The sequence below is a fragment of the Streptococcus sp. IMAU 99161 genome, assembly GCF_014435245.1.
GTDB lineage: Bacteria > Bacillota > Bacilli > Lactobacillales > Streptococcaceae > Streptococcus > Streptococcus lactarius.
The window spans coordinates 52,845-110,235 of record NZ_JAAPAW010000009.1; the positions used below are offsets into that span (position 1 = coordinate 52,845).

Annotated in this window: 59 protein-coding genes and 1 tRNA gene (1 of these 60 running past the window's edge); 44 read left to right on the forward strand and 16 right to left on the reverse strand. The window is 42.3% G+C overall.

The window, feature by feature from the left end; all coding sequences use genetic code 11:
* Positions 1-631: 631 nt before the first annotated feature.
* The 3 genes from HA044_RS04755 to HA044_RS04765 form a co-directional block, all read right to left on the reverse strand.
* Positions 632-1,165, reverse strand: coding sequence for a hypothetical protein (locus HA044_RS04755; protein ID WP_187539738.1), 534 nt, complete (start codon positions 1,163-1,165; stop codon positions 632-634).
* Positions 1,166-1,545: 380 nt separating this feature from the next.
* Positions 1,546-1,618 (reverse strand) — tRNA-Lys (locus HA044_RS04760).
* Positions 1,619-1,882: 264 nt separating this feature from the next.
* Positions 1,883-3,154 (reverse strand): replication-associated recombination protein A, encoded by a 1,272-nt coding sequence (locus HA044_RS04765; protein ID WP_187539740.1) that lies wholly within the window; start codon positions 3,152-3,154, stop codon positions 1,883-1,885.
* A gap of 114 nt (positions 3,155-3,268) precedes the next feature.
* Here HA044_RS04765 and HA044_RS04770 point away from each other — a divergent pair, with 114 nt between their 5' ends.
* From HA044_RS04770 to dtd, 7 genes are all read left to right on the forward strand, one after another.
* A complete protein-coding gene (locus tag HA044_RS04770) occupies positions 3,269-3,739 on the forward strand; it encodes a DUF3013 family protein (protein ID WP_187539742.1) in 471 nt (156 codons plus the stop codon).
* A gap of 11 nt (positions 3,740-3,750) precedes the next feature.
* Positions 3,751-4,191, forward strand: a complete 441-nt coding sequence (locus HA044_RS04775) for an NUDIX hydrolase (protein WP_187539744.1) — start codon at positions 3,751-3,753, stop codon at positions 4,189-4,191.
* Positions 4,188-4,661, forward strand: coding sequence for a GNAT family N-acetyltransferase (locus HA044_RS04780; RefSeq protein WP_187539747.1), 474 nt, complete (start codon positions 4,188-4,190; stop codon positions 4,659-4,661). The genes HA044_RS04775 and HA044_RS04780 overlap by 4 nt, the downstream gene beginning before the upstream one ends.
* A 137-nt stretch (positions 4,662-4,798) precedes the next feature.
* Positions 4,799-5,749 carry a 50S ribosomal protein L11 methyltransferase gene (gene prmA / locus HA044_RS04785; RefSeq protein WP_187539880.1) on the forward strand — a complete coding sequence of 317 codons (951 nt, stop codon included), beginning with the start codon at positions 4,799-4,801 and terminating at the stop codon, positions 5,747-5,749.
* Between the two features lies 1 nt (position 5,750).
* Positions 5,751-6,494, forward strand: coding sequence for a 16S rRNA (uracil(1498)-N(3))-methyltransferase (locus tag HA044_RS04790; RefSeq protein WP_187539749.1), 744 nt, complete (start codon positions 5,751-5,753; stop codon positions 6,492-6,494).
* A 188-nt stretch (positions 6,495-6,682) separates the two neighbouring features.
* Positions 6,683-8,902 (forward strand): bifunctional (p)ppGpp synthetase/guanosine-3',5'-bis(diphosphate) 3'-pyrophosphohydrolase, encoded by a 2,220-nt coding sequence (locus tag HA044_RS04795; RefSeq protein ID WP_187539751.1) that lies wholly within the window; start codon positions 6,683-6,685, stop codon positions 8,900-8,902.
* A gap of 278 nt (positions 8,903-9,180) precedes the next feature.
* Positions 9,181-9,624 (forward strand): D-aminoacyl-tRNA deacylase, encoded by a 444-nt coding sequence (gene dtd, locus HA044_RS04800; RefSeq protein ID WP_187539753.1) that lies wholly within the window; start codon positions 9,181-9,183, stop codon positions 9,622-9,624.
* Between the two features lie 116 nt (positions 9,625-9,740).
* On the opposite strand, the gene HA044_RS04805 is transcribed toward dtd, so the two are convergent.
* Both HA044_RS04805 and HA044_RS04810 read right to left on the reverse strand, forming a co-directional pair.
* Positions 9,741-10,442 carry a nicotinamide mononucleotide transporter gene (locus HA044_RS04805; RefSeq protein WP_187539755.1) on the reverse strand — a complete coding sequence of 234 codons (702 nt, stop codon included), beginning with the start codon at positions 10,440-10,442 and terminating at the stop codon, positions 9,741-9,743.
* Between the two features lie 124 nt (positions 10,443-10,566).
* The gene (locus HA044_RS04810) at positions 10,567-11,217 is read right to left on the reverse strand and encodes a metal-dependent transcriptional regulator (protein ID WP_187539757.1); all 651 of its coding nucleotides are present in this window, start codon (positions 11,215-11,217) and stop codon (positions 10,567-10,569) included.
* Positions 11,218-11,341: 124 nt separating this feature from the next.
* Between HA044_RS04810 and HA044_RS04815 the strand changes: the two genes are divergently transcribed.
* Positions 11,342-12,367, forward strand: a complete 1,026-nt coding sequence (locus HA044_RS04815; protein ID WP_187539759.1) for a DUF3114 domain-containing protein — start codon at positions 11,342-11,344, stop codon at positions 12,365-12,367.
* Between the two features lie 33 nt (positions 12,368-12,400).
* Here the strand turns inward: HA044_RS04815 and tpx are convergent, their stop codons facing one another.
* The 4 genes from tpx to HA044_RS04835 form a co-directional block, all read right to left on the reverse strand.
* Complete coding sequence (gene tpx / locus HA044_RS04820; RefSeq protein WP_187539761.1) at positions 12,401-12,895, reverse strand: thiol peroxidase; 495 nt, start codon at positions 12,893-12,895, stop codon at positions 12,401-12,403.
* Between the two features lie 80 nt (positions 12,896-12,975).
* The gene (gene fimA / locus HA044_RS04825) at positions 12,976-13,905 is read right to left on the reverse strand and encodes a metal ABC transporter substrate-binding lipoprotein/fibrin-binding adhesin FimA (RefSeq protein ID WP_187539763.1); all 930 of its coding nucleotides are present in this window, start codon (positions 13,903-13,905) and stop codon (positions 12,976-12,978) included.
* Positions 13,902-14,759, reverse strand: a complete 858-nt coding sequence (locus HA044_RS04830; protein WP_187539765.1) for a metal ABC transporter permease — start codon at positions 14,757-14,759, stop codon at positions 13,902-13,904. Before HA044_RS04830 ends, fimA begins: the two co-directional genes overlap by 4 nt.
* On the reverse strand, positions 14,756-15,478 hold the full coding sequence (locus HA044_RS04835) for a metal ABC transporter ATP-binding protein (RefSeq protein ID WP_187539767.1): 723 nt from the start codon (positions 15,476-15,478) through the stop codon (positions 14,756-14,758). Before HA044_RS04835 ends, HA044_RS04830 begins: the two co-directional genes overlap by 4 nt.
* Before the next feature lie 148 nt (positions 15,479-15,626).
* Here HA044_RS04835 and HA044_RS04840 point away from each other — a divergent pair, with 148 nt between their 5' ends.
* Positions 15,627-17,522 (forward strand): M13 family metallopeptidase, encoded by a 1,896-nt coding sequence (locus HA044_RS04840; RefSeq protein WP_187539769.1) that lies wholly within the window; start codon positions 15,627-15,629, stop codon positions 17,520-17,522.
* Between the two features lie 267 nt (positions 17,523-17,789).
* Here HA044_RS04840 and HA044_RS04845 read toward each other — a convergent pair whose 3' ends face one another.
* A complete protein-coding gene (locus HA044_RS04845) occupies positions 17,790-18,566 on the reverse strand; it encodes a glycyl-radical enzyme activating protein (RefSeq protein ID WP_187539772.1) in 777 nt (258 codons plus the stop codon).
* A gap of 128 nt (positions 18,567-18,694) precedes the next feature.
* Between HA044_RS04845 and HA044_RS04850 the strand changes: the two genes are divergently transcribed.
* The 8 genes from HA044_RS04850 (at position 18,695) to HA044_RS04885 (ending at position 26,923) form a co-directional block, all read left to right on the forward strand.
* Positions 18,695-19,438, forward strand: coding sequence for a DeoR/GlpR family DNA-binding transcription regulator (locus tag HA044_RS04850; protein WP_187539774.1), 744 nt, complete (start codon positions 18,695-18,697; stop codon positions 19,436-19,438).
* Positions 19,439-19,452: 14 nt separating this feature from the next.
* Positions 19,453-20,421, forward strand: coding sequence for a sugar-binding transcriptional regulator (locus tag HA044_RS04855; protein ID WP_187539776.1), 969 nt, complete (start codon positions 19,453-19,455; stop codon positions 20,419-20,421).
* Positions 20,422-20,592: 171 nt separating this feature from the next.
* On the forward strand, positions 20,593-20,913 hold the full coding sequence (locus HA044_RS04860) for a PTS lactose/cellobiose transporter subunit IIA (protein ID WP_187539778.1): 321 nt from the start codon (positions 20,593-20,595) through the stop codon (positions 20,911-20,913).
* 16 nt (positions 20,914-20,929) lie between these two features.
* The gene (locus tag HA044_RS04865) at positions 20,930-21,238 is read left to right on the forward strand and encodes a PTS sugar transporter subunit IIB (RefSeq protein WP_187539781.1); all 309 of its coding nucleotides are present in this window, start codon (positions 20,930-20,932) and stop codon (positions 21,236-21,238) included.
* 9 nt (positions 21,239-21,247) lie between these two features.
* Positions 21,248-22,549 carry a PTS sugar transporter subunit IIC gene (locus HA044_RS04870; protein ID WP_187539783.1) on the forward strand — a complete coding sequence of 434 codons (1,302 nt, stop codon included), beginning with the start codon at positions 21,248-21,250 and terminating at the stop codon, positions 22,547-22,549.
* Positions 22,550-22,691: 142 nt separating this feature from the next.
* Positions 22,692-25,133, forward strand: coding sequence for a glycyl radical protein (locus HA044_RS04875; protein ID WP_187539785.1), 2,442 nt, complete (start codon positions 22,692-22,694; stop codon positions 25,131-25,133).
* Between the two features lie 15 nt (positions 25,134-25,148).
* Positions 25,149-25,817 carry a fructose-6-phosphate aldolase gene (locus HA044_RS04880; RefSeq protein ID WP_187539787.1) on the forward strand — a complete coding sequence of 223 codons (669 nt, stop codon included), beginning with the start codon at positions 25,149-25,151 and terminating at the stop codon, positions 25,815-25,817.
* Between the two features lie 14 nt (positions 25,818-25,831).
* On the forward strand, positions 25,832-26,923 hold the full coding sequence (locus HA044_RS04885; RefSeq protein ID WP_187539789.1) for a glycerol dehydrogenase: 1,092 nt from the start codon (positions 25,832-25,834) through the stop codon (positions 26,921-26,923).
* An 81-nt stretch (positions 26,924-27,004) separates the two neighbouring features.
* Here HA044_RS04885 and HA044_RS04890 read toward each other — a convergent pair whose 3' ends face one another.
* Positions 27,005-28,318, reverse strand: a complete 1,314-nt coding sequence (locus tag HA044_RS04890) for a DUF1958 domain-containing protein (protein WP_187539791.1) — start codon at positions 28,316-28,318, stop codon at positions 27,005-27,007.
* 202 nt (positions 28,319-28,520) lie between these two features.
* Here HA044_RS04890 and leuS point away from each other — a divergent pair, with 202 nt between their 5' ends.
* Positions 28,521-31,022, forward strand: coding sequence for a leucine--tRNA ligase (leuS, locus tag HA044_RS04895; protein WP_187539793.1), 2,502 nt, complete (start codon positions 28,521-28,523; stop codon positions 31,020-31,022).
* Between the two features lie 175 nt (positions 31,023-31,197).
* Positions 31,198-31,611, forward strand: coding sequence for a YjdF family protein (locus tag HA044_RS04900; RefSeq protein WP_187539795.1), 414 nt, complete (start codon positions 31,198-31,200; stop codon positions 31,609-31,611).
* A gap of 53 nt (positions 31,612-31,664) precedes the next feature.
* On the opposite strand, the gene HA044_RS04905 is transcribed toward HA044_RS04900, so the two are convergent.
* From HA044_RS04905 to cbiM, 3 genes are read right to left on the reverse strand one after another with little or no spacing between them, the layout of a single operon-like run.
* On the reverse strand, positions 31,665-32,390 hold the full coding sequence (locus tag HA044_RS04905; RefSeq protein WP_187539797.1) for an energy-coupling factor ABC transporter ATP-binding protein: 726 nt from the start codon (positions 32,388-32,390) through the stop codon (positions 31,665-31,667).
* 12 nt (positions 32,391-32,402) lie between these two features.
* The gene (locus HA044_RS04910) at positions 32,403-33,191 is read right to left on the reverse strand and encodes an energy-coupling factor transporter transmembrane component T (RefSeq protein ID WP_187539799.1); all 789 of its coding nucleotides are present in this window, start codon (positions 33,189-33,191) and stop codon (positions 32,403-32,405) included.
* Entirely contained in the window at positions 33,184-34,167 is a 984-nt protein-coding gene (cbiM, locus tag HA044_RS04915) for a cobalt transporter CbiM (protein WP_187539801.1), read from the reverse strand. Before cbiM ends, HA044_RS04910 begins: the two co-directional genes overlap by 8 nt.
* Positions 34,168-34,457: 290 nt before the next feature.
* Between cbiM and HA044_RS04920 the strand changes: the two genes are divergently transcribed.
* The 6 genes from HA044_RS04920 to glmS all read left to right on the forward strand — a co-directional run bounded on the left by HA044_RS04920 (position 34,458) and on the right by glmS (position 40,694).
* Positions 34,458-34,907 carry a MarR family winged helix-turn-helix transcriptional regulator gene (locus tag HA044_RS04920; protein WP_187539803.1) on the forward strand — a complete coding sequence of 150 codons (450 nt, stop codon included), beginning with the start codon at positions 34,458-34,460 and terminating at the stop codon, positions 34,905-34,907.
* A gap of 17 nt (positions 34,908-34,924) precedes the next feature.
* Complete coding sequence (locus HA044_RS04925) at positions 34,925-35,251, forward strand: hypothetical protein (protein WP_187539805.1); 327 nt, start codon at positions 34,925-34,927, stop codon at positions 35,249-35,251.
* Positions 35,252-35,980 (forward strand): ABC transporter ATP-binding protein, encoded by a 729-nt coding sequence (locus HA044_RS04930; RefSeq protein WP_187539807.1) that lies wholly within the window; start codon positions 35,252-35,254, stop codon positions 35,978-35,980.
* Positions 35,973-37,493, forward strand: a complete 1,521-nt coding sequence (locus tag HA044_RS04935; protein ID WP_187539809.1) for an ABC transporter permease/substrate-binding protein — start codon at positions 35,973-35,975, stop codon at positions 37,491-37,493. The genes HA044_RS04930 and HA044_RS04935 overlap by 8 nt, the downstream gene beginning before the upstream one ends.
* A gap of 415 nt (positions 37,494-37,908) precedes the next feature.
* The gene (locus HA044_RS04940; RefSeq protein WP_187539811.1) at positions 37,909-38,604 is read left to right on the forward strand and encodes a gamma-glutamyl-gamma-aminobutyrate hydrolase family protein; all 696 of its coding nucleotides are present in this window, start codon (positions 37,909-37,911) and stop codon (positions 38,602-38,604) included.
* A gap of 281 nt (positions 38,605-38,885) precedes the next feature.
* On the forward strand, positions 38,886-40,694 hold the full coding sequence (gene glmS / locus HA044_RS04945) for a glutamine--fructose-6-phosphate transaminase (isomerizing) (RefSeq protein ID WP_187539813.1): 1,809 nt from the start codon (positions 38,886-38,888) through the stop codon (positions 40,692-40,694).
* 200 nt (positions 40,695-40,894) lie between these two features.
* On the opposite strand, the gene HA044_RS04950 is transcribed toward glmS, so the two are convergent.
* Positions 40,895-41,752, reverse strand: a complete 858-nt coding sequence (locus tag HA044_RS04950) for a 5'-nucleotidase, lipoprotein e(P4) family (protein WP_187539815.1) — start codon at positions 41,750-41,752, stop codon at positions 40,895-40,897.
* A gap of 443 nt (positions 41,753-42,195) precedes the next feature.
* Here HA044_RS04950 and HA044_RS04955 point away from each other — a divergent pair, with 443 nt between their 5' ends.
* From HA044_RS04955 to HA044_RS05020, 14 genes are all read left to right on the forward strand, one after another.
* Positions 42,196-43,197 carry a uroporphyrinogen decarboxylase family protein gene (locus HA044_RS04955; RefSeq protein ID WP_187539817.1) on the forward strand — a complete coding sequence of 334 codons (1,002 nt, stop codon included), beginning with the start codon at positions 42,196-42,198 and terminating at the stop codon, positions 43,195-43,197.
* Between the two features lie 17 nt (positions 43,198-43,214).
* Positions 43,215-43,415, forward strand: a complete 201-nt coding sequence (locus tag HA044_RS04960; RefSeq protein ID WP_187539819.1) for a hypothetical protein — start codon at positions 43,215-43,217, stop codon at positions 43,413-43,415.
* 98 nt (positions 43,416-43,513) lie between these two features.
* Entirely contained in the window at positions 43,514-44,512 is a 999-nt protein-coding gene (locus HA044_RS04965) for a uroporphyrinogen decarboxylase family protein (protein WP_187539821.1), read from the forward strand.
* Positions 44,513-44,539: 27 nt separating this feature from the next.
* Positions 44,540-45,418: a transporter substrate-binding domain-containing protein gene (locus tag HA044_RS04970; protein WP_187539823.1), complete on the forward strand. Its 879-nt coding sequence runs from the start codon at positions 44,540-44,542 to the stop codon at positions 45,416-45,418.
* 66 nt (positions 45,419-45,484) lie between these two features.
* The gene (locus tag HA044_RS04975; RefSeq protein WP_187539825.1) at positions 45,485-46,177 is read left to right on the forward strand and encodes an amino acid ABC transporter permease; all 693 of its coding nucleotides are present in this window, start codon (positions 45,485-45,487) and stop codon (positions 46,175-46,177) included.
* Positions 46,178-46,180: 3 nt separating this feature from the next.
* Complete coding sequence (locus HA044_RS04980; RefSeq protein ID WP_187539827.1) at positions 46,181-46,867, forward strand: amino acid ABC transporter permease; 687 nt, start codon at positions 46,181-46,183, stop codon at positions 46,865-46,867.
* A 19-nt stretch (positions 46,868-46,886) separates the two neighbouring features.
* Positions 46,887-47,651, forward strand: coding sequence for an amino acid ABC transporter ATP-binding protein (locus tag HA044_RS04985; protein ID WP_187539829.1), 765 nt, complete (start codon positions 46,887-46,889; stop codon positions 47,649-47,651).
* A gap of 111 nt (positions 47,652-47,762) precedes the next feature.
* A complete protein-coding gene (locus HA044_RS04990) occupies positions 47,763-48,155 on the forward strand; it encodes a DUF1310 family protein (protein WP_187539831.1) in 393 nt (130 codons plus the stop codon).
* 66 nt (positions 48,156-48,221) lie between these two features.
* Positions 48,222-48,605 carry a DUF1310 domain-containing protein gene (locus tag HA044_RS04995; RefSeq protein WP_262407541.1) on the forward strand — a complete coding sequence of 128 codons (384 nt, stop codon included), beginning with the start codon at positions 48,222-48,224 and terminating at the stop codon, positions 48,603-48,605.
* On the forward strand, positions 48,598-48,984 hold the full coding sequence (locus HA044_RS05000; protein ID WP_187539835.1) for a DUF1310 family protein: 387 nt from the start codon (positions 48,598-48,600) through the stop codon (positions 48,982-48,984). The genes HA044_RS04995 and HA044_RS05000 overlap by 8 nt, the downstream gene beginning before the upstream one ends.
* 181 nt (positions 48,985-49,165) lie before the next feature.
* On the forward strand, positions 49,166-49,552 hold the full coding sequence (locus HA044_RS05005; protein WP_187539837.1) for a DUF1310 family protein: 387 nt from the start codon (positions 49,166-49,168) through the stop codon (positions 49,550-49,552).
* 2 nt (positions 49,553-49,554) lie between these two features.
* Positions 49,555-51,156 carry a hypothetical protein gene (locus HA044_RS05010; RefSeq protein ID WP_187539839.1) on the forward strand — a complete coding sequence of 534 codons (1,602 nt, stop codon included), beginning with the start codon at positions 49,555-49,557 and terminating at the stop codon, positions 51,154-51,156.
* On the forward strand, positions 51,135-51,512 hold the full coding sequence (locus tag HA044_RS05015) for a type III secretion protein (RefSeq protein ID WP_187539841.1): 378 nt from the start codon (positions 51,135-51,137) through the stop codon (positions 51,510-51,512). The genes HA044_RS05010 and HA044_RS05015 overlap by 22 nt, the downstream gene beginning before the upstream one ends.
* A gap of 21 nt (positions 51,513-51,533) precedes the next feature.
* Entirely contained in the window at positions 51,534-51,833 is a 300-nt protein-coding gene (locus HA044_RS05020; RefSeq protein WP_187539844.1) for a hypothetical protein, read from the forward strand.
* Positions 51,834-51,891: 58 nt separating this feature from the next.
* On the opposite strand, the gene HA044_RS05025 is transcribed toward HA044_RS05020, so the two are convergent.
* Complete coding sequence (locus HA044_RS05025) at positions 51,892-52,734, reverse strand: DUF4839 domain-containing protein (protein ID WP_187539846.1); 843 nt, start codon at positions 52,732-52,734, stop codon at positions 51,892-51,894.
* A gap of 369 nt (positions 52,735-53,103) precedes the next feature.
* Here HA044_RS05025 and HA044_RS05030 point away from each other — a divergent pair, with 369 nt between their 5' ends.
* From HA044_RS05030 to HA044_RS05050, 5 genes are all read left to right on the forward strand, one after another.
* Positions 53,104-55,224 carry an AAA family ATPase gene (locus HA044_RS05030; RefSeq protein ID WP_187539848.1) on the forward strand — a complete coding sequence of 707 codons (2,121 nt, stop codon included), beginning with the start codon at positions 53,104-53,106 and terminating at the stop codon, positions 55,222-55,224.
* 233 nt (positions 55,225-55,457) lie between these two features.
* Positions 55,458-55,703 (forward strand): hypothetical protein, encoded by a 246-nt coding sequence (locus HA044_RS05035; protein ID WP_187539850.1) that lies wholly within the window; start codon positions 55,458-55,460, stop codon positions 55,701-55,703.
* 156 nt (positions 55,704-55,859) lie between these two features.
* The gene (gene yajC / locus HA044_RS05040; RefSeq protein ID WP_187539852.1) at positions 55,860-56,174 is read left to right on the forward strand and encodes a preprotein translocase subunit YajC; all 315 of its coding nucleotides are present in this window, start codon (positions 55,860-55,862) and stop codon (positions 56,172-56,174) included.
* A gap of 309 nt (positions 56,175-56,483) precedes the next feature.
* On the forward strand, positions 56,484-57,233 hold the full coding sequence (locus HA044_RS05045; RefSeq protein ID WP_187539854.1) for an isoprenyl transferase: 750 nt from the start codon (positions 56,484-56,486) through the stop codon (positions 57,231-57,233).
* A gap of 9 nt (positions 57,234-57,242) precedes the next feature.
* Positions 57,243-57,391 carry the 5' portion of a phosphatidate cytidylyltransferase gene (locus tag HA044_RS05050; protein WP_187539856.1) on the forward strand. It continues 655 nt past the right edge of the window, so 149 of the gene's 804 nt are visible here — the first part of the coding sequence; it begins with the start codon at positions 57,243-57,245; the stop codon falls past the right edge of the window.

The window sequence follows — 57,391 nt, forward strand, 5'->3', positions numbered from 1 at the left end:
GACCACTGCGCCTTGCTCGACAATCCAAAGACAATTGAGAGGCTAGGACTTTTGTCCCAGCCTCTATTTTCTGTCGTAACCGCTACAAATGATTGAGACTTTGCCTTTATTCACTTGATGCCAAGCCCTATTAGGTGGCTAGCTGTATCTTCTGGTATTATAGGATAATATTTTTATTTTAAATTTGTAACAAAAATGATAAATACTAGTTAAAGAGGAGTTGGTGAAACCCTTTATTTTCTAGTGTTTTCGGCGTTTTTGAATCAGGATAAAAATGCTAACAAATTGCAATATAAATTAACTGAATTTGTAACATTGTTAGTGTAAACTAATAAGGGTAGATCTTAGATCTGCATTGTTGCAAGGGGAGAACTTCCCACATACATGTCTATTGACAATAAAACTTGATCGTACTATTGCTGTCAGTAAAATGAGAGTTTGAACATGGCGTAGATTATATCGACCTTTTTCATATTAAAAATATTTTTCAAATTCCCCTTGCGCAAGCTCTCCCGGATTCCTCCGGGAGAGTTTTTTCTTTTCAATAAAATGATTATTCAGTACTCCTCCTTCAAGTACTTGGAAAGATCTTGCTATTCTAAAGCTCTAATTGAGGGCTTTTTATTACATGCTAATAAGAAAAATCAATGCCGTAGTTTTCCTTTAGATAGGTCGCTAACTCGGCTTTTTCTTCCTCTCTAAATCGACAGAGGCTAAGGGCGAGACGCAATTTCAAAGTGTTTGTATTGATGATGATGTTTGACTTAGAAATATCTTCTAACTGGGTGACTTCTCTGAGGTTAAAATCTAAATAGCAAGCCTTGCTGTTGACATGATCAGGGTCGCTGACGTCCACTTCAACATACGATGCTCGCAACAATTCTTCTTTGGGGATGAAGATTTCTTTTGAGAAGAAGAGTCCGGGGTAGACATAAATACCTTCAAAGGTGAATTCAAAGGAGACTCTGTGGCTAGTCAGTCTTTTGATGCCTGCGATCGTTGCGTAGATAGCAGCGAAAAAGAGGACGGTTGGAATCACAGTGAGAAGATTTAGTTGAGAAAAGTCGATTAATCCATGTAAGAGAAGAAAGAAAATTTGAATGAATATAGCCGATGCAAAGAGTAGATAGCCACCACCGACAAATTTTGAATAATAGATTTTCATAGGAACCTCCTTGTATATAATAGAACTCGCCACCTCTTTTTCAAGTAGAAGACGTTTAGGTCGTGCAGAGTTAAAATTCTAGCTATATTCATCATATCCTATGGAACGAAATTCTGTCAACCTTTTAGCAAGCTGCGAGGCAGTAGCTTTCGTATGATTTAGTAGTTGGTTTGTGGTATACTGGGATTTAGGCATTACAAACTTTGCGAACTAATTTTCATGATTGGAAAGAGATCAATATGTTTTTTCTTAGACGGCCCCGTGTTTTTATCGGAAATTAAGATTGCTCATAAAAAAATGTGGGGCAAATGATGGGACAAATCAGTTATAGACAAGCAAAAAAGCCTTGTAAATCAAGGCTTTTTCCTGTTGTATTTAGATGCCCCCTACAGGGCTCGAACCTGTGACCCATAGATTAAGAGTCTACTGCTCTACCAACTGAGCTAAGGAGGCAAATATAAAAAGCTGTATTGGTGCCGAAACTTCACGATTTGTATTGAACCCGCGCAATTAAGCAGGTGGGCAACTCGCTCTAACTGAAGCTGCTTCCGCGTGAGACGGCCTGCATGCTGTTAGAAGTCTTTTGTTTCCCTAATAATACAAAAATAGTCGGTCAACACTTAAGTGTGAGTTCGTACACCACAGCGTTTCTATATGTATATGATACCACATTTTGAAAATATTTCAAGAAAAAATCTCATTTTTTTGAAACCGATGTCACTTTCTCTTGAGCTGATCGATCTTCTCCTTGGTGGCTCCGAGGGCACGCTCGTACTTGCCATTTTCATTGGGAGTGAAGTAAGAAGCGTGTTTAATCTTGTCTGGCAGGTAGTCTTGCTTGACCCAGTTGCCAGGATAGTTGTGGGGATATTTATAGTTTTGTGCATTTCCCAGTTCCTTGCTTCCAGCATAATGGCCATCACGGAGGTGGCGGGGAATAGGGAGGTTGCCAGAACTTCTAAGATCAGACAGGGCCTTATCCATGGCAAGGTAGGCTGAGTTGGACTTAGGTGAAAGGGCTAGATCGATGACGATGTTGGCGATGAGAATGCGGGCTTCAGGAAAGCCGATGCGCTCAGCTGCTTGAAGCGCCGTTACGGTATGAATTTGGGCATCTGGATTGGCCAGACCGATATCCTCATAGGCAATGACCGTCAAGCGACGAGCTAGGCTAGGTAGGTCTCCCGCTTCGATCAAGCGAGCTGCATAGTGGAGACTAGCATCGACATCCGAACCGCGGATAGACTTTTGCAGAGCAGAGAGAACATCGTAGTGGCCGTCTCCGTCCTTGTCCATGGTGATATAGCTACGTTGGAGGCTATTTTCCATGATGTCTAGCGTAATATGGCGGACGCCTTCTGCATTTTCAGAGGTCGATAGCACCGCCAGATCGAGAGAATTAAAGGCGGAACGAAGATCTCCATTGGTCGAAGTAGCGATGAAGTCCAAAGCGTCCTCGTCGAGTACGACAGGAAAGTCAAAGCCACGCTCGGGGTCCTCTAGTGCTGTCTTCAGAGCCTGCTTGACTTCCTCCGTCGTCAGAGGCTCCAGCTCAAAGATTTGTACGCGGCTACGAATAGCGGGTGTGACAGAGAAAAAGGGATTTTCAGTCGTTGCACCGATCATGATGACCAGACCGCTTTCGAGCAAAGGCAAGAGAAAATCTTGCTTGGTTTTATCGAGGCGATGGATCTCATCCAAAAGTAGGACCAAACCACCAGAAAATTTGGCTTCCTCTGCAATCTCTTGCAGGCGTTTTTTACTATCAACTGTTGCATTAAAGGTACGAAAAGCATACTTGGTCGTTCCTGCGATGGCAGAAGCAATACTGGTCTTTCCGATCCCAGGAGGTCCATAGAGAATCATGGAGGACAGACGATTGGCTTCGACCATGCGACGAATGATTTTGCCTTCTCCGACCAGATGCTGTTGGCCGATGACCTGATCAATCGTCCGTGGGCGCATACGGAGTGCGAGATTGTCGGGCATTTCCTTCTCCTTTCTAGCTTTGTCTCCTTTCAAAGAGGCGGTTTTTATGGTAAGATTGTAGTAACTATTGTATCATATTCCGCTCTAAGAGTGGGAAATTAGAAAGAGGACGCTATGTCTAAGTACGGATTTTTGGATGTTTTAGAAGAGGAGATGGACAAGGTCTTTCCCTTTGATTATGAGATCAATTGGGATAAGAAAAATCATGCGGTAGAAGTGGCTTTTCTCTTGGAAGCACAGAATACGGGAGGGGTTGCACTGGTTGATGAAGCGGGTGAAGAGTCTGACGAAGATATTTTCTTTGAAGAAGCCGTGCTCTTCTACAATCCAGCCAAGTCTCATGTGGACGATGATGCCTATTTGACGGCGATTCCTTATGATCCGAAAAAAGGCTTGTCTCGTGAATTTCTAGCCTATTTTGCGACCTTTCTCAAAGACACAGCCGAGCTGGCCTTAGATGAGCTTATGGATTTCTTAGCAGACGAAGAAGCAGAGAGCTTTGAGATCGTCTGGAACCAAGAAGTCTTCGAAGAAGGCAAGGTTGGCCTAGAAGAAGGCACTTTTTATCCCTATCCGAGATATTAGGAGGGAAGCTCATGCTTGAGGATTGCTTAGAAGAACGGTTTGACTTTACGGGTTGTAAAATCGCCTTGCTTTGTGATGGGCAAATTTTGACCATTTTGCGCGATGACAAACCAACCATTCCCTGGCCTAATCTGTGGGAACTACCAGGAGGTGGACGGGAAGGAAATGAGACCCCTTTTGAGTGTGTGGCGCGTGAGGTTTATGAGGAATTGAACATCCAACTGTCGAAAGATGACATAGTCTGGTCTTGGATCTACCCTAGTATGCTAGATGAGAACAAAAACTCCGTTTTTTTAGTTGGGCAGTTGACACAGGAACAGTTTGACAGTATCGTCTTTGGAGACGAGGGCCAGGGCTATAAATTAGTGAGACTTGAAGAGTTTTTGGCGTCAGATCGGGTCGTTCCCCAATTACAAGAACGAGTGAGAGATTATGTGGAGGAAAGTTTATGATAAGACTTGAGAAAGCAGGAGCAGAGGATTTAGAAACCATTATTGCCATTCAAAGAGCCAGTTTTAAAGCAGTCTATGACAAATACAAAGATGAATATGATCCCTATCTAGAAGATCGCGAGCGAATCAAATGGAAATTAGTCGAGCGTCCCAATAGCTATTACTACTTTATAAAAGAAAATGAAGAAAACATCGGATTTCTACGAGTTCAGACGAATGAAGAGTTGACGAAAGCTTGGTTGGGAACGGCAGCGATTTTGCCTCCGTATCAAGGAAAAGGGTATGGATCTGAAGGATTGCGCATGCTAGAAGAGGAATTTTCAACCGTTAGACAATGGGATTTGTGTACGGTGTTACAGGATGAAGGCATGGTCGCCTTCTACGAGAAGAATGGCTACCATCAAACCCATATCGAGCCTGAAAAAGAAGGCATGGATATGGTCTACATGAAAAAGTTGATAGAGAAATAGAAAGGATGGTTCAGTTTAATTTCTAAATTGAACCCGCCCTAAACACGGTGCCAAAAAGATAAACTTCTCTTAGACACAAGCGTCTTCAGAGAGTTTCCTATTTTGGCTTTGTGTTTGACGGGCTTGGTATCTTAATGATGGAAACATGGCAAGAGTTAAAAGTTACAGTGAAGCGTGAGGGAGAGGAGCTGGTCTCTAACCTCTTGATTGAACTAGGTGCCCAGGGTGTTGCGATTGAAGACAGCATGGACTATGTAGGAAATGTCGACCGCTTTGGTGAGATTTTCCCTGAGGTCGAGCAGCAGGAAGAAATCGTGGTGACCGCCTACTACCCAGAAACGGTTGATGTAGCAGCGGTTGAAGCGGATTTGCAGGCTCGTCTCGCAGAATTGACCGACTTTATGGATCTGGGTGAGGTCAAGATGGGAACGACTGCCTTGGCTGAGGAAGACTGGGCCGACAACTGGAAGAAATACTATGAACCAGCTCGTATCACCCATGACTTGACCATCGTGCCGTCATGGACGGACTATGAGGCGACTGCTGGAGAAAAGATGATCAAGCTGGACCCTGGTATGGCCTTTGGAACAGGAACTCACCCGACCACTAAGATGAGCCTCTTTGCCTTGGAGCAGGTTCTTCGTGGTGGCGAAACAGTGCTGGATGTGGGGACAGGATCAGGCGTCCTTTCCATTGCTAGCTCACTTCTCGGTGCCAAGGAAATCTTCGCCTATGACTTGGATGATGTAGCAGTTCGTGTCGCTCAGGAAAATATCGAGCTCAATCCGGGCATGGAAAACATCCATGTGGCACCAGGTGATTTGCTCAAGGGCGTGGAGATTGAGCCAGATGTCATCGTGGCCAACATCTTGGCGGATATCCTCATTCATCTGACAGAGGATGCTTACCGCTTGGTCAAGGATGAAGGCTACCTGATCATGAGTGGGGTTATCAAGGACAAGTGGGAGATGGTGCGTGAGTCAGCAGAAGCAGCTGGATTTTTCCTTGAAACTCATATGATTCAAGGGGAGTGGAACGCCTGTGTCTTCAAAAAAACTAAGGATATATCTGGTGTGATTGGAGGCTAGCATGCAGCAGTATTTTGTAAAAGGCTTGGCTAGCTCACCAGTCACCATCGAGGACAAGGAGACCAGCAAGCACATGTTTCAGGTCATGCGCTTGAAAGAGGATGATGAGGTGATTTTAGTCTTTGATGATGGGATCAAGCGCTTGGCGCGCGTGCTAGATGTGGAGGCTCGTCAGTTGGAGCTAGTCGAGGAATTAGCTGATAATGTGGAACTGCCTATTCAAGTGACCATCGCATCCGGCTTTCCCAAGGGGGATAAACTCGAGTTTATCACTCAAAAAGTGACAGAGCTAGGTGCTAGCCAGATATGGGCCTTCCCTGCAGACTGGTCCGTCGCCAAGTGGGACGGCAAGAAATTGGGTAAAAAGGTCGAGAAACTAGAAAAAATCGCCCTTGGTGCAGCCGAGCAAAGCAAGCGGAATCTTGTCCCAAGTGTTCAGCTTTTCGAGAAAAAAGCAGACTTTCTAGCCCAACTGGACCAGTTTGACTGCATCGTGGTGGCCTATGAAGAGTCGGCAAAAGAGGGAGAAATCGCAGCTCTGATTCAGTCGCTGACAGGATTGGAAGCTGGAGGTCAACTGCTCTTGATCTTTGGACCGGAAGGTGGTCTCTCACCTGCGGAAATTGAAAGTTTTGAAGTCAAAGGAGCAGTCCTAGCAGGACTTGGGCCTCGCATCCTAAGAGCAGAAACAGCGCCACTCTACGCCCTCAGCGCCGTGAGTGTTGTTACAGAATTAATGAACTAACGAAGTGAAGAAATCACTTCGTTATTTTTTTACAAAAATCTTCTATTTTCAAAAATTTTTACGAATGATTAAAGTGAAGGGAGATTCAGAATGATCTCTTGATAAGATTCATATATGAAAGTAGCTTCATTGGTTTTCATCTGCTTCTAAAAGTGTTAAAATAGTATCCAAGAAACTGGAGAAAATACATGCCAAAAGAAGAGAATTTAACTGGGGACCAAGTCGTTGCCCTTACAAAAAAATATTTATCACCTGAGGATGTTGCCTTTGTGCAAAAGGCCATGTTTTATGCAGTTGATTGTCACAATGGGCAATTTCGCCAGTCTGGTGAGCCCTATATCATTCACCCGATTCAAGTGGCCGGAATCCTTGCTAAGCTAAAACTGGATGCTGTGACGGTTGCCTGTGGTTTTTTGCATGATGTTGTGGAAGATACGGACGCAACCTTGGATGATCTTGAGCGTGAATTTGGCCATGATGTGCGCGTGATCGTTGATGGGGTGACCAAGCTCGGGAAGGTCAAGTACAAGTCCCACGAAGAGCAGTTGGCAGAAAACCATCGCAAGATGCTTATGGCCATGTCTCAAGATATCCGTGTCATTTTGGTCAAACTAGCCGACCGCTTGCATAATATGCGCACCCTCAAGCATTTGCGCAAGGACAAGCAAGAACGCATTTCGCGTGAGACCATGGAGATCTATGCGCCACTGGCCCACCGTCTCGGGATTTCGAGCGTCAAGTGGGAGCTTGAAGATTTGTCTTTCCGTTATTTGAATGAGACAGAATTTTACAAGATTTCTCATATGATGAAGGAAAAACGTCGCGAGCGAGAAGAGTTGGTCGAAGAGGTTGTCCACAAGATTGAGACCTATGCGGCAGAACGCCACTTACATGGGAAAATCTACGGTCGACCAAAGCATATCTATTCGATCTATCGCAAGATGCAGGATAAAAAGAAACGCTTTGATGAAATCTATGATTTGATTGCCATCCGCTGTATCCTGGATACTCCAAGCGATGTCTATGCTATGCTGGGCTACATTCATGAGCTCTGGAAGCCAATGCCGGGGCGTTTTAAGGACTATATTGCCAACCGGAAGGCCAATGGCTATCAGTCGATCCATACGACTGTATATGGCCCTAAAGGACCGATTGAATTCCAGATCCGAACCAAGGAAATGCATGAAGTCGCTGAGTACGGGGTTGCGGCTCACTGGGCCTATAAAAAAGGCATCAAAGGTCAAGTCAACAGTAAGGAATCTGCTATTGGGATGAACTGGATCAAGGAGATGATGGAACTCCAAGACCAGTCAGGCGATGCCAAGGAATTCGTAGAAAATGTAAAAGAAGACATCCTGGCAGAAGAGATTTACGTCTTTACTCCAGATGGAACTGTGCGCTCTCTTCCGAAAGATTCCGGACCGATCGATTTTGCCTATGAAATCCACACCAAGGTTGGGGAAAAAGCGATTGGGGCTAAGGTCAACGGCCGGATGGTGCCCCTCAATACCAAACTTCGGACGGGAGATCAGGTGGAAATTATCACCAATGCTAACTCCTTTGGTCCGAGTCGTGACTGGTTGACCCTTGTTAAAACTAGCAAGGCGCGCAATAAGATCCGTCAATTCTTTAAAAATCAAGACAAGGAATTGTCGATTAACCGGGGCCGTGACCTCTTGATGGCCCAATTCCACGAGCATGACTTGGTAGCTAATAAGTTCATGGACAAAAAGCACATGGACAAAGTGCTACAAAAATCCAGTTACAAGACAGAAGAAGCCTTATTCGCGGCGATTGGGTTTGGAGAGATCGGGGCGATTACCATCTTTAACCGCTTGACGGAGGATGAACGCCGTGAAGAAGAGCGGGCCAAGGCACGTGCAGAGGCAGAAGAGCTGGTCAAAGGTGGTGAAGTCAAGGTTGAAAATAAAAAGGACACCTTGAAGGTCCGCCACGAAGGCGGTGTAGTCATCCAAGGTGCATCGGGGCTCTTGATTCGGATCGCCAAATGCTGTAACCCAGTTCCAGGTGATGAGATTGTCGGCTACATTACCAAAGGTCGTGGTGTTGCCATTCATCGCCAAGACTGTATGAACCTCCGGGCTCAAGACAACTACGAGCAACGGTTGATTGACGTCGAATGGGAAGAAAATAATACAACCAAAGACTACATTGCCCACATTGATATCTACGGTCTCAACCGTACAGGCCTTCTCAATGATGTGCTGCAAGTCTTGTCCAATACGGCAAAAATGGTCTCAACTGTCAATGCCCAACCAACTAAAGATATGAAATTTGCCAATATCCACATTTCCTTTGGGATTCCAAATCTGTCCATGTTGACAACGGTTGTGGATAAGATTAAGAGTGTGCCGGAGGTGTACTCTGTTAAGCGGACCAACGGCTAATCTTCTGCGAAAATCGACTTCATACTGCGTTAGTTTCAACTGGCCTAACTATAGTTATGCCTGCGTCTCACTGCCTTGTCTGAAGTCGATTTTCATTGAAGCACGTAGGACGTGGTCAGAACATTTTTATAGCTTCGTCTCGCTGCCTTGCTCTAAAAGCAACTGAACAGCCGTTGCTTTTCAGCTAGTGTGACTGCGTCTCACTGCCTTGTCTGATGTCAATTTTCTTTGAAGGTTAGCAGTGAATGCTCGATAGATTTATAAAATAGGATAATAAAATGAAATTAGTGATTCAACGGGTCAAGAGTGCCTCGGTTTCCATTGATGGTCGGGTCTACAATGCAATCCAGCAAGGTTTATTGCTCTTAGTGGGAGTTGGGCCTGAAGATCAGCAGGAAGATTTGGATTATGCTGTGAGAAAGATTGTCAATATGCGTATCTTTTCAGATGACGAGGGCAAGATGAATCTCTCTGTAAAGGATATCCAAGGAGAGATTCTGTCAGTATCTCAGTTTACACTTTTTGCCGATACTAAAAAAGGCAATCGTCCAGCCTTTACAGGTGCAGCCAAACCAGATATGGCGGAAGCTTTCTATCAAGAATTTAACCAAGAACTAGCCAAGGAAGTTTCTGTTGAGGCAGGAGTCTTTGGAGCAGATATGCAGGTGGAACTGGTCAATGATGGGCCAGTAACCATCATCCTTGATACAAAAAATAAATAAAAAGAGGCTCTATCTTATCTGCATATAGCGGATAAGATAGAGCCTTTGTTTGTCAAATCTAGTTCTAACCGTTAAATATGATAGTTGAGTAAGATACAGGTTAACGATTCATTATTTTATTCTTTATCATTCCATACGAATAGAGCACCTACAGCATTGATGATGTAAAAGATGTATTTTCCAACATTGGCAAAATTTCCTTGGATACTAGCTTTTGTTAATTGAACGAAATTGTAAACCAACCAAAATTCCCATTGAGTTGTTAATTTAAGAGCATTCAAAGCATTTGCAATCAATGAAAGGCCAAATGCAATCGTTGTAACGTAAGCAAGGAGGTTCATCTTGCCCCCGTAGCCAATATAGTTTGTTGCAAAGGCAAATAGGAAGGCTAGAACTGAAATGATGATGGCTGCCCATTTCAATTGTTTTTGGCTCATCTTGTTTGGTCTACCTTCTTGTGAAGCTTCCCATTTCTTAATGGCAAAGGTATAAATGAGAAAGGTGACGGGATAGGTGATAATCGCAGCCTTATTTCCGAGGATATAATCAATGGTACCAGATAGGATTGTATTGACAATTCCGTAATAATTCCCCCATTTACTCAATTTACCAGTAAAACGAGTGGACAACATTGAAATTCCAACGTTAGTAACTGAAATGAGTCCAAATGGAACCAATGCGGTCCATGCTCCCCAATCAACAAACTTGTCTAATCGTGAATTAAGGTAGCCTGATGCAATCGCTATACCGACAACTAAAGCCACACCAAACAGGTCAAACCATTTTGATGTAGCGAAAACTTTGAGTGATTTTTTCATAAGATGGTCTCCCCCCTCTTTGTCGCGTCCATTCTACACCTAAAAAAAAGCAAAGTCAAGTCATATAGCAATATAAAACCCTGAAAATAGAGATTTCAGGGTTTGGTTTTTAATTGTTAATGACTCAGTTGATTTTTTCTACATAGAGTTGTTGGGCGATCACTTGGTTGATCGAAATTTCTTGACCATGGATAACTAAGTGATAGAGGCCTGTGTAGTCATCATACCGTTGAAATTCGAGGGTATCGCCAATCTGGAGATGGATTTGCTCTAAGAATTTTAACAATTCATAGGTGTCATACACCCTTTGCAGAATATAGAGACCAGGTTGGGTCGTTTCACTGAGACGATCTTGGTAGGCTTCGACCAGCCGTTCACCTTTTCTTGGAATTGTCCCACCGTGAGGGCAGGTCTTAGGAGTTCCAAGCATGTGATCCAGCCGGTCGATGAAATGTTCAGAAACGGTATGCTCGAGAACTTCTGCCTCTTCATGGACTTCTTCAGTTGTGTAGCCAAGATTTTCCAGCAGAAATACTTCAATCAAGCGGTGCTTGCGGTAGAGATCAGAGACCAATTGCGAGCCTAGATCTGTTAGCAAATACCCACTAGCCTTGTCCTTCACCAAGAGGCCCTCAGAAACCATGCGCTTGATCATCTCGGTCACAGCGGGTGGAGAGACCTGCATGCGACTGGCGATTTCCTTATTACTGATTTTTTCAACTTCTGTACCAATTTCATAAATGCACTTGAGGTAATCTTCTTTATTTGGTGTCATGCTTTCCTCTTTTCTTCGCTTACTTCTAGTATATCAAAAAAATCCTCAAAAACGCTAATGGAGTTCTGAGAATTGTCTCAAGCTTCAAAAGATGGTAGTATAGAAGTATAGAAAGGACGGCGCCATGAATAGACGGGAATTAGCGAGACTAGGTTGGAGAGAGCATAGTTTAGCCTATCTAGAGAAGTACTTGCAGGGATACAAAGATTCACAAGCCTACCAAGAACAATACCAGTCTGTCTTTTTCTTTGCCAGTCCTCTATTTCAAAAAATGTGGGAGAAAGAACTTCAAAATTTGGATGAAGTGGCTGCCCAAGACTTGCTGAGGGGAGTCATGAAACTGCTTCTCATGCCAAGTGACCTGTCCGGAACTTGTGAAGAAACAGCCTTTCTTCTGAGTAGGATAGCTCCAGATTGTCCGCCAGGCTCTGACTTTTGGAAGGCTTTCTCACGCGTCGTGCAAATCGCCTTTGAAAAGGATCCCTTAGCAGATCAGTCGGGAGATCAGCTCTTGAAACGCCAGGTTCACCAGTTGCGCTACCTACTTTCCAGTTACCAAGCCCAATGGATTCGGACGCATGAGGCCAGAGCTGGACAGACTGACGAGGAGGCCTTACAAGCTTACCTACAGGAGGCTAGAGCGATCACGGTGGATGCTTATGCAGCAGCTCGTCTCCACAATAAGGTCTCCGTGACATCAGATGGTCAACTCCATTATCCTTCAGGGGCCTCCCAACAAGTCAATTTCAAGATTCTACTGAATTTCCACACGGAGTATATCCTGGACCAGGATGGCCAATTTCTCAACGAAGTAGACCCATATCAGATTTATGAAAATGGCATTGTCAATGGGGCTAGTTTTAACTACGGGTTGGCTAGGGGCCGGACCCATAAGGACTTGGATATTGATCCCGTTAAAGCTTGGGATCCACCTTTTCGAAATCAGGTCCTCTATCAGCAGGGTGTTCGCTATCTAGCTCCTAAAAATGATCGCAGTGTCGAAGGCTACTGGAGTCGAAAAGGAGTCTTTGCACAAGGAGGCAAGAGCTACAAGCAACAAGTGGCACAGCGCGTGCGGCGTTTCCTCAGAGGCATCCCTCGCTTACGCTGGCGGGTTCTCCTCCAGAATGGACTCCATAGGATTTTATAGCAATGAAAAAGAGGTCACAGACCTCTTTTTACTTTATCCCAGTGCTTTGACAGCTTCGATTGCAGCGTCGTAATTCGGCTCACTATTGATATTGTCTAGGTATTCAACGTAGGTAATCTTATTATTTTCGTCTAAGACCAAGACAGCGCGTGCGAGCAAGTGCCATTCATTGATCAAGAGGCCATAGGCTTTTCCGAAGGAATGGTCGAAGTAGTCTGAGAGCATGATGGCATTGTCGAGCCCTTCAGCAGCGCACCATTTTTTTTGAGCAAAAGGAAGGTCAACAGAGACCGTCAAGACGACAGTATCTTCCAAGTTTGATAAGGTTTGATTGAAATGACGCGTTTGAGTGGAACAGATCCCTGTGTCAATAGAAGGGATCACACTGAGGACTTTTTTCTTGCCAGCAAAATCAGCTAACGATTTCTTCTCCAGAGCTGGAGTGATCAATGAAAAATCATGGGCAATTTCCCCTACTTGAAGTTGAGACCCAGTAAAGGTAACAGGATTTCCTAAAAATGTTGTCATAGAAAAGACTCCTTTTTTATTTTTATTGTACCCTAATGGAGATGAAGGAGCCACTGATTTGTTTAGAAAATCTGAAGGTCCTACTGACTCAATCCTTCTGCGATCTTGTCTAAGTTCCACTTCATCATGCTGTAGTAGCTATCGCCCTTTTCTCCTTTTTTGGCAATGGAATCCGTGAAGATCTTTGCATGGATTGGGATATGGGTATCCTTAGCCACAGTTTTCATAGGACGTTCATCGACACTGGATTCGACAAAGAGGGCTGGGACCTTGGTTTGCCGGAGCTTTTCTACCAGCGATTTAATTTGGTCAGGTGTGCCTTCTTCTTCCGTATTGATTTCCCAGATATAGGCAGATGGGACGCCGTAGGCTTTGGAGAAGTACTTGAAGCAGCCTTCGCTGGTTACAATCATCTTCTTCTCTTCTGGGATATTGTTGAATTTTTGTTTGGCTTCTTGGTCGAGCTTGCTGAGTTTTTCAGTATAGGCTGCTAGATTTTTTTCGTAGAAGTCCTTATTTTTCGGATCTTTGGCGATCAATTGCTTGGCAATGTTTTTAGCGTAGAGGATACCGTTTTCGAGATTGAGCCAAGCGTGAGGGTCTTCTTTTCCAGCTTGGTTTTGGCCTTCCAAGTAGATGACGTCGACTCCCTCGCTAGTAGCGAAATAGTCCTTGTTTTCTACTTTATTGGCATTTTTGACTAGTTTAGTAAACCAAGCATTGCCACCGGTTTCGAGGTTGATCCCATTGTAGAAGATCAGATCTGCTTGCGAGGTTTTTTTGACATCTTCTGGTAGCGGTTCGTATTCGTGCGGGTCTTTGCCGACGGGAACGATACTGTGCAGCTCGATCTTATCCCCAGCTATATTTTTGGTGATATCTGCAAGGATGGAGTTGGTGGTGACCACTTTCAATTTACCAGAAGCTCCAGAAGAAGAGCCTTTGCTACAGGCCAACAGACCAAATAAGAGCGCCACAAAGAGGGCAAGGATAGAAGTGAATTTTTTCATGTGTTTCTCCTTTTATGAGATGAAAGAGCGTGCCGGTTCTTTCTTTGCTTAGGAGCGATAAAGAAGCTGATGAGAAAGAAGGCGGCAGAAGTGAGGACAATACAAGACCCAACGGCGATGTTCAGGCTATAGCCAATAAAGAGTCCTAAGATAGATGCAAGAGCACCTAGGCTAGAGGACAAGAGCATCATGGACCAGAGGTTATTGGTGTAGAGATAGGCCGTCGCAGCGGGTGTGATGAGCATGGCGACGATGAGAATGGTCCCGACACTTTGCATAGCAGTGACAGAAACCAAGGTCAAGAGTACCATGAGGAGGTAGTGATAGGCCTTGACCCGAACACCCATGGATTGGGCCAGAACGGGATCAAAAGATGTGAGCAGCAAGGGACGAAAGAGCAGGACAATCACCAGTAAGACCGCCACACCAATACCAATGGTCATCCACATATCCTGGTCTTGCACGGCCAAGATATTTCCAAAGAGGATGTGGAAAAGGTCGGTGGAACTTTTAGCGACTCCAATCAGGATGACTCCTAAGGCGAGGAAAGAAGAAAAGGTAATCCCAATCGCAGTGTCGCTCTTGATGATGGAGTTGCTCTTGATATAGGTGATGAGGACAGAAGCTAAAAGACCAAAGACAATGGCGCCAATAAAGAAATTGATGCCCAGGATAAAGGACAGAGCGACCCCCGGAAGGACCGCGTGTGAGATGGCATCTCCCATGAGAGACATGCCTCGTAAAATAATGAAACATCCGACCGCACCAGCGACAATTCCGATGGCGATAGCAGTAATAAGGGCGTTTTGTAGGAAATGAAATTGTTGTAATCCATCGATAAATTCTGTAATCATCCGACTCCACCTCCTATAAAGAGTTCATGGCCGTAGGTGGCATGCAGATTTTCCTTAGTAAAGGTCTCCTCTGTTTTCCCAAAAGCAATTAGCTTGCGATGAAGGAGGAGGACCTGGTCAAAGTAAGCAGGAACCTTGCTGAGGTCGTGATGGACAATCAGGATGGTCTTGCCTTCTTTTTTCAAGGTTTTTAGTGTCTGCATAATGATGTCTTCGCTAACGGAGTCAATCCCAGCAAAGGGCTCATCCAAAAAGATGACATCTGCTTCTTGGACCAAGCAGCGGGCGATCAGGACCCGTTGGAATTGCCCTCCTGAAAGTTGGCCAATCTGGCGATCCGCTAGATCAAGAAGATTGACAAGCTTCATCGCATCTTCCACTTTTTGGAGATTTTCTTTGCTTTTTCTCTTGAAGATAGAAAGGTGGGGATAGAGACCCAGTGAGACACACTCTCTCACCGTGATGGGAAAGTGGAAATCAATAGCTGTTTTTTGCTCGACGTAGGCTACTCGTTGAAGAGCTTGGCTGAGATCTTTTTGATCAAGCTGGACCCTTCCCGAATGAGGAAGAAGTCCCAGCATGGCCTTGATTAGGGTTGATTTTCCAGCCCCATTGGGGCCAAGAATGCCTAGGATAGTCGGGCCCTGGATGGTGAGGGAAAGGTCCTCTAGAGCCAGCGTTTGCTGATAAGTAACACGAAGGTTTTCAATTTGAATCATGAGTTTCCTCCTTTGATATTAATATACATGAATAAAAAAATTAAGTCAAGTTAATTTATAAAATAATTTAACTTAAATCACTTGAAATCATTGAAAAAAGTTCCTATTTTTGATAAGGTTAATAGAAAAGAATGAAAGTGAGAAAATCATGGTACGTTTACAAGATGATTTTTATGATTATGTCAATGGAAAATGGGCTGAAACAGCAGTGATTCCTGATGACAAACCGTCAACTGGTGGGTTTATGGACTTGATCCAAGATATCGAAAACTTGATGTTGGATATTACTGGAAAATGGCAAAGAGGAGAAGAGTTGCCTGAAGATAGCATTCTGCAAAACTTTGTCAAATACCACAAAATGGTGGCAGATTTTGATGCACGGGAAGCAGCTGGTGTGGCTCCAGCTATGCCCTTGATCAACGAAATCAAGGCTTTGTCTTCTTTTGAAGACTATACCAGCAAGTTGGGTACCTATGAGCTAGCTGGGAAACCAAATCTCCTGCCATTTAGCGTGTCACCAGACTTTATGAATGCCCAAATGAATGTCTTGTGGGGAGAATCTCTTGCTCTTATCTTGCCGGATACGACCTACTATGAAGAAGGCAACGAAAAAGGTCCGGAATTGCTGGCTATCTGGCGTCAGATGATGGAAAAACTCTTGCCAAAATTTGAATTCTCAGAAGTAGAAATCAAGGATATCCTAGATAAGGTTATTGCGGCAGATGCAGAATTGGCTAAGTATGTCTTGTCAAATGAAGAAAAATCTGAATACAACAAACTCTACCATCCCTATGAGTGGGAAGAATTCAAGTCCTTAGTTCCAGAATTGCCACTCGACACCTTCTTTGCAGAAGTAATCGGACAAACTCCAGATAAAATCATCGTGCCAGAAGAGCGTTTCTGGAAGGAATTTGCGCCAACATACTATTCAGCAGCCAACTGGGAGACCCTTCATGCCAAATTGAAACTCGGAGCAGCCTTAGATTGGACGTCTTTCTTAACCGAAGAAATTCGTGTCTTGTCTGGTGAGTATGGACGGACCATTACAGGGATTCCAGAACCTCGTCCAAAAGAAAAAGCAGCTTTGGCTTTGGCAGAAGGCCCTTATAGCCAAGCGCTTGGACTCTGGTATGCAGGTGAAAAATTCTCACCAGAAGCAAAAGCAGACGTAGAACATAAAGTAGCGACTATGATTGAGGTCTACAAGGCTCGTCTTGAAAAAGCAGACTGGCTCGCTCCTGAAACCCGCGAAAAAGCCATTGTTAAACTCAATGTCATCACACCGCATATCGGCTACCCTGAAAAATTACCAGAAACATACGCCAAGAAGATCATCGACGAGAGCAAAAACTTGGTGGAAAATGCTCAAAAATTGGCTCAAATTTCCATTGCCCATAGCTGGAGCAAGTGGAACCAACCAGTTGATCGGAGTGAGTGGCATATGCCAGCTAATATGGTCAATGCCTACTATGATCCGCAACAAAACCAAATCGTTTTCCCAGCAGCAATTCTGCAAGCTCCTTTCTATGACCTTCACCAATCATCATCAGCCAACTACGGTGGAATCGGTGCGGTCATTGCCCATGAAATCTCCCACGCCTTTGACACCAATGGTGCTTCCTTCGATGAAAATGGTAGCTTGAAAGACTGGTGGAAGCCAGAAGATTACGAAGCCTTTACCGCTCGGACCCAAAAGGTTGTTGATCAATTTGAAGGCCAAGACTCATACGGTGCTAAGATTAACGGGAAATTGACCGTTTCGGAAAACGTGGCAGACCTAGGAGGGATCGCTGCAGCCCTTGAAGCCGCTAAGAAAGAAGCAGACTTCTCCGCAGAAGAATTCTTCACCAACTTTGCTCGCATCTGGCGGATGAAAGCTCGGACAGAGTACATGCAACTCCTCGCAAGTGTCGATGTCCACGCACCAGGAAAACTCCGTACCAATGTTCAATTACCAAACTTTGACGAATTCTTTGAAGCCTTTGATGTCAAAGAAGGAGATGGCATGTGGAGAAAACCAGAAGACCGAGTGATCATTTGGTAAATTAAGATAGGAGAGACGATTCGGTTTACCGAAACTTCCTGCAGAAAAATAGGAAATCAATGATGCATTCCATGAATGCCAATTGATTTATCTTTTTTCCAAAGGAAGTAGTCTCGACTTCAGTTAAGCAATTGATTGATTTTATTGACCATGTGGGCCGTGCCCACCAGTCAATCTCTCTTTTTCTCGACGCTCGTGAAAAAACTAAAAAATTCCCAAAGCCAAGTTTTAACCTGCTGAAACTAGCTTTGGGGATTTTTGAATGGATTAGAAATAACAATGGATATTATGATCTAGAAAAACTTGCTGGTAGTCATATAAATCTTCGGGATGCAAAGCTTTGACATTTTCCATTTGATAACGTCTTCCAAGTAGTTTGTATTTATTCTCGCCAAATTGGTGAAATGGTAGTAATTGTACTTGATCAATATCTAAGGAGTTGAAAAGAGTGGAAAATTCTTCCGCATCGGCAAGAGAGTCGTTGAATTGAGGTATCACAGGTATACGTAAAACAATTGTTTTTTTCTCTTTAAAGGCGTAATGGATATTTTTAATAATTAAACTATTTTGAACTCCAACTTTCTTTTTATGTTTGAGGCTATCGTAGTGTTTCAAATCGGTATAAATGAAATCAACATATTGGATCAGGTCAATAAATTTTTCGTGTTCAACAAAAGCAGTTGTCTCAATGGCAGTGTGAAGACCTTTTTCTTTAGCAGCTTTCAGTAGTGCTTTTGCAAATTCAAATTGGGCAAATATTTCACCACCAGACAAGGTCATACCGCCTCCAGATTCCTCATAGAAATCAATATCTTTCATAACTTCATTAATAATTTCATCTACTGTTTTTTCTTGTCCAGTTGTCCCGGGGGCTTTAGTAACCGCATCCAGCATCGGTTCTGGGTTCATTCTCTGTGACTCAGGATTAGAACACCACGGGCAACGTAGTGGGCATCCTTTTAGAAAAACAGTTGTTCTAATTCCTGGACCATCATGAATACTGAAATGTTGAATGTTGAAGATAATACCACGTGTCGTTTCCATATCTACTTCTCCTTCTAACTTATAATTGTATTATATATTTTTTTAGAAACAAAATCAATTACGAATGAAAGTTTTTATTCTTGTGTTTTTTTGAAAATTTTTGATAAAATAGAGGGGAGGTAAGAAATATGAAGCGTTTAGAAGAAATTTTAAAATTAGTTTCTCAGTATGAAAAAATTGATGTCAATACGTTATCCGAAGCCTTAGAAGTTTCAAAAGTAACGATTCGAAAGGATTTGGATAAATTAGAATCTAAGGGACTACTTCATAGAGAACATGGTTATGCTGTATTGAATAGTGGAGATGATATAAATGTCCGTTTATCTTTTCATCATGATACAAAAAGAAAAATTGCCCAATCAGCAGCAAAATTGGTGCAAGATAACGAAACTATTCTTATCGAATCAGGCTCCACATGTGCTCTACTAGCAGAAGAAATTTGTCAAACAAAGAAGAATGTGAAGATCGTGACAAATTCTTATTTTATTGCAGACTTCATTCGAAATTATGATTCTTGCAAAATCATACTATTAGGAGGAGAATTTCAAAAAGACTCCCAAGTGACAGTAGGTCCGTTGTTGAAGGAGTTAATCCAATCTTTTCGTGTAAAAAATGCTTTTATCGGTGCAGATGGGTATGATGATGAATTGGGCTTTACTGGTAAAGATATGATGCGAAGCGAAGTTGTTCAATATATGTCTCAGGTTTCTGAAAATATAGTGATCCTAACAGACTCAAGTAAATTTCAAAAGAAAGGTAATGTTAGAAATTTTGCTTTATCTCAAGTTCAACGAGTGATCACGGATAAGGGAATAGCACCGGAGGCGATGAAAAAACTAGAACAAGCAAGTATATCCCTTACCATGGTATAGTTAGGAGAATAATTGTGAAATATGAACGTAAAAAATTATTGGCTAAGCTTGCTTACCTATATTATATTGAAGAAAAGAGTCAGTCAGAGATTGCTGCTGAAACTGGCATTTATAGGACAACAGTCAGTAGAATGTTAACTGAAGCTAAAAGGGAAAGAATTGTCAAAATTGAAATTGAGAGTTTCGATAGCAAACTATTTCGTTTGGAGAATTATGTCAAAGAGAAATATCATATTAGCGAATTAGAAATTGTACCAAATATTGAGGATGAACCTTTGTGGGATTTGGAACAACGTCTAGCTCGATCGGTTGCTGGTATGGTTCGTTCTCTTTTACAGGATGGAATGAATATTGGTTTTTCCTGGGGGAAAAGTCTCAGCCTTCTTGTTGATCAAATTGGTAGTAAGCGCTTAGAAAATGTACATTTTTATCCACTAGCAGGAGGACCCAGTCATATCCATGCCCGTTACCATGTAAACACCTTGATTTATAATATGACTAGTAAATTTCATGGGGAGTGTCGTTTTATCAATGCGACAATTATTCAGGAAAATAAGGAATTGGCAGAAGGAATCCTAACATCGAAATATTTTGATGATTTAAGAGAGAGCTGGGAAAATTTAGATATTGCAGTGGTAGGTATTGGTGGTCCTGCAGATACACATAGTCCACAATGGTTTGATATGCTTACGGACCAAGATTTTTCAAAATTACAGTCTGAAGAAGCAATTGGAGAGGTTTGCTGTCGTTTTTTCGATAGGAAAGGAAAACCGGTGTATCAAGATTTACAAGAAAGAACCGTTGCTATAACACTGGAAAAACTGAAGCAAATTCCTAAAACAGTTTCTTTGGCATATGGAGAAAGAAAAGCAGGGGCGATACTCTCGGTTATAAAAGCAGGCTATATTAATCATCTCGTAACCGATGAAGCGACGATTTTAAAAATGTTAGAGTTAGATGACGATTTTACTTTCATAAAATAATTATAAAGCTACTCAAAAATTGAGTGGCTTTTTCAATAGCCTCTAAAGCACAAATGTGCGTTATATAAAAACAAACAAACATATGTCTAAAAAATATTGACAGTCGATATCAAGGATGATATATTACTGTTAAGAAATAAAAGCGCTTTCAAAATAAAAGGAGGTTTTACTATGGAAGTCATTGTAGCAGATCAAATTATTATGGGATTAATTTTAAATGCTGGTGATGCCAAACAGCACATTTATCAAGCTTTATCATTCGCTAAAGAGGGGAACTTTGATTCCGCAGATAACGAAATCGAAAAGGCAAATGCAGCTCTTTTGGAAGCACATAACTTGCAGACACAATTTTTAGCCCAAGAAGCAGGTGGAACAAAGACAGAGATCACTGCTTTGTTTGTACACTCACAAGATCACTTAATGACATCAATTACAGAAATAAATTTGATTAAAGAAATGATTGACTTACGTAAAGAACTTTTAGTGAAATAACGAGGAGGAAAGTACTATGAAAATTGGTTTGTTTTGTGCAGCAGGTTTCTCAACAGGAATGTTAGTAAATAATATGAAAGTTGCAGCTCAAGAGTTAGGTATAGATGCAGAAATTGAAGCATATTCTCAGGCTAAATTAGCTGATTTTGCACCAGATCTTGATGTTGCATTATTAGGTCCACAAGTTGCCTATACTTTAGATAAATCGAAGTCTATTTGTGACAAAAATCATGTTCCAATTGCAGTTATTCCTATGGCAGATTATGGAATGCTTGATGGAAAGAAAGTTTTAAATTTGGCTTTAGAGCTCATTGATGCAGTTTAGGAGGTTATCATGGCTAAAATAGATTCTCAAAAAATCATTGGCCTAATCATGCGTTTTGTGAACATGCGTGGGATTATCGCACTTAAAGATGGGATGTTAGCAATTTTACCGCTGACAGTAGTTGGTAGCTTATTTTTGATTATAGGTCAACTACCATTTGAAGGATTAAATCAAGCTATTGCAAGTGTTTTTGGTGAAACTTGGACAGAGCCCTTCATGCAGGTCTATTCTGGGACATTTGCCATCATGGGGTTAATTTCTTGTTTCTCAATTGGCTATTCATATGCAAAAAATAGTGGGGTTGAACCTCTCCCAGCAGGTGTTCTTTCCTTGTCTTCTTTCTTTATCTTGCTAAAATCTTCTTATGTGCCAGCTAAAGGAGAACCTATAGGGGATGCTATAGCAAAAGTTTGGTTTGGTGGTCAAGGTATTATCGGAGCAATTATTATTGGTCTGGTGATAGGGGCCATTTATACACTTTTCATTCAAAAACATATTGTAATTAAAATGCCTGAGCAAGTCCCTCAAGCTATTGCAAAACAATTTGAAGCAATGATTCCAGCTTTTGTGGTGTTCCTACTTTCCATGATTGTTTACATTATTTCAAAAGTTGTCACAGGTGGTGGTACTTTTATCGAAATGATCTATGATGTAATTCAAGTTCCATTGCAAGGTTTAACAGGTTCATTATATGGTGCAATCGGTATTGCCTTCTTTATCTCCTTCTTATGGTGGTTCGGGGTACATGGTCAATCAGTTGTTAATGGTGTTGTGACAGCTTTACTACTTTCAAACCTAGATGCTAATAAATCTATGTTAGCGACTGGGAAGCTATCTGTTGAAAATGGTGCCCACATTGTAACACAACAATTTTTAGATAGCTTCTTAATTCTATCTGGATCGGGTATTACCTTTGGGTTGGTTATTGCAATGCTATTTGCAGCAAAGTCAAAACAATATAAAGCTTTAGGTAAAGTAGCTGCTTTTCCAGCAATATTTAATGTCAATGAACCAGTTGTATTTGGATTTCCAATTGTTATGAATCCAGTTATGTTTCTACCATTTATTTTGGTGCCTATATTAGCAGCTATTGTTGTGTATGGTTCGATTGCTATCGGATTTATGCAACCATTTTCAGGAGTTACTCTACCTTGGAGTACGCCGGCTATTATTTCAGGATTTATGGTTGGTGGATGGCAAGGTGCCATTGTACAGATAATTGTTTTAGGAATCTCTACACTTGTATACTTCCCGTTCTTTAAATTTCAAGATAAATTAGCTTGTGCGAATGAACTAGAAGCTGAAAAATAGTGTTCGAAATGGCAACGACACATTTGTGCTATTTTAGTTAAAACTAGCTATTCTACAGAGTATTTATTGAAATTTAAACGATTAAATGCTACTATAGTTACGAAAGAAAACAAAATAATTTCAAAAGAAAGGTTTATCAGATATGACAAACACAGTAGAAGTAGCAAGAACCTCCATCAAAACAGACTATTTTGGTAGTCTGACTGATCGGATGAATAAATATCGTGAAGATGTCTTAAACAAGAAGCCTTATATCGACGCTGAACGTGCCGTTCTTGCAACTAAGGCATATGATCGTTATAAGGAACAACCAAATGTTCTTAAACGTGCCTATATGTTGAAAGAGATTCTTGAAAATATGACAATCTATATTGAGGATGAATCCATGATTGCTGGAAACCAAGCATCCTCTAATAAAGATGCTCCGATCTTCCCAGAATATACTTTAGAGTTCGTTCTGAAGGAATTGGATCTTTTTGAAAAGCGGGATGGTGATGTCTTCTATATTACGGAAGAAACAAAAGAGCAACTCCGTAGTATCGCACCATTTTGGGAAAATAATAACTTGCGTGCAAGAGCTGGAGCTCTTCTACCGGAAGAAGTATCTGTCTATATGGAAACAGGATTCTTTGGTATGGAAGGGAAGATGAATTCAGGAGATGCCCACTTAGCAGTCAATTATCAAAAATTATTGCAATATGGCTTGAAAGGTTTTGAAGAAAGAGCTCGCCAAGCTAAAGCAGCCCTAGATCTAACGGATCCAGCTAGCATTGATAAGTACCATTTTTACGATTCTATCTTTATCGTAGTTGATGCTGTTAAGACCTATGCTCAACGATTTGTGGAACTTGCTAAACAACTTGCTGAGACAGCAACTCCTGAACGTAAGAAGGAATTGCTTGAAATTGCAGAGATTTGCTCAAAAGTTCCATACGAGCCTGCAAGTACATTTGCAGAGGCTGTTCAGTCTGTTTGGTTTATTCAATGTATTCTTCAGATTGAATCAAATGGACACTCACTTTCATATGGACGTTTTGATCAATATATGTATCCATACGTTAAAGCTGATTTGGAAAGTGGACGGGAAACTGAAGAGAGTATTGTTGAACGCTTGACCAACCTTTGGATCAAGACTATTACAATTAACAAAGTACGTAGTCAAGCACATACCTTCTCATCTGCAGGTAGTCCGCTTTATCAAAACGTTACGATTGGTGGTCAAACACGTGATAAGAAAGATGCCGTCAACCCATTGTCTTATTTGGTGTTGAAGTCAGTTGCTCAAACTCACCTTCCTCAACCAAACTTAACTGTTCGTTATCATGCTGGTCTGGATGCCCGCTTTATGAACGAATGTATTGAAGTTATGAAGCTCGGATTTGGTATGCCTGCTTTCAATAATGATGAGATTATTATTCCATCCTTTATTTCAAAAGGTGTTCTTGAAGAAGATGCTTATGATTACAGTGCGATTGGTTGTGTAGAAACAGCTGTTCCAGGTAAATGGGGATATCGCTGTACAGGTATGAGTTATATGAACTTCCCTAAAGTTTTGCTCATTACGATGAATGACGGAATCGATCCTGCTTCTGGCAAGCGCTTTGCACCAAGCTTTGGTCATTTTAAAGACATGAAGAGCTTCGATGAATTGCAAACTGCTTGGGACAAGACTTTGCGCCACTTAACCCGCATGAGTGTGATCGTAGAAAACTCTATCGACCTATCTCTTGAAAGAGAAGTGCCAGATATCCTCTGTTCAGCTTTGACAGATGACTGTATTGGACGTGGAAAACACCTAAAAGAAGGTGGAGCTGTCTACGATTATATTTCTGGTTTACAAGTGGGTATTGCAAACTTATCCGATTCACTTGCAGCAATCAAGAAACTGGTATTCGAAGAAGGACGCTTAACGCCACAAGAGCTATGGCATGCTCTGGAAACCGATTACGAGGGCGAACGTGGAAAAGAAATCCAAGAGATGCTTATCCATGATGCACCGAAGTATGGAAATGATGATGACTATGCGGACAGCTTAGTTCGAGAAGCATACGATATTTATGTGGATGAAATTGCTAAATATCCAAATACTCGCTATGGACGTGGGCCAATCGGAGGAATTCGTTACTCAGGTACATCTTCTATTTCAGCCAATGTAGGACAAGGTCGTGGAACATTAGCCACTCCGGACGGTCGTAATGCCGGGACTCCACTTGCAGAAGGATGTTCTCCATCCCACAATATGGACCAACATGGTCCAACATCTGTTCTAAAATCTGTCTCTAAATTGCCAACAGATGAAATTGTTGGTGGTGTTTTACTGAACCAAAAAGTAAACCCACAAACTTTATCCAAAGAAGAAGATAAATTAAAACTTATTGCTTTACTCCGTACGTTCTTTAATCGTCTACATGGATACCATATTCAATACAATGTGGTTTCTAGAGAGACATTATTAGATGCTCAAAAACATCCGGAAAAACACCGTGACTTAATTGTACGTGTCGCAGGCTACTCGGCTTTCTTCAATGTACTATCAAGAGCTACACAAGATGATATTATTGGACGGACAGAGCATACTCTATAGTAAAGAGGTATGTATATGGAATTTATGCTTGATACTTTAAATTTAGATGAGATAAAAAAATGGGCACGAGTGTTACCCCTTGCTGGGGTAACTTCGAACCCAACAATTGCCAAAAAAGAAGGGGATATTGATTTTTTTGATCGTATTCATAAGGTGCGGGAAATCATCGGAGGTTCTCCTTCCATCCATGTTCAAGTTGTCGCAAAAGATTATGAAGGAATTTTAAAAGATGCGGCTAAAATTCGCGAACAATGCGATGAAAATACCTATATTAAAGTCCCAGTTACACCTGAAGGACTTGCTGCAATTAAAGTGTTAAAAGCAGAGGGTTACAAAATTACTGCAACAGCAATCTATACTGTTTTTCAAGGACTGTTAGCGATTGAAGCAGGAGCCGACTATTTAGCACCTTATTACAATCGTATGGAAAACTTAAACATTGATTCAGCTCAGGTCATTTCTCAGTTAGCGAGTGCCATAGAGCGTAATCATTCATCAAGCAAAATTCTAGCAGCTTCCTTTAAAAATGTGGCTCAAATTAACAGAGCATTTAAAGAAGGAACACAAGCAATTACGGCAGGAGCAGATGTCTTTGAGGCAGCTTTTGGAATGCCTTCTATTGCAAAAGCAGTAGATGACTTCGAGGCGGATTGGTCAGCTGTTCATCAAAAGAATACAATCTGATAAAGGAGGAATGTATGAGAAATTTTGCAAGTCCATCCCGTTACATACAAGGTGAGAATGCTTTATTTGAAAATGCAAAACCTATTTTGGAACTAGGAAGTCATCCTGTCTTACTATGTGATTCAGTAGTCTATGATATCGTAGGAGAACGTTTTGAAAAGTATCTCCTCCGGTATGGCTTTACAGTCTTACCAGTGTTCTTCAATGGTGAAGCTTCTGATAATGAAATCAATCGTGTGGTCAGTCTGGCAGAAGAAAATGGCTGTGATTTGGTTATTGGACTTGGTGGAGGAAAGACCATCGACAGTGCAAAAGCGATTGCCGATCTTTTACAATCACCAGTTGTCATTGCTCCGACCATTGCCTCGACAGATGCTCCTGTTTCGGCCTTGTCAGTTATCTACACGGATGAGGGAGCCTTTGCTCGCTATATCTTCTATTCTAAAAACCCAGAATTGGTCTTGGTAGATAGTAAAGTGATCTCTCAAGCACCAAAACGTTTGCTCGCTTCTGGTATCGCAGATGGATTAGCGACTTGGGTCGAAGCGCGTGCGGTAATGCAAGCCAACGGAAAAAACATGTTAGGCAAACACCAAACTCTAGCGGGTGTCGCCATTGCGCAACGTTGTGAAGAAATCTTATTTGCTGATGGCCTCCAAGCTATGGCTGCTTGTGAAGCTAAGGTCGTAACTCCTGCTTTAGAAAACATCATTGAAGCCAATACCCTTCTCAGTGGGATCGGGTTTGAAAGTGGTGGCTTGGCAGCGGCTCACGCCATCCATAATGGCTTTACGGCCCTTGCTGGGGATATCCACCATTTGACACACGGTGAAAAAGTAGCTTATGGAACCTTGGTTCAATTGTTCTTGGAAAACCGTCCAAAAGAAGTTTTGGATAAATACATTCGCTTCTATCAACAAATTGGCATGCCAACGACTCTGAAAGAAATGCATCTTGAAAATGCAAGCTACGAAGATCTTCTCAAGGTTGGTCAACAAGCAACGATTGAAGGAGAAACTATCCATCAAATGCCATTTGAAGTGAAAGCATCTGATATTGCCCAAGCAATCGTAGCAGTAGATGCCTACGTTCTAAGTTTAGACTAAATTAAAATCTGTCATTCATTAAGAACGTGATTTCTTTCAAATACAAGAACTCCCATACCTTACGGTAATGGGAGCTTTTTTCTATTTCCTTCTATTTGGATCAGTTTGTTTAAAGATTAGGTATAAAATTCCAGCGGGTAGGAAGCAGAAGATCCACATAACATCGAATCCTTTTTTCTTGTTGCTGGAGTTTGTTGGTTGGGAATCGCTGATCGCAATTCCAGGCTTGATACTTGGGGAGACCTGCTTCAAGCCGTTTTGAACCACCAGTCGCTTGTTTTCTAGTTTGATAGCTGGTTTGGTCCCTTTTTTGACGGTTGCATAAAAGTCTTTTTCCAAGTGAACAGTATGGCCATCAATTTCGTGGTCACCTGCAGAGAGGACCTTTTTATATTGATAATCCGCAAACATTTTCTCAGCTAAGGCATTTCCGATTTGATTGCGGTAGCTTTCTGCGATTTCAACATCATAGTTCCCAACCCCTAGGATCACTTCGATGATCCGTTGCTTGCCTCGTTTGGTGGTTGCTGTGTAGTTGTAGTCGGCAGTCGGGCTCGATCCAGTCTTGAGACCATCCGTTCCCTTGAGTTCAAACTTCCCGCCTTCTAGCGAGGTATTGTAGTTGTCATAGCTTTGCTCATATGGCGTGCCTGGCATGATGGTCGTGTGGGCCTGTTTGGTGTATTCCAGCATTTCCGGCAAGTCATTGACAATGTGATAGGCAAGGATCGACATGTCTCGCGCTGTAATCTCATTATTGGCGTTCAAGTCGTGGTGTTGTGGATTGTAGTAGCCCTGTAAGACGGAAATCATCGCCCCGTTTGGGTTATTCCATTTGGTATGGACCATGCCCATTTCTTGCGAGTACTGATTCATCAACTCTAAGAATTTGTCTGGATCATTGTCTGTGACAAGATTAGCCAGCATAATCACAGCAGCACTTGAAGATGGGACAAAGAGCATCTTGAGTAATTCGGATACCTTATACTGTACACCGGCAACAATCGGAGAATTGCTCAGAAGGTTATTTTCTGAGATGGCTTGGTCCGCTTCGGTCGCAGTGACAACGGTATCGTAAGTGATTTTTCCTTCTTTGATTGCCCGAAAAACCACGTAAGCACTCATGAGCTTGGCCATGCTTCCGGAATCGCGAACAGTATCAATATTGTCCCCGTAGAGGATGGCTCCAGTATTAGCATCAATGACAATGTCTGCTTTGGGCTTGTAAAAGTTATCAAAGTTTAATCCAGCATCGGATGCAATTTTCATCACATCCTCTTGCTGGTAGATATCGTCCGCAAAGGCAGTGGAAATGGATCCAACTGTCATCGTTCCCACAAGTAAGCCTAAGAGGGTATGGTTTCGTAATTTTTTAAAGAATCTCCAATCAATCATAGCCTCTATTATACCATACAGTGAGGGGATGTGAAAGAGTTTCAAGTCTAAAAAAAGGATTGGTGGAAAGGCAATTCTGTTTCAAAATAGAGACGAGGGGGTCATCACTTCCCTATCTGTTTCCGCCTTTTTCTTTGGTGGATCCTTTAAAAATCCCCTAAAAATGGTATAATAAGAGCATCACGAAAATTGGAGAGACGCTATGAGTTTTTACAATCATAAAGAAATCGAGCCTAAGTGGCAAAAATACTGGGCTGACCATCACACTTTTAAGACAGGAACAGACGCCTCAAAACCTAAGTTTTATGCATTGGATATGTTCCCTTACCCATCTGGAGCGGGTCTGCACGTAGGACACCCAGAAGGGTATACAGCGACTGATATCCTCAGCCGTTTCAAACGTGCACAAGGCTACAACGTCCTTCACCCAATGGGTTGGGATGCCTTTGGTTTGCCTGCAGAGCAATATGCTATGGATACAGGGAATGACCCAGCGGAATTCACAGCGGAAAACATTGCCAACTTCAAACGTCAAATCAATGCGCTTGGATTCTCTTACGATTGGGATCGTGAAGTCAATACTACAGATCCGAACTACTACAAGTGGACGCAATGGATTTTCACCAAGCTTTACGAAAAAGGTTTGGCTTATGAAGCTAAAGTTCCAGTAAACTGGGTTGAAGAATTGGGTACAGCCATCGCCAACGAAGAAGTCCTCCCAGATGGGACATCTGAGCGTGGAGGCTATCCGGTTGTCCGCAAACCAATGCGCCAATGGATGCTTAAAATTACTGCCTACGCAGAACGTTTGCTTAATGACTTGGATGACCTTGACTGGCCAGAGTCTATCAAGGACATGCAACGCAACTGGATTGGTAAATCAACTGGTGCCAATGTCACTTTCAAAGTGAAAGGAACAGACAAGGAATTCACCGTCTTTACCACTCGTCCTGATACTCTTTTTGGTGCAACTTTCACTGTCTTGGCTCCTGAGCATGACTTGGTAGATGCTATCACAACACCTGAACAAGCTGAGGCTGTAGCGGACTACAAACACCAAGCTAGCCTGAAATCAGACTTGGCTCGTACAGACCTTGCCAAGGAAAAAACAGGGGTTTGGACGGGTGCTTATGCCGTAAACCCTGTCAATGGGAAAGAAATCCCAATCTGGATTGCCGACTACGTTCTTGCTAGCTACGGAACTGGTGCTGTTATGGCCGTACCTGCCCACGATGAGCGTGACTGGGAATTTGCCAAACAATTTGGCCTTCCAATCGTAGAAGTGTTGGAAGGTGGAAACGTAGCAGAAGCTGCCTACACAGAAGATGGCCTTCACGTCAACTCTGACTTTCTGAACGGTCTTAATAAAGAAGACGCCATTGCCAAGATTGTAGCTTGGTTGGAAGAAAAAGGCTGTGGTCAAGAGAAAGTGACCTACCGTCTCCGCGACTGGCTCTTTAGCCGTCAACGTTACTGGGGTGAACCAATCCCAATCATTCATTGGGAAGATGGGACTTCAACAGCCGTTCCAGAAAGTGAATTGCCACTTGTCTTGCCAGTCACCAAGGACATCCGCCCTTCAGGTACTGGTGAAAGTCCACTAGCTAACTTGACAGACTGGCTGGAAGTAACTCGTGAAGATGGGGTCAAAGGTCGTCGTGAAACCAACACCATGCCACAATGGGCAGGTTCAAGCTGGTACTACCTCCGCTATATCGATCCACATAACACTGAGAAATTGGCCGATGAGGATCTCCTCAAACAATGGTTGCCAGTCGATATCTACGTGGGTGGTGCAGAACACGCCGTACTTCACTTGCTTTACGCTCGTTTCTGGCATAAATTCCTCTATGATCTCGGTGTTGTTCCAACTAAAGAGCCATTCCAAAAACTCTTTAACCAAGGCATGATTTTGGGAACCAGCTACCGCGACCACCGTGGGGCTCTTGTGGCGACTGACAAGGTTGAAAAACGTGATGGTTCCTTCTTCCATGTGGAAACAGGGGAAGAATTGGAACAAGCACCAGCTAAGATGTCTAAATCCCTCAAGAACGTGGTCAACCCAGACGATGTGGTGGAACAATATGGTGCTGATACCCTTCGTGTCTATGAAATGTTCATGGGACCACTTGATGCTTCCATCGCTTGGTCTGAAGAAGGTCTGGAAGGAAGTCGTAAGTTCCTCGACCGTGTGTACCGTTTGATTACAAGTAAAGAAATCGATGCGGAAAACAATGGTGCTCTAGACAAGGTTTATAACGAAACCGTTAAAGCTGTTACAGAGCAAATCGAGTCTATGAAATTCAATACAGCCATTGCCCAACTCATGGTCTTTGTCAACGCGGCAAACAAAGAAGACAAACTCTATGTGGATTACGCCAAAGGCTTCGTCCAATTGATTGCTCCATTTGCCCCTCACTTGGCAGAAGAACTCTGGCAAACAGTCGCAGAAACAGGTGAGTCCATCTCTTACGTAGCTTGGCCAACATGGGACGAAAGCAAATTGATTGAAGACGAAATCGAAATCGTCGTCCAAATCAAAGGTAAAGTCCGTGCCAAACTCATGGTCGCAAAAGACCTTTCACGCGAAGAATTGCAAGAAGTGGCTCTGGCTGACGATAAAGTCAAAGCAGAGATTGACGGTAAAGAAATCGTGAAAGTGATTAGTGTACCGAACAAGCTTGTAAATATCGTAACGAAATAAATTTAAAAGTCCTCCAGAGGTAGACTCTGGAGGATTTTTGTATTGCTATATGCTATAATAGTTCCAACTAAGATAAAAACACAGTTCTGGTTGGTAGTCCAGACGTAGGCAAGCCTATCAGTAACCTTCCTCCTTGGTTGTCCATTCTTAGGGATAGATTTAAGGAGGTGCTGTCGTGGAAACAATTTCAATTGGATTGACAGTTTATTTTGAAGATGGATTTTGGCATGGTTTGTTCGAACAAGTGTATCGAGAAAATTATCAAGTTTGTCGTGTGACATTTGGTCAGGAGCCAAAAGATGATGAAATTCTAGAGATCTTACAGACTCAGTTTACTCAATTATCTTTTAGTCCAGAAGCTATAGTTAAGCAACATGTAAAAATCAAGAATCCTAAACGATTACAGCGAATGGTAAGGAAACAAGTAAATCAGAAAGTTTCTTCCAAGTCGAAAGAACTATTGCAGTTGCAGTATGAGGAAAGGAAAAAGATTTCAAAACATCAATCTAGTGTCCAAAAGCAATTGCTCAAACAAGAGAAATTTGAACGCAAACAGCAAAAACGAAGAGAGAAGCATAAAGGACGTTAACCCTTGTCTCTCTCATAAAAAAAGCTTCGGTAGGATGTACCTACCGAGGCTTTTTAACATGTAATGAAGGATTGTTGAATAGCTGGGTCATTTTCCCAATCAGCTCGATCGTAGCTGCCTGTGATGGTGTGTTCTTCAGAAAAGAGGAGGACCCGTTCGACAATCGGTGCGATTTGCTCGAAATGGTGGGAGGAAATCACAATTGTTTTTCCGGCTGTTTTGAGTTCTTGAAGCAAGGCGACAATCAGCTTCTGGTATTTTGGCGAGAGGCCGTTAAAGGGCTCATCAAAGAGCAAGAGGCTAGGATTCATGGTGAGGACACTGGCGATAGCGACTAGTTTCTTTTCGCCACCAGAAAGATGGTAGGGAATGCGATCTCTCAGGTGTTCAATCTCTAAAAGAGCAAGCGTATCCTTGACGCGTTGTTCGACTTCGGACTCGGCTAAGCCTAATTGACGTGGTCCAAAAGCCAGTTCATCATAGACGCTTGTATTGAACAATTGGGTATCGCTGTTTTGAAAAATGAGTCCAACCTGCTGGAAGAGTTGCCCAGCACGATGGGGATCTTTCAAGAAGTCTTGGTCAATGGTCCAGTCCTTGAAGTGGTATTGACCAGACGAGAGGGGCAAGAGCCCAACTAGAATTTTAAAGAGGGTCGATTTTCCAGCTCCGTTTGGGCCCATCAAGCCCACGGTTTCCCCTTTTTGGATCTGGAGTTGAATATCGTGGATTCCAGTTTCTTCGGTATAGTGGTAATTTCCATCCTGAATGGTAATCATAGGGCTTCCTTTCTAGCCAAGTAAGATCGTGAAGGTCATAAGGACCCCCAATTCCAATAGGAAAAAGACATCTTCCTTCTTCCAGTGGAAGGCTTCTTTGCGCTGTGTATCCATGCCGTAGCCTCGAAGAATCATCGCTTCGTAAACTTCTTTGGTGTGGTTTTTTGTGGATAGGTACAAGAGTCCGAGTATAGAGCCAAAGAGATTGAGATTCACTTTTTGTCCTACCGTTCTCAGCTGGACGCTTTCAATCTGTTGTTGCAAGTGTTTCCCTAAAATATAGCCGTATTTGAGGGTAATATCAATGGTTTGCACGAAGGTTTTTGGGACACGTAATTGCCGAAGGGCCTCGACCAATTGCACACTTGTCGTTGTAGCTAGAAAGAGGGAAATATTGAGGACAATCATCCCTGCACGGAGCAAAAAGAGGCCACCGTTTTGAAACCCTTGAAATAAAATGCTGGGCAAAATCACAATTGCGGAAATCCAAAGTACCTTGAACAGAACCTTAAAAAGATGCAGTAAGACATCACCAGGTAGTATTGAAATGTGAGCCAATAAGAGAATCGCGATGAACCATAGTTGGATCGAATGGTGGGCAGTCGTGATGAGGATCGCTAAAATTAAGAAGGAAACGAGCCGCATCCAAGAGGAGGTTTTAGCCTTGAATGCGGGTGTCGTTTGTTTCATTTTTCCAAGAAAATGACGCAACGTTTGAAGATTCATTTGTAAATAATGATGGCTTTTTGATGCTTCAAGAGTTGCTTGATCTTGATAGACCCAGTCAGGAAGTTTACTCATGAGAAGTTTTTTCTCCGTTCATTGAGCGAATAATTTTACTGATAATATAGAAGATAAGGACGGCCGTAACGGCTGAAAGAATATAGCCGATCGCGATTTTCGTTCCAGGAATGGTGTAATCACTAAACAAGGCTTCAAATGAGAATCCATTTTTGATCCCTGTTGGGACTTTACCGTGAAGCAGGCTACCTAATTCTTCAGCAGACCATTCGCCAAAAGCTGTCCCGTTTGCGAGGAGTCCAAGTGGGCTGAGGACGATCAAAGCAAGGAGTACCCAGCGAATTTTTTTAACAAATGAAGTTGTATTGACGGTACTTGGTGTGTACAACTCTGCAGGAGCAACTTGTTTGACAAATCGGTAAATCACAACGGTGAAGAAGGCTTCGACCCAACCTGCGACAAGGAGGTGAGCTCCCAACATGGCAGGAACCGTGATACTCAATCCATAAGGATTATAGAGTGGCTGACCAGCTTCTGAAGCGATGAGGGGTTGCAAGCCCAATTCAACACCAGCTAAGAAGGCAGCGGCATTGATCGAAAGATAAGAACCAACGATGACGCCAAGTGTTTCTTGATGGTGTTTGCGGAACAAGCTGTAAATGGCATAGCCAACAAAAGGCATTACAATGGCCATATTAAAAATGTTGGCCCCAAGAGCGAGAATCCCTCCGTCCCCGAATAAGAAGGCCTGTAGCAGTAAGGCAACCGTCAACGCCAGAGAGGCCGCATAGGGGCCGATGAGAATGGCGAGAAGGGTCCCTCCGACAGCGTGAGCGGTCGTTCCACCAGGGACAGGAACATTAAACATCATTAATAAGAAGGACAAAGAAGCAGCGATCCCAAGCATCGGCGCTAGCTCTTTGTTTTCTTTTAATTGGACCTTGACTTTTTTGACAGACAAGACAATAACAGGCGCAGCAGCAACCGCTAAAACCGCACAACTTGCTGGGCTTAGGTAATTATCTGGTATATGCATAACAAATTCTCCGTTCGTCTAATTTATTTCAGTTAACAGATTACCACATTGTAAAATAAGGTGTCGTTGCAAAACGAGTCCAACATTTGTTACTTTTACTAGAAACAAGGCTATTTTACTAAAAGAAATTGGTAGAAAGAAGGGATGAACACTACTTTGAAGGCCTATAAAGGCTTTTTTAAGGTGAATTTGAATAAATTTATTAATTCCATATCGAAATAGTTGACAGGTGTAATGGACGGTGATACAATGGCTGTGATATTTCGATATAGAAATAAAAAGGAGACAAAATGGACAAGAAGCAAGGGGGCTACCAAGCTCTACAGATACGCTTGTTGAACGGGCGACTGTTTCAAAAACTCTTGAGCAAGGAACCAGATGCCCAATACCGAAGTGAACAGGGGAAAATTTTAACGATTCTGTGGAAGCAAGAATTGGGGTGCGCTACTGCGACCGATATCGCTCTTGCGACAGGTCTAGCTAATAATACATTGACCAGCATGGTTAAAAAATTGGAAGAACAAGGCTTGGTTACGATTCAACCTTGCACGCAGGATAAAAGAAAAAAATATATTTCTTTGACAGACCTCGGTTGGGCGCAAAAAGAAATTGGGGATCGTGTCAGCAAGGAACTGGGTGAGATTTTCTACCAAGGTTTTTCTGACCAAGAAATCCGAGAATTTGAGGCCTATCAAGAGCGGATTATTGAAAATCTAAAAGCTAAAGAGAATGAACTGTAGTAGAGGGGAAAACGCTTATGATTGGAATAACAGGTGTAACAGGGGAATTAGGCTCTTTTGTGGCTGATCTTGTCGATAAGAGAGGAATGGCTTCTATCCATCTGGCACGAAGCCCAGAGCGGGCAACAGTCTACACGACTGCGAAAATTCGTAAGATGGTGTATGCCAATACTCCAGAGGTGGTTGAGGCCTTAAAGGGGATCGATGTCTGGGTCAGCACCTATACAGCTATCAAAGTTGGAGAACAAGCTGGGGTTTCAACAGATGTTGGAAACGTTCTAGGGCATCCAGCAAGTAGCCTATTGGATATTCTTAGAGATAGAAAACGTATTGAGGAAGATTAAATGATTGAATACAAACATGTAGCCTTGCGCTACACAGAAAAAGACATTTTAAAAGATGTCAATCTTCGTATTGAAGATGGAGAATTTATGGTCCTCGTGGGACCTTCAGGATCTGGAAAAACCACTATGATCAAGATGATCAATCGGCTTCTTGAGCCGACCGATGGCAATATCTACATGGACGGGAAACGCATTAAGGACTATGATGAACGGGAGTTACGTCTGTCTACCGGCTATGTTTTGCAGGCCATTGCCCTATTTCCTAACTTGACAGTTGCGGAAAATATTGCCCTCATTCCTGAGATGAAGGGCTGGAGCAAGGAGCGAGTGGCTTCCAAAACAGTCGAACTTTTAGAAAAAGTAGGTCTTCCAGCTTCTGATTATGCCGATCGAAAACCCCATGAGCTCTCTGGTGGGGAGCAACAGCGTGTCGGAATTGTCAGGGCCATGATCGGGGAGCCAAAAATCTTACTGATGGACGAGCCTTTCTCTGCTTTGGATGCCATTTCTCGCAAGCAGTTGCAAACTCTTACCAAAAACTTACACAAGGAGTTCGGCATGACCACTATCTTTGTTACACACGATACCGACGAAGCCTTGAAACTAGGCGATCGCATTGCGGTGCTAGAAGAAGGAGAGATTGTGCAGGTGGCCGATTCCAAGACCATTTTAGCCCAACCAGCCAATGATTTTGTCGCAGATTTGTTTGGAGGTGCTCACCATGTCTAAACTACTTCTAACCTTTCAAGAGCGTTTTGGGGACTGGCTCACAGCCCTTGGCCAACACCTGCAATTGTCTCTTTTGACCCTTATGATTGCTATTTTCATCGCAGTACCTTTAGCGATTTATCTTAGTACGCGCCACCGAGCAAGTAACTGGGTCTTACAGATCGCAGGAATCTTTCAGACCATTCCTTCCTTGGCGCTTCTAGGACTGTTCATTCCCATCATGGGAATTGGAACGCTGCCTGCTTTAACCGCTCTGGTCATCTATGCATTATTCCCGATTTTACAAAATACCATTACCGGTTTACGTGGGGTTGATCCCAGTTTAGAAGAAGCGGGGGTCGCCTTTGGGATGACCAAGTGGGAGCGCCTCAAGAAGTTTGAGATTCCTTTAGCCATGCCTGTGATGATGTCAGGCGTGCGAACTTCGGCAGTCATGATTATTGGAACAGCGACTCTAGCGGCCTTGATCGGAGCTGGAGGGCTTGGTTCCTTCATCCTCCTCGGTATTGACCGAAGAAATTATAGCTTAATTTTGATTGGGGCCCTTTCTTCCGCTCTTCTTGCGATTTTGTTCAATAGTATCTTGAAATGGATGGAAAAGGCCAAGTTGCGGACCATTTTTGCGGCTTTTGCTGTTATGGTCCTTGGTTTGGGAGTTAGTTATGCCCCAAGCCTACTTCCTCACAAAGAGAAAGAAAAGCTGGTGATCGCAGGTAAATTGGGACCAGAACCTGAAATTCTCATGAACATGTATAAACTTCTCATCGAGGAAAATACAGACATGACGGTGACGGTGAAACCCAACTTTGGGAAGACCGACTTTCTTTACCAAGCACTGAAAAAAGGGGATATCGATATCTATCCAGAATTTACTGGTACGGTGACGGAAAGTCTCTTGAAGGATAGACCAAAGGTGAGCCACGATCCGAAAGCGGTTTACAAGGTGGCGCGTGATGGGATTCAGCAGCAAGATCATCTGAGCCTCTTGCGACCGATGGCCTATCAAAATACCTATGCAGTGGCTGTGCCAAAGAAAATTGCCCAAACGTATGGCCTCAAGACCATCTCAGATCTCAAAAAAGTAGAAGGTCAGCTGAAAGCAGGCTTCTCATTAGAATTTAATGACCGCGAAGATGGAAATAAGGGCCTTCAATCCCTTTATGGTCTAAATCTCAATGTGGCAACCATGGAGCCGGCGCTGCGCTATGAGGCAATTCAGAAAGGAAATATCCAAATTACCGATGCCTATTCAACAGACCCTGAAATTGCTCAATATGATCTAGTGGTTCTGGAAGATGACAAGCAACTCTTCCCTCCTTATCAAGGGGCGCCACTGATGAAAGCTGAATTACTGAAAAAACATCCAGAATTGGAAGGCATTCTTAACAAGTTAGCTGGCAAAATTACGGAAAAGCAGATGAGTCAAATGAACTACCAAGTTGGGGTAGAAGGAAAATCCGCCGCTAAAGTAGCCCGTGACTTTTTGGTTAAAGAAGGGGATATCAAGAAATAACCAGACGAGGCTGGGACAAAAGTCCTAGCCTCTCAATTGTCTTTGAATTTTCGAGCAAGACGCAGTGGTTGAGTGCTCAAAGCACTGCTTTGAGGTGACGGATAGAACTTGCGAAGCAAGTATCCTAAGTCTTTGTTCGCTTTTTAAACTTCAAAGATGCCCTATGTTGACGGAAACTATGTTTCCTTTATCTGCAACCTTCAACAGTCTCCCAGACTGTTGAAGCTGTGCGGAGGTGGGACGACGAAATCGAAGTCTAACGAATGACCGATTTCTGTCCCACTCTCTTTTTATCTAGTGAACAGGTGTTGAAGATAGAGGAGGGACATTTTCTTTCAAAAACTCTCCGTTGAGACTCTTTTGAAATTGTGTTACAATATGGCATGAAAATGAATGAAAGTATATGGAAACAAGTATGAAAAAAAGACCAGTGATCGGAATTACAGGAAATGAAAGGCCCTTTCCAGATGATCCAGACGCGAATATGAGTTATGCGGCTACTGGCTTTGTCGAAGCGGTCAAAGAAGCAGGAGGGATTCCCTTGATCCTGCCAATTGGAGATGCCGATTTGGCCAAGCATTATGTCGCGATGATCGACAAGCTCATCATCACCGGTGGGCAAAATGTCCTACCAAAGTTTTACGGAGAAGAAATCACCATCGATAGTGATGACTATCTCTTGAAGCGCGATCTATTTGAGCTGGCCTTGATTGAGGAAATGCGCATAGCGAAGAAAGCCATTTTTACAGTCTGCCGTGGGACCCAACTTTACAATGTCGCTCTTGGTGGAACCTTGTACCAGGAGATTGAGCACCATTGGCAGGATAACCCCGGTCAATACACCAGCCAAGAGTTAGTGACCAAGGATCAAACGATCCTACATGAAATCTATGGGAAGACCAGTCGCATCAATTCTTTTCATCATCAAGGTATCAAAGACTTGGCAGCCGGCTTAGAAGTGATCGCGCGCAATCCAAAAGATAAGATCATCGAGGCGGTTCAAGCTACTGATGAAAGCCGTTTTCTCGGAGTTCAGTGGCATCCGGAACTGCTGTTTGACAAGAGCCCAGCAGACCGCAAGCTTTTTGAATACGTGGTGAATGAGTTGTAAAGAAAAAACTTAGTAGAGTAGAAAATCTGCTAAGTTTTTTAGTGACTGACTTCAATATTTTCGTGCCGTTCACGCCCTTTGTATCTTAAGGTTTCCTTAACTAGACCAATTTCTTGTATTTCTTGGTTGACAAACAGAAAGAAGCATTGTATACTGACTCCGCTGGTTATTTTTTAGGTAAATTAGACTAGACCAATTTTTAAAAAATAACTGAGAAATCGACCATAGGTCGTTTGACTAAGTAAAGGGGAAAGTATAGCAAGGGCTATATCGTAAAAACTATGTGCGGAATCGTTGGTGTTGTAGGAAATACAAATGCTACGGATATTTTGATTCAAGGACTTGAAAAACTCGAATACCGAGGCTATGACTCTGCAGGTATTTTTCTGGCCAGTGAAGGCCAGAGCCAATTGGTAAAGGCAGTTGGGCGTATTGCAGAATTGTCAGCCAAGGCAGCAGGTGTTGAAGGAACAGCCGGAATCGGACATACCCGCTGGGCCACTCATGGAAAACCAACTGAGGACAATGCCCACCCACACCGTTCAGAGACTGGTCGCTTTGTTTTGGTCCACAATGGGGTTATTGAAAACTACCTTGAAATCAAGGAAGAATACCTAGCAGGTCACCATTTCAAGGGGCAAACCGATACAGAAATCGCGGCCCACTTGATCGGAAAATTTGCGGAAGAAGAGGGCTTGTCGACGCTTGAAGCCTTCAAAAAAGCCCTCCACATCATCCGTGGAGCCTATGCCTTTGCTTTGATGGATGCAGAAGATCCAAGCACCATCTACGTGGCAAAAAATAAATCACCACTCTTGATCGGTCTTGGCGATGGCTACAATATGGTCTGCTCAGATGCTATGGCCATGATTCGTGAAACCAACCAATACATGGAAATCCATGACCAAGAGTTGGTCATTGTCAAAGCTGACAGCGTTGAAGTCCAAGACTATGATGGACATGTCCAAGAACGGGATAGCTACACGGCTGAACTCGACCTTTCGGATATTGGAAAAGGGACTTACCCTTACTACATGCTCAAGGAAATCGATGAGCAACCAACTGTGATGCGTAAACTCATCCAAGCCTACACCAATGAATCTGGTCAAGTAGTGGTAGACCCAGCTATTATCAAAGCGGTTCAAGAGGCAGACCGCATTTACATCCTTGCGGCAGGGACCTCTTACCACGCAGGATTTGCTTCTAAGAAGATGTTGGAAGAATTGACAGATACCCCAGTGGAACTGGGTATCTCCTCTGAGTGGGGCTACGGCATGCCGCTTCTTAGCAAAAAACCGCTCTTTATCTTCATCAGTCAATCTGGTGAAACAGCTGATAGCCGCCAAGTATTGGTCAAAGCAAATGAAATGGGGATTCCAAGCTTGACAGTGACCAATGTTCCAGGTTCCACTCTTTCACGTGAAGCAGACATGACTATGTTGCTCCATGCGGGTCCTGAAATTGCGGTCGCTTCCACCAAGGCATATACAGCTCAAATCGCAGCCCTAGCCTTCCTTGCCAAAGCCGTTGGGGAAGCCAATGGCAATGAAAAGGCAAAAGCCTTTGATTTGGTGCACGAATTGTCTATCGTTGCCCAATCGATCGAATCAAGCCTTTCAGAAAAAAAAGTGATCGATGAAAAAGTCCGTGGCTTGTTGGAAACAACCCGCAATGCTTTCTATATCGGACGTGGCCAAGATTACTATGTTGCCATGGAAGCCAGTCTGAAACTAAAAGAAATTTCTTACATCCAATGTGAAGGCTTCGCAGCGGGTGAGTTGAAACACGGTACCATTGCTTTGATCGAAGACGGTACACCGGTCATCGCCCTCTTGTCTGATCCAGTCCTAGCCAGCCACACACGTGGGAACATCCAAGAAGTGGCAGCACGTGGGGCTCATGTCTTAACCATTGCAGAAGAAAATGTCGCGAAAGAGACAGATGATTTGGTCTTGACAGCGGTTCACCCTTACCTCTCTCCGATCTCAATGGTAGTGCCAACTCAATTGATTGCTTACTTTGCAACCCTTCATCGTGGACTCGATGTTGATAAACCACGCAACCTTGCTAAATCCGTAACGGTTGAATAAGCTTGTCTATCTAGAAAAAATGAGGCTAGGACAAAAGTCCTAGCCTCTCTGTTTTTGGATTGTCGAGCAAGACGCAGTGGTTGAGTGGGCTCTACTACGCTGATTCCATCAGCTTTTACAGCCCTACTCAACTGTGCGGAGGTGGGACGACGAAATCGAATTCTAACGAATGACCGATTTCTGTCCCACTCTCATTTGCTTTATTTGTCAAAACCTTGCAAGGCTTTGAGGCGTTCTTCTGTTTGTCCCTTGGCATCTAGTTTTTTACCTTGGTAAACAGCAGATTCCCATGATCCATACATTGGATTTGGGAAGATGATGAATTTTTCACCAAATTCTTTTTGCAATTCTTCTAATTTCTTGTCGCGATCAGCTTCAGAGGTCTTAGAGAAGTCTGCGAAGTCGACCAGGTTGTCCCCAAAGAGTAAGACAAGATTAGTTTTTTCTTGTACAGTTTGGCGACGGCCTTCTTTTGATTTGACCCCTTCTTCTAAGAACATGAGGTGGTCACGTCCTTGGACCGGGATGCCTTCTTTTTCAAGATTCTTGATGGTATCATCTACTTGAGAGGTGGTGCGGTCAGAAATGTAGTAGATTTGAACTCCGTTTTGATTCGCAAATTGAAGGAAATCTTTGGCACCTGGCACTGCTTTTGCGGCTGCCTTTTTCACCCAAACATCCCAATCTTTAGGATTGAAGGCTGTACCGTCTTTGACGTTTTGAACTTGGTAAGGGCTATTGTCTAAGACAGTTTCGTCCAAGTCTAAAACGATCGAGTAAGGCTTATCAGAAGGCGTTTTTAGGATTTCCTTCAAACGGTCCGTAGCGACATTGTATCCTTGCAAATACAAGGCCTTTGTTTCAGCAGCCTTTTGGTACCAGAGAACAGACATGGTATTTTCTTGCGAGCGCTGTTGGTCATAGGTCAATGTGACCTGATTTTTAGAGCTAGTTGAGTTCGCTTCTTTTGTTTTAGTTGTGTTGCTTCCACAACTGGTCAATAAAATGACAGAAGCAAGAGCAGAAACGATGGTAAAGGTGGTTTTTGTTGTTTTCATAAACCGTAGACTCCTTAAAATTATTCTAAGGAAATTATACTCCTTTCGATTTTGACTGACAAGAAAAAGAAGGTGAATGCTTTCTATATCATGAGGAAACGTGAGGTTACAAAATGTTGATCTAATAGGATTCATTGTACAAAAATACCTATTTTTTTTATTCTAAAAAGAGGGGTATAGTTTTATATTATAACCGGATCAAGAAAACAGCAAAGCTGTCTTTTTCTTCTATCATCAAAAAATGGATAAGAATGCGCGCAAGTCTTTATTCGCAAGGACTTGTGCGTTTTTGCTACTCGCTTCAATAAAGAAATTTTAAGGACTTGATAGGGAAAATATATTAGTCAGTAACCTTTTCAGGTGATATCATGGTTACAAATTTCAGAAGTGGCGAGGTAGAACAAAGGCCCTACTCGCCAAGAGTTGAAGGAGGTTGACACAGCATGAGTAAAAAAGAGTTGGTTCTTCGTGCCATTCGAGGTGAAAAAGTTGAGCGAATCCCTGTAGGATTCTGGCTTCATTATGTGACCCAAGAAGAAAAAGAGTTGGGTCTAGACAATCCAGCCGTACTTGAAAAAAGTATCAAAGGACACCAAGAGTATGTTGAAAAAATTTCACCTGATTTTGTTAAGATCATGAGCGATGGCTTTTTCCGCTATCCGAGTGCTCTTTATTCGAGAGAGATCCAATCGATCCAAGAATTGAAGGACATTCAACCGATTGGAGAGCACCATCCTTGGATTGAACAGCAGATTGAAGTCGTCAAGGAGATTCGTTCCCATTTTCATGAGGAGATTGCTTCTTTCTACAATATCTTCTCTCCTATTTCCTATTTGAAACGCTGGTTCCGGACGGATCAATCCCGTGGAGACCAAGTGATTGCAGACTTTCTCAAGGAAGATCCAGAAACCTTGGCCCATGTCCTTGATGTGATTGCAGGAGATATCGATACTTTAAGTCGCCGCTTGATCCAAGAAGCAGGTGTGGAAGGGATTTACTTCTCCACCCAGCAGGTCCAAGATGAGCGCGTGACGGAGGAAGAATACCGTAAGTTCATTGAACCGAGCAACATCGCTGTCCTAGAGGCGGCTAGTGAGGCAGGCGGCATTAATATCCTTCATATCTGTGGTTTTGAAGGAGCCAGCAATGAAGTGGACCTCTTCAAGGATTATCCAGCCCAAGTCATTAACTGGGCGACTCATCATGAAGGTCTGAGCCTAGCAGCAGGTCGTAAGCTCTTTGGTGATCGTGCCGTCCTAGGTGGCTTTGTCAATGGCAAGAACGGCCTGCTCTACCAAGGGGAACGAGCAGCAATCGAGCAAGAAACGCGTCGCTTGGTGGCAGAAGCCGGTAGTCGCGGTTTGATCCTTGGAGCAGACTGCACGGTGCCAGACGATTTCCAATTGGAACGCTTAGATTGGGTACGCCAGGCAGCCGTCTTGTAAGAAGAAAGGAGAGGGAGATGAAAAAGATTCATGTGTGGTGTATCGTGATGACAGTCTTGTTTTTAGTCTTAGGACTTGCAAAAGCTACTGCAGCAAGTCCTAAGGTCAAGGCGAAAAAAGACCCGGATATGGCAAGGCTAGAGAAGATTCCGGCACACAGCCTCTCCCTCATCCGCCCGTCTGATGTGGCAGGCATTCTCCTACTAGATGGCCAGTGATAAAAAAAGATGAAGGCCTTGATAAAAAATATATATTAGTCAAAGCAGAATTGCCGTGTTAAGATAACAAGCAAGAAAAAAGAGAATGAGGTAAGAGGATGTCTACAAAAAGAGAATTAGTGTTAAAAGCTTTTAAAGGAGAAGCAGTTGATCGCGTGCCAGTTGGATTTTGGCATCATTTCACAACAGAAGAAGAATGGTTAAAAGGATTTTCCAATCCGGAAATTATTGAAAAAAACCTCAATGGCCATAAAAACTTCCTTCACACTGTCAAACCAGACTTTGTCAAACTCATGAGCGATGGCTACTTTGCTTATCCCAATCCAGCCATTCACAAGGGTCTTGAAAACATCTCAGACTTGGCAGGGATTGAACCTCTCGGAGCGGATCATCCATGGATCACAGAACAAGTAGAGCTTGTGAAAAAAATCCGTGCCGATTTTGAAGAGGATATTGTCGCCATTTACAATATCTTTGCTCCGGTAACCTACTTCAAATGGTTGGTCGGAGAAGTTTCAGGGGGAGATGACTTGATCGCAAACTTTATCGATCAAGATGCAGCAACTCTTAAAAAAGTATTGGACACCATTGGCCAAGATATTGCCAGCCTGAGCCAACGGATCATTAAAGAAGCAGGAGCAGACGGGATCTACCTCAGTGTTCAAAGTATCCAAGATGCGCGCGTGAGCCAAGAAGTGTACAAACAAGTCATTGCGCCAAGTGAACTCCATGTCTTAGAAGCAGCCAATGAAGCAGGTGGGGTCAATATCCTTCATATCTGTGGCTATGAAGGAGCTCGCAATGATATCCACCTCTTCACAGACTACCCAGCCCAAGTCTTTAACTGGGCAGTCGGACCAGAAGGCATCAGCTTGGCAGAAGGACGTGAAATCTTCGGTGGTCGTACCGTCCTAGGCGGCTTTGAAAATGGCAAAAATGGCCTTCTCTACACAGGAGACAAGGCTGCGATTCAAGCAGAAACCAAACGCATCATCGCAGAAACTGGAACCACAGGCTTGGTGATCGGTGCCGATTGTACCATTCCAAGTGACATTGATGAAGAACGAATCGAATGGGTTCGGGAAGCAGCAAAATAAGGAAAATAGAAAGAAGGAGAACAGAATATGAGTAAAAAAACGTGGATTATCGGTGGTGTAGCAGTACTTGCCATTGCAGGAGCAACGATTATTGGACGGAGCTTGAACCATGCAAACGACAGCAAGGGCTCAACAGGATCGAACAAGGTAACCACCTTGAAAGTAGCCCACACGCAAAACTATGTGCCTTACGATTTTGTCGATGAAAAAGGGCAATCAGATGGTTATGAAGTAGCTGTTTTGAAAGCCATTGATGAAAAACTGCCAGACTACAAGTTTGAGTACATTGGAACGAGTGATGACGATCTCTTGATCGGCCTAGAATCTGGTAAATACGATATCGGAACCAAGGGAGCTTGGTATACCGAAGAACGTGCCAAGAAATTTATCATTCCAAAAGAGGCAATCGGAGCTAGTATTATTGGATTTACTGTGAGAAAAGAAGATGCCAAGAAATACAAGAGCATCGATGACTTTGCCAAAGAAAAAGGGAAATTGGTTCCGATCTCCCCACAAAATGCGCAATGGAATGTCATCAAAGAATACAACGAAAAGCATAAGGATCAACAAATCGAATTAACAGCTGCTGAATCGTTCAAAGTGGCAGATGCCTATGCTTGGGTTCTGGAAGGTCGTTATGATGCCTTCTTTGACATCAAACTTTCCTTTGAAAAAGCTGTCACAGATAAAGAAGGTTCCTACCACCAATACGCAGACAAACTCAGCTGGTTTGCCTACAAAGGAATTCCAACTTACCCATTGATTCATAAGGATAAGAAAAACGAAAAATTTGCGGAAGAATACAGCAAGGCCATCAAAGAATTGGAAAAAGATGGGACGCTTGCTAAATTATCCAAAAAATATTTCGGTGAAGATGTCTTCAGTTATGTAGATAAAGAGAAATAAGATGGAACTGGGTGCGCATAGGCCCAGCTTCCTTATTTCTATCCGGATAAAGAAAGGAAAAGAAAGATGGTCTCATACGACATTTCCAAGGTCTGGTCATTTCTTCCAACCTTGGTCCAAGCCTTGCCAGCGACCCTAGCTTTGATGCTGTTAACGACGGTTCTTGGTTCTGCTTTTGGCTTGGTTTTGACCTGGGCACAGGTATCAGAAGATAAGGTAGGAGCAGGTCTAGCAAAAGGCTATGTCTTTACCTTGCGCTGTACCCCTCCGATTGTCTTGCTCTTTTTGGTCTTTTATGGACTCCCTCAATTTTTGAACTGGTGGTTAGGCATTGACATTGATCACTGGTCCAAGTTTGTCTTTGTCCTTGTAGCCATGTTTCTTCTCTTTGCTGCTATGATCTCTGAGGTCTTCAAGGCCGCTTATTTGGCCATTCCAAAAGGACAGATGGAAGCAGGATTGAGTATTGGCTTGACGCCACCTCAAACCATTTGGCGCATTGTCCTTCCCCAAGCCTTTCGTGTAGCTCTTCCCAATATGACGACGGCCATCTTGAACCTTATGCGCGATGCTGCTTTGGCTTATACCATTGGCTTTATCGATATCATGGGAGCAGGAAACAACTTGATCAGCCGCAATCTTGGGAATTATTCCCTCGAGACCTATACAGCTGTAGCAGTAATCTACTGGGCGATTGCCCTTGTAATCTCCTTCTCCGCTCAACTGCTTGAGAAACGACTCAGTGTAACAGAAAGGTAGCTTATGGATTTTAATTTTATTAGTAAAACATTTCTAGCCACCTTGGGTGGTGTTCCAGTGACCCTTCTGATCATGGTCGTATCGATCCTCTTGAGTTTTTTTCCAGCCCTCTTTTTGGCACTCGGTCAGATCTACAAGGTCAAAGGGGTTCGCAGTTTCTCAGTGGTTTACTTAGCCTTTATTCGCGCGACACCTCCGATTCTCTTGATTCTCTTCTTTTATAGTCTCTTTCCTAGCCTCTTAAATAGCTTTTTTAAGAGTATTGGCAGTCACTTTAATGTCTTTGAGATCAATCCCATTTACTATGCCTTTATCATCTTTAGCTTGATGACAACAGGGAGTCTGGCTGAAATTCTACGGTCAGCCATTCTGACGGTGGATAAGGGCCAGCTTGAAGCAGCGCAAGCCATTGGTTTGACCAACCGCCAAGCCTATATCCGCATCATTTTTCCACAAGCCCTGCGTGCAGCCCTGCCCAATCTCTGTAACCTGGTCATCAACTTGGTCAAAGGGACCTCTCTTGTCTTTGTCATGACCATCAAGGATATCACCGCCATTGCCAAGGTCGAAGCCTCTTATGGCTATCAATATTTTGAATCCTATCTCGTGATTTTTATTCTTTATATTGTCATTTGTGGCCTGATTCAGTGGGGATTCAACCTCTTGGAAAAACGCCTGACACTCGCATAGAAGAAGGAGAAATAAGAAGATGTTAGAAGTAGAACACGTATCGAAAAAATTTAAGGATCATCAAGTCCTGGTAGATGTTAATCTCAAGGTTAACCAGGGGGACGTCGTTGTTATTTTGGGTCCATCTGGATCAGGAAAAACAACCTTCCTTCGCTGCATCAATCACCTGGAAAAGGCGGATACTGGTCGTTTGAATCTGGGTGGGAAAGAGTATGACCTCTCAAAACTCAGTAAAAAAGAAATTTTAGAAATCCGCCAAAAGACAGCCTTTGTCTTCCAGCACTACAATCTCTTTGCCAATAAAACAGCGCTTGAAAATATTCTAGAAGGCCTGATTGTAGCTCGGAAGATTCCAAAAGAAGAAGCTCTTCAACGGGCAGAATCAGCCCTCGAAAAAGTTGGCCTCCTTGCTTATAAGGATTATTATCCGTCCCAATTGTCAGGTGGCCAGCAGCAACGGATCGGAATCGCACGTGCCATTGCAGTGAAACCAGACGTGATCTTGCTGGATGAGCCGACTTCAGCGCTAGACCCAGAATTGGTCGGGGATGTACTGGCTGTCATGAAGCAATTGGCCCAAGAAGGAGTGACCATGGTTGTCGTGACGCATGAGATGGGCTTTGCGCGTGATGTAGCCAACCACGTCATCTTTATGGATGGCGGGCACATCATCGAAGAAAATGAACCGCATGAATTTTTCAACAGTCCAAAAGAAGAACGAACCAAACAATTCCTTTCGCGAATTTTATCCGATGCTACTTATAGTGTCGAATATATGATTTAACAAGAGACACACCCTAGTTGGGGGTGTGTTTTTTGATTCTGGAAAAAATTATTTTTAAAAAAAGAGTCATTTTCGAAAATAATTACGAATAATATAAGTGAGAGGACAAATATGAAATACAAGAAACTGAAATTAGTGCTCCTATTGCTGCTGGCTTTGTCCCTAGGAGGTTGCAGTCTTTTTACGGATAAAGCTGCTGAGATAAGGGAAATGATTCAGATTGCAGAAAGCACGAAAATGGAGCGAGCGATAAAACACTTGTTAATCAGTATCGATCCTAAAGCTTTCACTTCAGAAGGAGTCATTCACTCCTATACCCTGATAAAAGGTAAATTGGAATACAACCCAATGGGAGGCATGAATGTCTATCTCGTTATCAATGGCGATAAAAAGTTAACGATCGATACGACTGTTCAAATGGAAGATTCAGGACAGTTCGAAGCAGGTAGTTACGGTATTTCAGCAGAATTAAGCCGTCTGTTAAGAGAAGTAGAAGAGGATTAATAAACTCATTCAGGCAAGTAATTTATGGAAGCATCAAAGGAAAATATGAGGTATAAAAAAAGATGGATGTTATGGTTATTGATAACCTCTTTGTGTTTAGGAGGATGTAGCATTTTTACAAATAAATCCGCTCAGAGGCGAGAAATGCTAGATATTGCAGAGAGTAAGCAATCAAAAATAGTTCTCGAAAATATATTGAGACAAGAAGATCCCCATGCATTAACAGCAAAGGGGATTGTAAAGTCATATAAAATCAACAAAGACCGACTGAGGTACAACCCTATGGGAGGATTGACGATAGAAATGGTGATTAACAATGATGAGAATTTAACTATTACGACAACCTTAACACAAGAGGATGATGGCCATCTAGAACAAAATGGAGTGGTCATTTCAGGGGAATTATCCAAGAAATTAGTAAATAATAAGGGCTTGCTTGAGAATGAATAAAAGATACAGCATAGTTGTAATCATGGTCCTATTGAGCCTACTTCCAAGTGGCTGTAGGCTCATTACCGGACACTCCACCAATAATCAAGAAATGATTCAAATCGCTGAGAGTCAGAAGATGAAAGTGGCAGTCGAAAATCTGTTAAACAAATTAGATCCAAAAGCCCTTACACCAGAGGGAAAAATTAAAACTTATAAAATTTCGAGATCTGACTTGGATTACAATCCAATGGGAGGGCTAATGATCAAAATTATTATAAATGATAACGAAGATTTATTATTAAATACAACTATCCAAGAGGACTCGACAACTGGTGAGTATGAAGAAACGTATCTTAGTAAAACAAAAGAGTTAAATGACCTTCTAACTATCCAATAATTTAAACAAATTTTTCTAAAATGTAAAACTGTAGATTTTATCTAGACTGAACCTGTATATTACATCAATAAGTAGTGCTTGTAACCTTTTAGCAATGTTTTTTAACAAAAGTAACATTTCAGACGTTGATGGAATTTTGTATAATAAATTTTAAGAAAACTAGAGAAAGAAATGGGAAGAAATGAAAAAAAGTAAATTAATTGTATTGGTACTGGTAGTATTTGGTCTGAGTATAGGAGGCTGTAGTCTCATTACCGGACACTCCACCAAAAAGCAAGAAATGATTGAGATCGCAGAGAGTCAGAAGATGAAAGTGGCAGTCGAAAATCTGTTAAAAAAATTAGATCCAAAAGCCCTTACACCAGAAGGAAAAATTAAAACTTATAAAATTTCAAAATCTGACTTGGATTACAATCCAATGGGAGGGCTATTAGTGAAAGTAGTTATTAATAATGATGATAGGTTAGTTTTGAGTACAACTATCCAAGAGGAGGCTACAACAGGGAAATATGAAGAAACGTATATTGGAGAAACAGAGGAGTTAAGTGATTTATTAGAAAAGGATTGATGATGGCTAATAATTTAAATTACAATGATAAACAAAATGTTGATGCTGCCCTACTTGAATACGAAAAAGATGTCAAAGTAGATGGAAAATTTAAAATTGGAACGAAGAATGATGAATACATTGGCAATGTCGCTCATATCTATGATAATGTCAACGGACATGAAGAGCAGGTCTTTGTTCTTACAAATAATGGCCAAGGTGCAAAACAAAAAGCAGTCCCTTATGATGCCTCCGATGAAGCACGTGCTCAAGTTCAAGATGTTACGGTTTTGATGAAGGGATCTGAAACCGGAATGGATCCAGGAAAATTACGCCATGATACCATCACCGATTGGTTAGGGACAGATTTACCAACAGCTATTCAGATACTGACTCCTGGTGGTGCTAGCAATCATGTAACGGAGTATGCGAAGAAACTTGCGCGAGAAAAGGGTAAGGATTATTTTAATAATACTGTTGAAGCTTTTGAAGACGCGATTCTTCCGAACTCTTTGGCTCTTCCACCAGATGCTACGCCCTTAGGTAGGTTTTGGAAAAAAGTGCTGGATAATCCTGTCAGTAATTTCGTACAGGAAAAAGCATCAGATGCGGTCGGCTATTTTGCGGAAAGAACAGTTGAGGAACAACTTCGATTTTCTTCTTTAGTAGCAGCTGCTCTTTTTAAAAAATACAATGACAAAAATGGGACGTTTCCACCTCCGCAATTCAAAGATGCTGCAACTCATTTGAAAGAGGTTATCCAAAAATACCCAAATGCCAAGATTGATCTATACGGTCACTCTCTGGGATCCATGGATATTCAGTATGCTCTAGCCTGCTTGACGGAAGAGGAAGCTGCTCACGTTGGGACTGTCCATGTATACAATGGCCCGAATATTTACAATATATTAACGTCTGAGCAGAAAAAACGGTTAGATGCTCTCAAATACAAGATTTATAATCATATTGACCATAAAGATTTGGTTAGCCTTGGATATCTGGATTCTGGAAGTCAGGGAGCTAGTGGGATAGTCAAGCACCTCAAAACAAAAAATCTGAAAAATACGGGCCTTCAGCACATGATGCATGGCTATATCTATGATCAGAATGGAAATCTGGTCCTTGAAAAGGGAACCGAAGCCATCACTCGGAAGGAAATCATTGAAGAGCGGATGAAGGTTTATTACCGCCTGAAGGATAAATTAGAAAAAACAGGTGGTGGTCTCAGTTCGAATGAGAAAATTTATCTGGACGCTTTGCAGACACGGTTGGCCGCAGATGAGCTGATTCGCGTAGTAGATGAAGGGGTGGATCAAGCTCAGAAGCTTAAAACACGCCTGGCTTCAGATCTAGAAAATGTGGAGAAGGCCTTACATACAGTTCCAAGTGGCTTTATCCTCAGTCCGGTAGAAGTCGAGGAAGCCTATGCAAAAGCTGGTGCGACAAGACAAACAATCGTCACAGAAGTGAAAGAAAAGTTCGACAGACGTTTGTCTACCTATCAGTCCTTATCTCAGGAATTTCATACCTTTAAAGAACAAGTGAATTCAGGTATTGAGCTCTTGAAGGCAAAAGATCAAGAAATAGCAGGAGAAATGAATCAGTGGGATCAACTAGCCTATTAATCCAGTCATCTCATTCAAAAAAGGAAAGTACACTAGATCGTTTAGAAAGAGATTACCATCAAGCACGCTTGGAGCTAGATGAGAAACGGAATCTACTCGAAAAAAAGCAACAACAGTTCACTCAGCTGCTGGAAGAGGAATATGCCATGGCAGCATCCTTTTTACAAAAGCAAGAATTGGATGTGGAATGTGAATGGCGGGCCCTGAATCACTGCATAGAACTGTATGATCTAGAGGCAAGAGAAGCCTCGCAAGACTGTTTGAGACAGATTGAAGCTGAGGAGGAAAGCTTGTGGCAGTCTTATCAAAAAGAGAGACGCCAATTGGAAGAAAAAATAGAGCGAGAAACGGCTTAATAATTGAGAAGGGGAGAAGATATGGGAGATCAGTTTGTCAAAGATTTTTTTGATTTAGACATGAAGGAAAAAATGCAACTCATCGAAAGTCGGAAGAACATTGAAAAAGAATTGGTACGAATGGTCTATGCACCAGTCTTAATGATGCATACATCGGGGCTTGAACGGCAGTACAACCGTGATTTAAATGGAATTGTATCAGCTGCTAAAGAAGATATCCAGGTTGTAGGCAAACAAATAGACCAGTCGGTAACTGGACAATTTGCTAAATCTGTAAAGACCACGATTGAAGAAAAAACAGAAAAGTTAAATACAGTGTAAAAAGTATACAAGTAAAATTAAAATCATAGAAAAAGCCACATCAATGAGTGGCTCTTTTCTATCGAGGGCTTATTGCTATAAGACCTAAATGTAATATTTCTTGTACTTTATTATACCCTGACAATCTTGCTTTTATATGAATATTTTCTCCTTCAAGTATGTTATTACCATTAAAGCTTTTAAATTCAGGATCTACCGCAGGACGTACCTCATCTAATTTAAAATTTGGTGACGGGACTGCTTCATTTGGACCTTTATAATCTCCTGAATAGATTAGGATGTCGTTATAAGTATTTCGTCCCTCGCTTTTTGCGATATCAGCAATATGACCATCAAATTCCACCACTTGTCCTTTATATTTATTAACGAATTCGTTGATCTTATCTGGATCTTCAGTTTGTAGAATTGTTGCAAATTCTGTGTTATTTTTATCAGTGAGAATTGAAGGAGTGCTAGAGGAACTACTAGCACTGGAAGAACTGGACAACGTTTCTGAACTGCTTGTTTTGGAACTTTCTGAAGAACTACTTTCAGTTTTTATACTAGATGATGTAGGATCAGTAGTTTGCTTCGTGATTTTTGAACTAGGGGTTGCTTGTTTGGCGGATTTTGATGTGTTATCCTTAGGGCCAAAAATGATGAGTAAGCCTGCTATTACAATAAGCAAGATGGCACCAGCGATACTTCCAATAAGTTGTAGCATTTTCAACTGATCTCGTTTCCGTATCTCCTCACTAGATAGTGGAGTGATAGAAACCTCGGCTTCTTTAGAAAATAATCCGAATATACCTCCACTTCCTTCTTCTAGTACTTCAATGGTCGCATCTTCTTTTTTTACGTTTAAATCTTTAAGACCTTTTTTAATAGCTTCTTCAACATTTTTTCCTTTATAAATCCCCATGATATTATCCTTAATTAGTTATTTTATAATCATTTTACCTAGATTTTATAAAAAAGTAAAGAATAATTTAGAAAAATTATGTAAAAAATGTTGACAAAGAAATTAATCTGCGATATAATAATTTATGTAAACAAATAGGAATCAAAAGCTAAGAGTTTACAAGATCAATAGTGTGAAAGGAGATTGTGTGATGCTATTTCCAAAACTAAGACAACTAATTGATAAAAGGAAGAATAGAAACGGATAGCCTTTGAGGCTATTATTAAAACGAAAAACAAAAATTATGTAAACAAATAAATAAAAAAGCAGTCGTTTGGTCTGCTTATTCCTAAGAATAAATAAAAATTATGTAAATTAGAGGTAACAACTATGAATAACAACTTTAACAATATGGATGATCTTTTCAATCAACTGATGGGCAACATGGGTGGTTTCCGTTCGGAAAGCCGTCGCTACATGATCAATGGTCGTGAAGTGACACCGGAAGAATTCGCCATTTACCGTCAAACAGGTCAACTTCCAGCTGATGGTAGTGAACAAGCTCAACACAGCCAAGCGAAAGGCATGAAGCAAGATGGGATTCTTGCAAAACTTGGTCGCAACTTGACCCAAGAAGCACGTGAAGGCAAATTGGATCCAGTCATTGGACGGAATGAAGAAATTCAAGAAGCTGCGGAAATTTTGTCTCGTCGTACCAAGAACAATCCGGTCCTTGTTGGGGATGCTGGTGTAGGTAAAACTGCAGTAGTAGAAGGTTTGGCACAAGCTATCGTAAATGGTGATGTCCCAGCTGCCATCAAGAACAAAGAAATTATCTCGATTGATATTTCTGGTTTGGAAGCAGGTACTCAATACCGTGGTAGCTTCGAAGAAAATATCCAAAACTTGATTCAAGAAGTCAAGGCGATGGGAAATGTCATTCTCTTCTTTGATGAAATCCATCAAATCCTTGGTGCAGGGAGCACAGGAGATGGTCAAGGATCGAAAGGCCTTGCGGATATTATCAAGCCTGCCCTTTCACGTGGGGAATTGTCCGTAATCGGGGCAACGACCCAAGACGAATACCGCAACACCATCTTGAAGAATGCGGCTCTGGCTCGTCGTTTCAACGAAGTCAAGGTCAATGCTCCGTCTGCAGAGGATACTTTCAAGATTCTCCAAGGAATCCGTGACCTTTACGAAAAACATCACAATGTCATTTTGCCAGATGAAGTCTTGAAGGCAGCGGTTGACTATTCTGTCCAATACATTCCACAACGGAGCTTGCCTGATAAAGCGATTGACTTGGTCGATGTGACAGCTGCTCACTTGGCAGCCCAACATCCAGTAACAGATGTGCACGCTGTGGAACATGAAATTGAAGAAGAAAAAACCAAACAAGAAGAAGCTGCCGCTAAAGAAGATTACGAAGCAGCTTTGAAAGCAAAAGTTCGTATCGAAGAACTTGAAAAGAAAATTGCTAACCATACAGAAGACCATAAGGTGACAGCAACGGTCAATGATGTCGCAGAATCAGTAGAACGGATGACCGGTATTCCAGTATCACAAATGGGGGCAACGGATATCGAACGTTTGAAAGAAATGGGTCATCGTTTGCAAACCAAGGTCATCGGTCAAGACAAGGCTGTAGAAGCAGTAGCGCGTGCCATCCGTCGGAACCGTGCAGGCTTTGACGAAGGGAACCGCCCAATCGGTAGCTTCCTCTTTGTAGGTCCTACAGGTGTCGGTAAGACGGAGTTGGCTAAACAATTGGCTCTAGATATGTTTGGTACCAAAGATGCGATCATTCGTTTGGATATGTCAGAATACAGCGACCGCACAGCTGTTTCTAAATTGATCGGTACAACTGCTGGTTATGTTGGTTATGATGACAACAGCAATACCTTGACAGAACGTGTCCGTCGTAATCCATACTCTATCGTCCTTCTGGATGAAATCGAAAAGGCCGACCCTCAAGTGATCACCCTTCTCCTCCAAGTTTTGGATGATGGTCGTTTGACAGATGGTCAAGGAAATACCGTCAACTTCAAGAATACAGTGATTATCGCTACTTCAAACGCTGGCTTTGGTTACGAAGCGAATTTGACAGAAGATGCGGACAAGCCAGAACTCATGGATCGGTTGAAACCATACTTCCGCCCAGAATTCCTCAACCGTTTCAACGCTGTAATTGAATTCTCACACTTGAGTAAGGAAGACCTTTCTAAGATTGTGGATTTGATGTTGGTAGATGTCAATAAGACCCTTTCTAAGAAAGAAATTGACTTGGCTGTAAGCGAAGCTGCCAAAGCTTATATGACCGAAGAAGGATATGATGAAGTCATGGGTGTTCGTCCACTCCGCCGTGTGGTTGAACAACAAATCCGTGACAAAGTTACCGACTTCCACTTGGATAACTTGGATGCTAAACATCTAGAAGCCGATATGAAAGATGGAGTACTGGTCATTAGAGAAAAAGAAATGACAAAAGAAGAAGGAACAGATCAATAAATCTTATCCTTTAAGATTTGTTGAAAAAAATGAAGACTGCTATACCCTAGCGGTCTTTATTTTTTCTTCCCACCTAGGGGAAATTATTCGCTGATTTAGGGTAAATTTCACTAATTTGGGCTAAAAAAACATCAATAATTAGTGAAAATTATAGTATTTGAGCACAAATATTAATAAATAAAGAAAATAAGTATATAATCTATACAAGAAAAAAATTGAGGAATGGGAGAACAATGAACAATTCAATGGATATCTACTCAACTCCAGAATATAGAAAGGTAGAAGCCGTTGTTCAGCTGATGGTGGATGGACGCTTGACGAGTTACCGTGTTGCTACTGAAACCAATATCAGTAAAATGAGCTTGGCGACCTTAACCAAGGGAACGAGTAAGATTAAAAATATCACCTATCAAACCGCATTGGCCTTGATTGATTGGTATGAAGAAAATCATGAAAAGTATGGCATTACAATTGACTAATTAGTCGCCCACTTTTCGTGGTTTTTCTTTTTGCTTTAGCTTTGGTTCCATCCTTGAAACAATGGGTAAATTTTTGCGGAAATAAATGGGAAAGCTTGAAAAGACAAGCAAAATTTGATATAGTATACCATATATTGAAAATTTAAGGAGAAAGATATGCCAAACGCAAGTTTTCTGATTGTTCTCATTGCCATGTTTGCTTTGATGTTTTTCATGAGTCGTAGCCAAAAGAAACAATATCAAAAACGGATGGAAAGTTTGAATAAACTTCAAAAAGGAAATGAAGTCATCACAATTGGTGGTTTGTATGGAACGATCGATGAAGTGGATACAGAACGTAAGACGGTTGTCTTGGATGTAGATGGTGTCTACCTGACCTTTGAATTGGGAGCCGTTAAAACAGTTCTTCCAGTTTCAGAAGGATCAGCAGAATCTACCACAGAAGAATCTGATTCAGCATTCGAACAATAATCATCTAGAGAGTGGGACAGAAATCGGTAATTCGTTAGAATTCGATTTTGTCGTCCCACCTCCGCACAGTTGAGTAGGGCTGTAAAAGCTGATGAAATCAGCGTAGTAGAGCCCACTCAACCACTGCGTCTTGCTCGACAATCCAAAAACAATTGAGAGGCTAGGACTTTTGTCCCAGCCTCTTTTAGTGGATGAGAGTGCGCTTTTTTTGATGGAAAGCCATGCTCCTCCAAATAAGAGGCCAGAGTCCCTATTTTAATGGGATTTATGGTATAATGAAGCGATCAATATTGAAATAGGTAGAAAAACATGTTTCCTTTTAAGAAAAAAGAAAAAAACGAGATCCCCTTAGAAGTCCCGAAACATATTGGCATCATCATGGATGGCAATGGTCGCTGGGCGAAAAAGCGGATGCAACCGCGTGTTTTTGGCCATAAGGCAGGGATGGAAGCCCTCCAAGAAGTGACCATTGCGGCGAAAAATATGGGGGTTCAGGTCTTGACGGTCTATGCCTTTTCAACGGAAAACTGGACGCGTCCAGAAGAGGAAGTCAAGTTCATCATGCACTTACCGGTGGAATTTTATGATCGCTTCGTTCCTGAATTGCATCGCAACAATGTCAAAATTCAAATGATTGGCGATACCAAAAAATTGCCAAAAGAAACCCTAGAAGCCTTGGAAAGAGCTGAAGAAAAGACCAAGGACAACACAGGATTGATTCTGAATTTTGCCCTCAACTATGGGGGACGTGCTGAAATTACTCAGGCTGTGAAGCAACTGGCTCAAGAAGTGAGAGATAGCAACCTGAGCCCAGAAGAGATCACGGAAGATCGTATTGCTGATTGCCTCTATACGCAAAGTTTGCCTCGTGATTTGAGAGATCCAGATTTGATTATCCGGACCAGTGGAGAGCTTCGTTTGAGCAATTTCCTTCCTTGGCAAGCTGCTTATAGCGAGCTTTATTTCACAGATGTGATGTGGCCAGATTTTGGAGAGGATGCACTACGGAGTGCCATAGTAGATTATAGCCATCGCCATCGGAGATTTGGCGGTGTTTAGGAGAAAATGATGACAAAAGATTTACAAAAACGTGTGATTTTTGGTGGAATTGCCCTGCTCTTTTTCATTCCAACAGTGATGGTTGGGGGGGTATTCTTCCAGATTGTAATTGGCTTGATTGCCATGCTGGGTGTTCATGAATTGCTGAAGATGAAGGG

Coding starts and splice junctions, on each gene's coding strand:
- HA044_RS04755 (WP_187539738.1), bottom strand. CDS start 1,165: ATGAAAATCTATTATTCAAAATTTGTCGGTGGTGGCTATCTACTCTTT.
- HA044_RS04765 (WP_187539740.1), bottom strand. CDS start 3,154: ATGCCCGACAATCTCGCACTCCGTATGCGCCCACGGACGATTGATCAG.
- HA044_RS04770 (WP_187539742.1), top strand. CDS start 3,269: ATGTCTAAGTACGGATTTTTGGATGTTTTAGAAGAGGAGATGGACAAG.
- HA044_RS04775 (WP_187539744.1), top strand. CDS start 3,751: ATGCTTGAGGATTGCTTAGAAGAACGGTTTGACTTTACGGGTTGTAAA.
- HA044_RS04780 (WP_187539747.1), top strand. CDS start 4,188: ATGATAAGACTTGAGAAAGCAGGAGCAGAGGATTTAGAAACCATTATT.
- prmA (WP_187539880.1), top strand. CDS start 4,799: ATGGAAACATGGCAAGAGTTAAAAGTTACAGTGAAGCGTGAGGGAGAG.
- HA044_RS04790 (WP_187539749.1), top strand. CDS start 5,751: ATGCAGCAGTATTTTGTAAAAGGCTTGGCTAGCTCACCAGTCACCATC.
- HA044_RS04795 (WP_187539751.1), top strand. CDS start 6,683: ATGCCAAAAGAAGAGAATTTAACTGGGGACCAAGTCGTTGCCCTTACA.
- dtd (WP_187539753.1), top strand. CDS start 9,181: ATGAAATTAGTGATTCAACGGGTCAAGAGTGCCTCGGTTTCCATTGAT.
- HA044_RS04805 (WP_187539755.1), bottom strand. CDS start 10,442: ATGAAAAAATCACTCAAAGTTTTCGCTACATCAAAATGGTTTGACCTG.
- HA044_RS04810 (WP_187539757.1), bottom strand. CDS start 11,217: ATGACACCAAATAAAGAAGATTACCTCAAGTGCATTTATGAAATTGGT.
- HA044_RS04815 (WP_187539759.1), top strand. CDS start 11,342: ATGAATAGACGGGAATTAGCGAGACTAGGTTGGAGAGAGCATAGTTTA.
- tpx (WP_187539761.1), bottom strand. CDS start 12,895: ATGACAACATTTTTAGGAAATCCTGTTACCTTTACTGGGTCTCAACTT.
- fimA (WP_187539763.1), bottom strand. CDS start 13,905: ATGAAAAAATTCACTTCTATCCTTGCCCTCTTTGTGGCGCTCTTATTT.
- HA044_RS04830 (WP_187539765.1), bottom strand. CDS start 14,759: ATGATTACAGAATTTATCGATGGATTACAACAATTTCATTTCCTACAA.
- HA044_RS04835 (WP_187539767.1), bottom strand. CDS start 15,478: ATGATTCAAATTGAAAACCTTCGTGTTACTTATCAGCAAACGCTGGCT.
- HA044_RS04840 (WP_187539769.1), top strand. CDS start 15,627: ATGGTACGTTTACAAGATGATTTTTATGATTATGTCAATGGAAAATGG.
- HA044_RS04845 (WP_187539772.1), bottom strand. CDS start 18,566: ATGGAAACGACACGTGGTATTATCTTCAACATTCAACATTTCAGTATT.
- HA044_RS04850 (WP_187539774.1), top strand. CDS start 18,695: ATGAAGCGTTTAGAAGAAATTTTAAAATTAGTTTCTCAGTATGAAAAA.
- HA044_RS04860 (WP_187539778.1), top strand. CDS start 20,593: ATGGAAGTCATTGTAGCAGATCAAATTATTATGGGATTAATTTTAAAT.
- HA044_RS04865 (WP_187539781.1), top strand. CDS start 20,930: ATGAAAATTGGTTTGTTTTGTGCAGCAGGTTTCTCAACAGGAATGTTA.
- HA044_RS04870 (WP_187539783.1), top strand. CDS start 21,248: ATGGCTAAAATAGATTCTCAAAAAATCATTGGCCTAATCATGCGTTTT.
- HA044_RS04875 (WP_187539785.1), top strand. CDS start 22,692: ATGACAAACACAGTAGAAGTAGCAAGAACCTCCATCAAAACAGACTAT.
- HA044_RS04880 (WP_187539787.1), top strand. CDS start 25,149: ATGGAATTTATGCTTGATACTTTAAATTTAGATGAGATAAAAAAATGG.
- HA044_RS04885 (WP_187539789.1), top strand. CDS start 25,832: ATGAGAAATTTTGCAAGTCCATCCCGTTACATACAAGGTGAGAATGCT.
- HA044_RS04890 (WP_187539791.1), bottom strand. CDS start 28,318: ATGATTGATTGGAGATTCTTTAAAAAATTACGAAACCATACCCTCTTA.
- leuS (WP_187539793.1), top strand. CDS start 28,521: ATGAGTTTTTACAATCATAAAGAAATCGAGCCTAAGTGGCAAAAATAC.
- HA044_RS04905 (WP_187539797.1), bottom strand. CDS start 32,390: ATGATTACCATTCAGGATGGAAATTACCACTATACCGAAGAAACTGGA.
- HA044_RS04910 (WP_187539799.1), bottom strand. CDS start 33,191: ATGAGTAAACTTCCTGACTGGGTCTATCAAGATCAAGCAACTCTTGAA.
- cbiM (WP_187539801.1), bottom strand. CDS start 34,167: ATGCATATACCAGATAATTACCTAAGCCCAGCAAGTTGTGCGGTTTTA.
- HA044_RS04920 (WP_187539803.1), top strand. CDS start 34,458: ATGGACAAGAAGCAAGGGGGCTACCAAGCTCTACAGATACGCTTGTTG.
- HA044_RS04925 (WP_187539805.1), top strand. CDS start 34,925: ATGATTGGAATAACAGGTGTAACAGGGGAATTAGGCTCTTTTGTGGCT.
- HA044_RS04930 (WP_187539807.1), top strand. CDS start 35,252: ATGATTGAATACAAACATGTAGCCTTGCGCTACACAGAAAAAGACATT.
- HA044_RS04935 (WP_187539809.1), top strand. CDS start 35,973: ATGTCTAAACTACTTCTAACCTTTCAAGAGCGTTTTGGGGACTGGCTC.
- HA044_RS04940 (WP_187539811.1), top strand. CDS start 37,909: ATGAAAAAAAGACCAGTGATCGGAATTACAGGAAATGAAAGGCCCTTT.
- glmS (WP_187539813.1), top strand. CDS start 38,886: ATGTGCGGAATCGTTGGTGTTGTAGGAAATACAAATGCTACGGATATT.
- HA044_RS04950 (WP_187539815.1), bottom strand. CDS start 41,752: ATGAAAACAACAAAAACCACCTTTACCATCGTTTCTGCTCTTGCTTCT.
- HA044_RS04955 (WP_187539817.1), top strand. CDS start 42,196: ATGAGTAAAAAAGAGTTGGTTCTTCGTGCCATTCGAGGTGAAAAAGTT.
- HA044_RS04960 (WP_187539819.1), top strand. CDS start 43,215: ATGAAAAAGATTCATGTGTGGTGTATCGTGATGACAGTCTTGTTTTTA.
- HA044_RS04965 (WP_187539821.1), top strand. CDS start 43,514: ATGTCTACAAAAAGAGAATTAGTGTTAAAAGCTTTTAAAGGAGAAGCA.
- HA044_RS04970 (WP_187539823.1), top strand. CDS start 44,540: ATGAGTAAAAAAACGTGGATTATCGGTGGTGTAGCAGTACTTGCCATT.
- HA044_RS04975 (WP_187539825.1), top strand. CDS start 45,485: ATGGTCTCATACGACATTTCCAAGGTCTGGTCATTTCTTCCAACCTTG.
- HA044_RS04980 (WP_187539827.1), top strand. CDS start 46,181: ATGGATTTTAATTTTATTAGTAAAACATTTCTAGCCACCTTGGGTGGT.
- HA044_RS04985 (WP_187539829.1), top strand. CDS start 46,887: ATGTTAGAAGTAGAACACGTATCGAAAAAATTTAAGGATCATCAAGTC.
- HA044_RS04990 (WP_187539831.1), top strand. CDS start 47,763: ATGAAATACAAGAAACTGAAATTAGTGCTCCTATTGCTGCTGGCTTTG.
- HA044_RS04995 (WP_262407541.1), top strand. CDS start 48,222: ATGTTATGGTTATTGATAACCTCTTTGTGTTTAGGAGGATGTAGCATT.
- HA044_RS05000 (WP_187539835.1), top strand. CDS start 48,598: ATGAATAAAAGATACAGCATAGTTGTAATCATGGTCCTATTGAGCCTA.
- HA044_RS05005 (WP_187539837.1), top strand. CDS start 49,166: ATGAAAAAAAGTAAATTAATTGTATTGGTACTGGTAGTATTTGGTCTG.
- HA044_RS05010 (WP_187539839.1), top strand. CDS start 49,555: ATGGCTAATAATTTAAATTACAATGATAAACAAAATGTTGATGCTGCC.
- HA044_RS05020 (WP_187539844.1), top strand. CDS start 51,534: ATGGGAGATCAGTTTGTCAAAGATTTTTTTGATTTAGACATGAAGGAA.
- HA044_RS05025 (WP_187539846.1), bottom strand. CDS start 52,734: ATGGGGATTTATAAAGGAAAAAATGTTGAAGAAGCTATTAAAAAAGGT.
- HA044_RS05030 (WP_187539848.1), top strand. CDS start 53,104: ATGAATAACAACTTTAACAATATGGATGATCTTTTCAATCAACTGATG.
- HA044_RS05035 (WP_187539850.1), top strand. CDS start 55,458: ATGAACAATTCAATGGATATCTACTCAACTCCAGAATATAGAAAGGTA.
- yajC (WP_187539852.1), top strand. CDS start 55,860: ATGCCAAACGCAAGTTTTCTGATTGTTCTCATTGCCATGTTTGCTTTG.
- HA044_RS05045 (WP_187539854.1), top strand. CDS start 56,484: ATGTTTCCTTTTAAGAAAAAAGAAAAAAACGAGATCCCCTTAGAAGTC.